General features: G+C 63.9%; 49 protein-coding genes and 1 pseudogene (2 of these 50 running past the window's edge). 18 read left to right on the top strand and 32 right to left on the bottom strand.

The genetic code is table 11. The features are described 5' to 3' along the window. The 5 genes and pseudogenes from CEY05_RS31100 to CEY05_RS25125 form a co-directional block, all read right to left on the bottom strand. Positions 1-75, bottom strand: partial view of a hypothetical protein gene (locus CEY05_RS31100; RefSeq protein ID WP_143220640.1) — the 5' end (the start) only. Its footprint begins 1,014 nt before the window's first position; 75 of the gene's 1,089 nt are visible here — the first part of the coding sequence; its start codon is at positions 73-75; the stop codon falls past the left edge of the window. A 111-nt stretch (positions 76-186) separates the two neighbouring features. Continuing rightward, positions 187-737: pseudogene (locus CEY05_RS31825) on the bottom strand (tyrosine-type recombinase/integrase). Between the two features lie 240 nt (positions 738-977). Beyond that, on the bottom strand, positions 978-1,856 hold the full coding sequence (locus CEY05_RS25135) for a DUF4145 domain-containing protein (protein WP_088600018.1): 879 nt from the start codon (positions 1,854-1,856) through the stop codon (positions 978-980). A 232-nt stretch (positions 1,857-2,088) separates the two neighbouring features. Further along, positions 2,089-2,691 (bottom strand): DUF1444 family protein, encoded by a 603-nt coding sequence (locus tag CEY05_RS25130; RefSeq protein WP_158219421.1) that lies wholly within the window; start codon positions 2,689-2,691, stop codon positions 2,089-2,091. 281 nt (positions 2,692-2,972) lie between these two features. Beyond that, positions 2,973-3,401 carry a DUF4304 domain-containing protein gene (locus tag CEY05_RS25125; protein ID WP_088600016.1) on the bottom strand — a complete coding sequence of 143 codons (429 nt, stop codon included), beginning with the start codon at positions 3,399-3,401 and terminating at the stop codon, positions 2,973-2,975. 434 nt (positions 3,402-3,835) lie between these two features. On the opposite strand from CEY05_RS25125, the gene CEY05_RS25120 reads away from it, so the two are divergent. Further along, on the top strand, positions 3,836-4,957 hold the full coding sequence (locus CEY05_RS25120) for a hypothetical protein (RefSeq protein WP_088600015.1): 1,122 nt from the start codon (positions 3,836-3,838) through the stop codon (positions 4,955-4,957). Positions 4,958-5,019: 62 nt separating this feature from the next. On the opposite strand, the gene CEY05_RS25115 is transcribed toward CEY05_RS25120, so the two are convergent. The 7 genes from CEY05_RS25115 to CEY05_RS25085 all read right to left on the bottom strand — a co-directional run bounded on the left by CEY05_RS25115 (position 5,020) and on the right by CEY05_RS25085 (position 11,945). Next, positions 5,020-6,432, bottom strand: a complete 1,413-nt coding sequence (locus CEY05_RS25115) for a type II toxin-antitoxin system HipA family toxin (protein ID WP_088600014.1) — start codon at positions 6,430-6,432, stop codon at positions 5,020-5,022. Further along, entirely contained in the window at positions 6,429-6,638 is a 210-nt protein-coding gene (locus tag CEY05_RS25110) for a hypothetical protein (protein ID WP_143221054.1), read from the bottom strand. Before CEY05_RS25110 ends, CEY05_RS25115 begins: the two co-directional genes overlap by 4 nt. A gap of 248 nt (positions 6,639-6,886) precedes the next feature. After that, complete coding sequence (locus CEY05_RS25105) at positions 6,887-8,239, bottom strand: type II toxin-antitoxin system HipA family toxin (protein ID WP_088600012.1); 1,353 nt, start codon at positions 8,237-8,239, stop codon at positions 6,887-6,889. 4 nt (positions 8,240-8,243) lie between these two features. Further along, positions 8,244-8,504 (bottom strand): helix-turn-helix domain-containing protein, encoded by a 261-nt coding sequence (locus tag CEY05_RS25100; RefSeq protein ID WP_088600011.1) that lies wholly within the window; start codon positions 8,502-8,504, stop codon positions 8,244-8,246. Positions 8,505-8,685: 181 nt separating this feature from the next. Beyond that, positions 8,686-9,498, bottom strand: coding sequence for a 2,5-didehydrogluconate reductase DkgB (gene dkgB / locus CEY05_RS25095; protein ID WP_088600010.1), 813 nt, complete (start codon positions 9,496-9,498; stop codon positions 8,686-8,688). A 23-nt stretch (positions 9,499-9,521) separates the two neighbouring features. Continuing rightward, a complete protein-coding gene (locus CEY05_RS25090; protein ID WP_088600173.1) occupies positions 9,522-10,724 on the bottom strand; it encodes an MFS transporter in 1,203 nt (400 codons plus the stop codon). Between the two features lie 207 nt (positions 10,725-10,931). After that, positions 10,932-11,945 (bottom strand): LysR substrate-binding domain-containing protein, encoded by a 1,014-nt coding sequence (locus CEY05_RS25085; protein WP_088600009.1) that lies wholly within the window; start codon positions 11,943-11,945, stop codon positions 10,932-10,934. Between the two features lie 138 nt (positions 11,946-12,083). Between CEY05_RS25085 and CEY05_RS25080 the strand changes: the two genes are divergently transcribed. The 5 genes from CEY05_RS25080 to CEY05_RS25060 all read left to right on the top strand — a co-directional run bounded on the left by CEY05_RS25080 (position 12,084) and on the right by CEY05_RS25060 (position 19,387). Then, on the top strand, positions 12,084-14,381 hold the full coding sequence (locus CEY05_RS25080) for an NADP-dependent malic enzyme (RefSeq protein WP_088600008.1): 2,298 nt from the start codon (positions 12,084-12,086) through the stop codon (positions 14,379-14,381). Positions 14,382-14,573: 192 nt separating this feature from the next. Continuing rightward, positions 14,574-15,350 carry a sterol desaturase family protein gene (locus tag CEY05_RS25075; protein WP_088600007.1) on the top strand — a complete coding sequence of 259 codons (777 nt, stop codon included), beginning with the start codon at positions 14,574-14,576 and terminating at the stop codon, positions 15,348-15,350. Beyond that, positions 15,337-16,368, top strand: a complete 1,032-nt coding sequence (locus tag CEY05_RS25070) for a fatty acid desaturase (RefSeq protein WP_088600006.1) — start codon at positions 15,337-15,339, stop codon at positions 16,366-16,368. Before CEY05_RS25075 ends, CEY05_RS25070 begins: the two co-directional genes overlap by 14 nt. A 29-nt stretch (positions 16,369-16,397) precedes the next feature. After that, entirely contained in the window at positions 16,398-18,494 is a 2,097-nt protein-coding gene (locus CEY05_RS25065) for a StlD/DarB family beta-ketosynthase (protein WP_088600005.1), read from the top strand. Continuing rightward, complete coding sequence (locus tag CEY05_RS25060) at positions 18,491-19,387, top strand: hypothetical protein (protein WP_088600004.1); 897 nt, start codon at positions 18,491-18,493, stop codon at positions 19,385-19,387. The genes CEY05_RS25065 and CEY05_RS25060 overlap by 4 nt, the downstream gene beginning before the upstream one ends. 1 nt (position 19,388) lies before the next feature. Here CEY05_RS25060 and CEY05_RS25055 read toward each other — a convergent pair whose 3' ends face one another. Beyond that, positions 19,389-19,853, bottom strand: coding sequence for a universal stress protein (locus CEY05_RS25055; RefSeq protein WP_158219420.1), 465 nt, complete (start codon positions 19,851-19,853; stop codon positions 19,389-19,391). 200 nt (positions 19,854-20,053) lie between these two features. Beyond that, on the bottom strand, positions 20,054-23,194 hold the full coding sequence (locus tag CEY05_RS25050) for a hypothetical protein (protein WP_143220638.1): 3,141 nt from the start codon (positions 23,192-23,194) through the stop codon (positions 20,054-20,056). 328 nt (positions 23,195-23,522) lie between these two features. Here CEY05_RS25050 and CEY05_RS25045 point away from each other — a divergent pair, with 328 nt between their 5' ends. The 3 genes from CEY05_RS25045 to CEY05_RS25035 all read left to right on the top strand — a co-directional run bounded on the left by CEY05_RS25045 (position 23,523) and on the right by CEY05_RS25035 (position 26,181). Beyond that, positions 23,523-24,347, top strand: a complete 825-nt coding sequence (locus CEY05_RS25045) for a universal stress protein (RefSeq protein WP_088600001.1) — start codon at positions 23,523-23,525, stop codon at positions 24,345-24,347. A 104-nt stretch (positions 24,348-24,451) separates the two neighbouring features. Further along, positions 24,452-25,531 carry a PAS domain-containing sensor histidine kinase gene (locus CEY05_RS25040; protein ID WP_088600000.1) on the top strand — a complete coding sequence of 360 codons (1,080 nt, stop codon included), beginning with the start codon at positions 24,452-24,454 and terminating at the stop codon, positions 25,529-25,531. Then, positions 25,528-26,181, top strand: a complete 654-nt coding sequence (locus CEY05_RS25035; protein ID WP_088599999.1) for a response regulator transcription factor — start codon at positions 25,528-25,530, stop codon at positions 26,179-26,181. The genes CEY05_RS25040 and CEY05_RS25035 overlap by 4 nt, the downstream gene beginning before the upstream one ends. A gap of 69 nt (positions 26,182-26,250) precedes the next feature. Here the strand turns inward: CEY05_RS25035 and CEY05_RS25030 are convergent, their stop codons facing one another. The 4 genes from CEY05_RS25030 to CEY05_RS25015 form a co-directional block, all read right to left on the bottom strand. Beyond that, positions 26,251-27,489, bottom strand: a complete 1,239-nt coding sequence (locus CEY05_RS25030; protein WP_158219419.1) for an MFS transporter — start codon at positions 27,487-27,489, stop codon at positions 26,251-26,253. 231 nt (positions 27,490-27,720) lie between these two features. After that, positions 27,721-28,194, bottom strand: a complete 474-nt coding sequence (locus tag CEY05_RS25025) for a DUF2269 domain-containing protein (protein ID WP_088599997.1) — start codon at positions 28,192-28,194, stop codon at positions 27,721-27,723. After that, entirely contained in the window at positions 28,191-29,663 is a 1,473-nt protein-coding gene (locus CEY05_RS25020) for an SDR family oxidoreductase (RefSeq protein ID WP_233161702.1), read from the bottom strand. The genes CEY05_RS25025 and CEY05_RS25020 overlap by 4 nt, the downstream gene beginning before the upstream one ends. An 85-nt stretch (positions 29,664-29,748) precedes the next feature. Further along, positions 29,749-30,279, bottom strand: a complete 531-nt coding sequence (locus CEY05_RS25015; protein WP_088599995.1) for a GbsR/MarR family transcriptional regulator — start codon at positions 30,277-30,279, stop codon at positions 29,749-29,751. A 562-nt stretch (positions 30,280-30,841) separates the two neighbouring features. Between CEY05_RS25015 and CEY05_RS25010 the strand changes: the two genes are divergently transcribed. Further along, entirely contained in the window at positions 30,842-31,594 is a 753-nt protein-coding gene (locus tag CEY05_RS25010) for a DNA/RNA non-specific endonuclease (protein WP_088599994.1), read from the top strand. A gap of 146 nt (positions 31,595-31,740) precedes the next feature. Here the strand turns inward: CEY05_RS25010 and CEY05_RS25005 are convergent, their stop codons facing one another. From CEY05_RS25005 to CEY05_RS24990, 4 genes are all read right to left on the bottom strand, one after another. Then, complete coding sequence (locus CEY05_RS25005) at positions 31,741-32,505, bottom strand: amino acid ABC transporter ATP-binding protein (RefSeq protein ID WP_088599993.1); 765 nt, start codon at positions 32,503-32,505, stop codon at positions 31,741-31,743. Next, on the bottom strand, positions 32,502-33,176 hold the full coding sequence (locus CEY05_RS25000; protein ID WP_088599992.1) for an amino acid ABC transporter permease: 675 nt from the start codon (positions 33,174-33,176) through the stop codon (positions 32,502-32,504). Before CEY05_RS25000 ends, CEY05_RS25005 begins: the two co-directional genes overlap by 4 nt. Before the next feature lie 72 nt (positions 33,177-33,248). Beyond that, positions 33,249-33,989: a transporter substrate-binding domain-containing protein gene (locus CEY05_RS24995; RefSeq protein WP_233161701.1), complete on the bottom strand. Its 741-nt coding sequence runs from the start codon at positions 33,987-33,989 to the stop codon at positions 33,249-33,251. Positions 33,990-34,302: 313 nt separating this feature from the next. Then, entirely contained in the window at positions 34,303-35,028 is a 726-nt protein-coding gene (locus CEY05_RS24990; RefSeq protein ID WP_088599990.1) for an aspartate/glutamate racemase family protein, read from the bottom strand. Between the two features lie 98 nt (positions 35,029-35,126). On the opposite strand from CEY05_RS24990, the gene aceE reads away from it, so the two are divergent. Further along, a complete protein-coding gene (gene aceE / locus CEY05_RS24985) occupies positions 35,127-37,721 on the top strand; it encodes a pyruvate dehydrogenase (acetyl-transferring), homodimeric type (RefSeq protein WP_088599989.1) in 2,595 nt (864 codons plus the stop codon). Positions 37,722-37,777: 56 nt separating this feature from the next. On the opposite strand, the gene CEY05_RS24980 is transcribed toward aceE, so the two are convergent. From CEY05_RS24980 to CEY05_RS24970, 3 genes are all read right to left on the bottom strand, one after another. Then, positions 37,778-38,773, bottom strand: coding sequence for a tripartite tricarboxylate transporter substrate binding protein (locus tag CEY05_RS24980; RefSeq protein ID WP_088599988.1), 996 nt, complete (start codon positions 38,771-38,773; stop codon positions 37,778-37,780). Between the two features lie 115 nt (positions 38,774-38,888). Next, the gene (locus CEY05_RS24975) at positions 38,889-40,634 is read right to left on the bottom strand and encodes a hydantoinase B/oxoprolinase family protein (protein WP_088599987.1); all 1,746 of its coding nucleotides are present in this window, start codon (positions 40,632-40,634) and stop codon (positions 38,889-38,891) included. Positions 40,635-40,656: 22 nt separating this feature from the next. Next, positions 40,657-42,690, bottom strand: a complete 2,034-nt coding sequence (locus CEY05_RS24970; RefSeq protein WP_088599986.1) for a hydantoinase/oxoprolinase family protein — start codon at positions 42,688-42,690, stop codon at positions 40,657-40,659. Positions 42,691-42,853: 163 nt separating this feature from the next. Between CEY05_RS24970 and CEY05_RS24965 the strand changes: the two genes are divergently transcribed. The 4 genes from CEY05_RS24965 (at position 42,854) to CEY05_RS24945 (ending at position 47,333) form a co-directional block, all read left to right on the top strand. Then, a complete protein-coding gene (locus CEY05_RS24965) occupies positions 42,854-43,795 on the top strand; it encodes a LysR substrate-binding domain-containing protein (protein WP_088599985.1) in 942 nt (313 codons plus the stop codon). A gap of 64 nt (positions 43,796-43,859) precedes the next feature. Beyond that, the gene (locus tag CEY05_RS24960) at positions 43,860-45,194 is read left to right on the top strand and encodes an MFS transporter (protein ID WP_088599984.1); all 1,335 of its coding nucleotides are present in this window, start codon (positions 43,860-43,862) and stop codon (positions 45,192-45,194) included. A 516-nt stretch (positions 45,195-45,710) separates the two neighbouring features. Beyond that, the gene (locus tag CEY05_RS24950; RefSeq protein ID WP_088599982.1) at positions 45,711-46,703 is read left to right on the top strand and encodes a tripartite tricarboxylate transporter substrate binding protein; all 993 of its coding nucleotides are present in this window, start codon (positions 45,711-45,713) and stop codon (positions 46,701-46,703) included. 123 nt (positions 46,704-46,826) lie between these two features. Next, positions 46,827-47,333 (top strand): GAF domain-containing protein, encoded by a 507-nt coding sequence (locus tag CEY05_RS24945; protein ID WP_088599981.1) that lies wholly within the window; start codon positions 46,827-46,829, stop codon positions 47,331-47,333. 90 nt (positions 47,334-47,423) lie between these two features. Here CEY05_RS24945 and CEY05_RS24940 read toward each other — a convergent pair whose 3' ends face one another. The 5 genes from CEY05_RS24940 to CEY05_RS24920 all read right to left on the bottom strand — a co-directional run bounded on the left by CEY05_RS24940 (position 47,424) and on the right by CEY05_RS24920 (position 52,905). Further along, positions 47,424-48,404 carry a tripartite tricarboxylate transporter substrate binding protein gene (locus CEY05_RS24940; RefSeq protein WP_088599980.1) on the bottom strand — a complete coding sequence of 327 codons (981 nt, stop codon included), beginning with the start codon at positions 48,402-48,404 and terminating at the stop codon, positions 47,424-47,426. Between the two features lie 40 nt (positions 48,405-48,444). After that, on the bottom strand, positions 48,445-49,416 hold the full coding sequence (locus tag CEY05_RS24935) for a hydroxymethylglutaryl-CoA lyase (protein ID WP_088599979.1): 972 nt from the start codon (positions 49,414-49,416) through the stop codon (positions 48,445-48,447). Continuing rightward, on the bottom strand, positions 49,413-50,606 hold the full coding sequence (locus tag CEY05_RS24930) for a CaiB/BaiF CoA-transferase family protein (RefSeq protein ID WP_088599978.1): 1,194 nt from the start codon (positions 50,604-50,606) through the stop codon (positions 49,413-49,415). The genes CEY05_RS24935 and CEY05_RS24930 overlap by 4 nt, the downstream gene beginning before the upstream one ends. Positions 50,607-50,824: 218 nt before the next feature. Continuing rightward, positions 50,825-51,724 (bottom strand): LysR substrate-binding domain-containing protein, encoded by a 900-nt coding sequence (locus tag CEY05_RS24925; protein ID WP_088599977.1) that lies wholly within the window; start codon positions 51,722-51,724, stop codon positions 50,825-50,827. Next, positions 51,724-52,905 carry a fumarylacetoacetate hydrolase family protein gene (locus tag CEY05_RS24920; RefSeq protein WP_088599976.1) on the bottom strand — a complete coding sequence of 394 codons (1,182 nt, stop codon included), beginning with the start codon at positions 52,903-52,905 and terminating at the stop codon, positions 51,724-51,726. The genes CEY05_RS24925 and CEY05_RS24920 overlap by 1 nt, the downstream gene beginning before the upstream one ends. Before the next feature lie 186 nt (positions 52,906-53,091). Between CEY05_RS24920 and CEY05_RS24915 the strand changes: the two genes are divergently transcribed. Beyond that, the gene (locus CEY05_RS24915; protein ID WP_088599975.1) at positions 53,092-54,042 is read left to right on the top strand and encodes a transcriptional regulator GcvA; all 951 of its coding nucleotides are present in this window, start codon (positions 53,092-53,094) and stop codon (positions 54,040-54,042) included. Here the strand turns inward: CEY05_RS24915 and CEY05_RS24910 are convergent. Continuing rightward, positions 53,955-55,196 carry a CaiB/BaiF CoA-transferase family protein gene (locus tag CEY05_RS24910; protein WP_088599974.1) on the bottom strand — a complete coding sequence of 414 codons (1,242 nt, stop codon included), beginning with the start codon at positions 55,194-55,196 and terminating at the stop codon, positions 53,955-53,957. The two genes, CEY05_RS24915 and CEY05_RS24910, sit on opposite strands and share 88 nt — an antisense overlap. 134 nt (positions 55,197-55,330) lie before the next feature. Then, positions 55,331-56,110: an enoyl-CoA hydratase/isomerase family protein gene (locus tag CEY05_RS24905; RefSeq protein ID WP_088599973.1), complete on the bottom strand. Its 780-nt coding sequence runs from the start codon at positions 56,108-56,110 to the stop codon at positions 55,331-55,333. Positions 56,111-56,436: 326 nt separating this feature from the next. Between CEY05_RS24905 and CEY05_RS24900 the strand changes: the two genes are divergently transcribed. After that, on the top strand, positions 56,437-57,402 hold the full coding sequence (locus CEY05_RS24900; RefSeq protein ID WP_088599972.1) for a tripartite tricarboxylate transporter substrate binding protein: 966 nt from the start codon (positions 56,437-56,439) through the stop codon (positions 57,400-57,402). After that, positions 57,399-57,671, top strand: partial view of an alpha-hydroxy acid oxidase gene (locus CEY05_RS24895; protein ID WP_088599971.1) — the beginning only. 906 nt of this gene lie beyond the right edge of the window; only the first 273 of its 1,179 coding nucleotides appear in the window; it begins with the start codon at positions 57,399-57,401; its stop codon lies beyond the right edge, outside the window. The genes CEY05_RS24900 and CEY05_RS24895 overlap by 4 nt, the downstream gene beginning before the upstream one ends.

Raw genomic sequence — 57,671 nt, 5'->3', positions numbered from 1 at the left:
TGACCGAAACGTTGCATAGGTTGGCTCGGATGACGCAAGCTCCACACCGACAATGAGGATTTTCCGTGCAGCCATATGACACCGTTGATATATGCAGAATAACTACATTTTGGCATGCCCGCCGATAGGCTGCTTCTGGCTGGCAAGCGACCGCTCACCGGCCAGGATGTATCAAGCCTCAGTTTGCTAGGCCATCTCAAGAACATCGTCGACCTCGATGCCGAGATAGCGAACTGCGCTTTCCAGCTTGGTATGCCCGCGCAGCAGCTGCACTGCTCGAAGATTCTTCGTCCGACGGTAGATCAGCGAGGCTTTTGTACGGCGCATAATGTGGATGCCATATGCGGTATCGTCGAGACCAATCGATGCCGATCCAGCGATGCACAATTTGGGCGTACTGTCGCGCTGACAGATGCGGCGACGAATGCAACCGGCTGCGAAACAGAAAGTCCGCCGCCTTTAGGCCTCGCACATCAATCCATGCTTCAAGGCTCTCACGGGTTTGCTCCGTGACCTCGAATTGGACCGGACGCTGGGTCTTCTGTTGCATAACGGTGGCTCTCGCGGCCACGTGGCTTCCGTGACGGACGTCCTGCGCCTGCAATCGCGTGAGATCGCAAGCTCGAACTTGCTATCGATCGCGAGATTGAATTCAGCGGCGGCTTCTGCCCGTTGAGTTTGCCCTTGTTCCATGGCACACGACGGTTAAAGGCGACATTCTTGGATCCGGAGACGATCTCCTCTTGAGTAAAGGGAGATTTAGTATGCTCCTACCAAGGGTCGCTCTCCGACCCGAAGAGGACAGTCAAGCAACTAACGTTCTAGCTCAGTGGCGACTGGCAGTGGTCTGCAAGAGCGCCGGGTTGCGCCCACTGCTCAAGGCGCTCAATCGTTTCCTCAACTCTCTGCTGCTTGCGAAGATTTGCCTCTAGCGCGCTATACAGACTTCGCGCGCAGTCAGTTGTATCCTATTAGCATTAGGCCAAAACATAGTGCTGAAGGTCATTTTTGGAATTATTATATTTATCCAGCTTACCTTTGGTAAGTTTTTTTATTTCGCCTTTATTTATTGCGTCTATTAATTCCGCCTCTAATGCTGGTAACGAATCTTTCACTCGACGAATATCTCTTCCAAGAAATCCAATGATTGGAAGCTCATCTCCAATGGCAAAGCTGTTTAATTTTTTACCTAACAATTCCTTGAATTGTTCAAACTCTGTAATTAGAGTGTCTATTTTTCCTTGCGCCTCTTCCTCCAAGATATAGACACTAGACAATAGGTGCTCCACTATTTTTAGCGCTACTGATAGTTGTACCTGATCTGGTCTTTTAATTTCATGGGCTGCATCATTGCCCATGAATCGTATTCCGTGCAAACGTTCGGCATCTTTTCGGGATATGTATCCTGCTGATGCCAATTTGGAAATTCTTATCTCTAGATTCCTTCCATCAATGTTAAGGTCGTTGCAGACAGCTTCAACAGTGCCTCGAAGACCCAACCCTGCCAACACAAGAGCGTCCTCTTTTAATGCGAGCAATACTTCTCCGTATATTTCACCCACCAAACTAGGAAGATAGTATTCACCACTTAGTGAGCGATGGTTCTTTATAAATCTAGGGTAAACGGTTATTGAAGTAGGGATTTCCCATTCATCATCGGCAATCTGATAAGCGTGCTCGATTTCTTCTAAAACATCTCGGAATGACTTTGTTTCGCAGCCAAGGCATTCAATAACTTGATATGCCCTATCGTAAACATATTCATCTCTTGATGATTCGCTGTGCTCCGAAAGAATACTATGATTTGTTTCTTGACCGCAGTGACGGCAGTGGCTCTTTATTTTTTTAATCGTCATATGGTTGCACCAAAATTTAAATATCTAACTGGATTTTGGGTAAATGGAAAACGACTTTCATTGTTCTAAAATTAGTGTATCCGAAATAATTTTAGTGGGCACTCGCAAGAAGATTGTTAGTAAACCTAAAAATTTTGAGATTGGAGCTTTGATGTGTGCCGTCGAGGCCAAGGATGCAATGACTGTTTATGGCCGGAGACGGACGTCTCTCCCCTATTAGGCAGTCGGCAAACTAAGCCGCGAGACTGTGAGGCACCCATCGTCCATCACGGCGCGCGAACACGCATGTCGAGAGCGCGTATCGTTTTTCAGGAAGATCCCGGCTGACCATCTCATTTAGAAACGTGACTGCGCCGTCCCATCCGGAGGCCGATACGAACAGCAAATCGCGCGCGGGCACTACAGCAAGAATATCGCCAGGCATCTGTTCTTCGAGTTGGTCCCAGAGCGATTCTAAGAGCAAAAGCGTGGCTTCGAAATTCCCACCTGCGGTGACCATGTACCGAGGAGGCGAGCCGTGCAACTCGATTTCGGGTAGTCGAGCAGGTAGATTGCGGAGAGCTAGGGCGTGCAGTTCCTCCTCTGATATCGCGGAGCGTCTGAGGTCTCGATGGTTAACGAAACGGAAGTGAGTTGGCAAGTCGATTGCGTACATGATGATCAAGTCAGCAGCAAACGGCCGAGCAATAGGGAAGTCGTCGCGGGCAAGGGTCACGACGTTCGCGCATGGATCGTCTGGCTCCATTACCTTGAGTATAGGAACTAACAGCGTAAAGTCCAGACTGTCGGCTGCGGACTCGTTCTGCGAATTCTCTAGGGCGGCGTTCGATGTCACCGGCACTCCTTGACCTTTCGATTGACCAAACATTTTTTGTTCTCGATCTCGTCAAACGCACTTAGTAAGGGTGCATTGTAGTTCGGTAGCATTGACCGAAACTGGTCGCAGCTATTGTCGAAATTCACGATGGGGAAAAGCCGAAGGGCCGAAGCCAACCGCGTCGGTATAGCCTCTCGGGAACCGGGTCGGCTCCGTCCGCTATTGGAGCGGGCCAAGCTGTTCTGGTGACTGCTGCGAGGCCCGGGCGAACGGCGGAAACTGGCCGGTAGCAGACTTAGCTAAGCCCGCTTTCTGTTTTCCAGCTCATGGACACTTCTTTCTGCCCACCAATCTTCGGCAAGAGGAAGCGCCTCAAGAATTCTGGCAATAATTGTATCGATAGCGTCAGTATCGTAGCGGTACCACGCAGTGGTGTCGGATCCAGGATGGTTTTGGAGACGCAGACGCTCGTTGATGTCGTGGGCCGTCACCTTTGAAGCTGGAATGAACTTCCCCCAAGCCGTCGTCATTCCTTCCCTAGGGCAGGACGATATTTCGATCACAAATCCACCTCCGTATTTGTCAACCTGAAAGGTCCAAAGATCAGTTTGGATATTCCCAATACGACGAAAATGGGGAAAAGAACCTCTGAACCCAGCAGACCGCAATGCAGGAATGATCGTCTGCTTGAGGGCGGCTTCCATTTGAGGGCGGTCTTGGTTGTCCATATCGCTGATCTGGTCGTTTGGCGAGTACGCACATTATCAAAGAATTAGCGACGTGTGTTGCTGGTCAAATGCAGCCTCCGGCATTGGGCAGACGCATCCTAGTTCAAGCGAAGCTGTAGCTCGGCCTCCTTGTGGGGTGGGGAACTGCCGGGCCAAGTGAACCAAATGCGGGAAACTCCGTCTTGGATGAATCACGACTTCCATCATTCATGATCAATTAATTTAAGATCACCCTGTACATCGGAGCGGGCTGGAAGGAGAAAACTCCGCATACTCCTGTCAACCCGCTGATGCCATTCACGCCTGTATACAATGCTTCAACGACGGATATCTGATCCCCAAAGGTTGTCGTCCATTACTGGCCGAACGGCCCGGCTACCATCGTTCTCGGTGGACGGACAAAATCCTGAAGACGAAAGCAAGGCAGCCAATAAATGAAGAAAAAGAAACTTGCAAACGCAGAGCTCAACAGCCCGACGCAAACGACGGCCGCCGCCCCGATTACACCGTTTACACCTGGCGAGCTGCCTCGGCTAAGTGATGCAGAGCCGGTCACGATTCGGTCTGTGGTGAAACTGGACCAACGGTCCATGGTCTGGGCATACGAGGGATCGATTGCGACCGACGTCGAGTCGATGGGCCCCTTCCTCGCGGTCCTGATGACCGCGACCGCTATCGGTAGCGCCTGGTTGGCCTATGCCGCTATGTTTTATCTCGACCCCACGGGATGGGGGACCGTCATAGTCATCACCTTTGCCTGCCTGTTGCTGGCCCTGGCAGTAGGCGCCATCGCATTGGCCGTGTATTTCGTGCGAATCAGCCTTTTCAGCAGCTATGGCGATCTGCATTTCAACCGCAAGTCCGGAACAGTCTATATGCGCGAGAACAAGGTCGCGCTCCAGATGGACTGGAAGCACGTGCGGCCTTATGCGCGATTAAGTTTCGGCCCCGCCCAACTAGGCGGCGGGCCGATAATGAGCTTGATGCTTATCGAGTACTACCCCGATCAGCCGAATCAATGGAAGTCGCGCATGACCGTCGCCGGCCCGCTGCCCAATCGCGAAGGCTGCCAACAGGTCTGGGAAATGATACGCCGGTATATGGAAGACTCACCCGAAAGCCTGCCCGAGATCGAAGTGGTGCCCGGCACACGCACTTGGGTCAGCGCGTTGATAGAGTACGGACCGCTGTCGGGATATTTGTCGACGCCAGCGGAAATCGTCGCAAAACTGCGCGCTCGAAACTGGTGGCCATCCATCAATCCGTTGAATATTCTTTATTGGATCGGCTGCTGGCCTTCGCCTCTTTACGCGACCCTCTACGCACGATTCCGGCCGCGGCCGAAGCTGCCGCCGGAATGGACCAAAGACGAAGCACCGCTGCCTGGCGAAGCCAACCCATACCGCATCGTGCCAAGAGCACCGGGCGAAGCGGCCGGTCGTAAAAAAGCAGCGTTGGTGCTCGGGATTACCTGCGGCCTGTGCAACCTGATCGGAATCACGTTTTACTTAGCAGGCTTGACGCCACTCTGGCTGGCAATGTTCGGTAAGGGCTGAACGAGACTTGCACGTCGCGAGCGACATTGCGCTGTCCATCCGTGCTTCGTGCCCGCTCCATCTCACGTCTTATGCTGGCGCTTGCGCACGCTTTCCACCATCGGGTGTGCATAGAAGTGGGCCAGAAGCCGGGACTTTTGATTTTCCGTCAGCAAGCTTGCCGCAATCATCTCCGGCCATTTGTCGACGGCAGCGCGGACGCAGTCGCTGATGACCTTGGCGGCGGGGCGCTCCAGGATTCCCACCAGGTCGCAGAATCTACGCAAGACAACGGGCGTCAATGCTGGCCGGTGGGCCAACTGCCTGACCGCGTCAGGTGCCCTCGATGATTTGTCCTTCGGCAAGGCCAGGTCCTCGTCGTCGGGAAGTATGCGTAAACCGTGGCCGCGCGTGGCGTTGTGATAAACCACGTGCGCGACGATGTCGTAGGCCGGTGGCAACTCCGGTGTGCGCCCGTCGGGATACCACAGGCCGATATTCTTGAGGTGCATGTCCAGGTTGCCCAACATTTCGTTCGCAACCAGTCGGCGCAGTAATTCATGCACCGCGGACTCGCCCAGACTGGGTTCGGCCATCATCACCGCGGCAATAGCGGTGTATGAATACGCTTTCGTGTATTTGTTCTGAGGCATCACCCCCAATACTTGCGCGAAATCCTCGCAGTGCACGCGTCCTGCGGGGCTTCTGTCATAGCGGACGACGGCCAGGAAATGGGACCGGGCTACGTCCAAGGGCTTGCCGTCCGTGCCGCTCAAGTCGTAATGATGCTGGGCGGCGAGTTTGCTGAGCGGTTCCAGGTACGCCTGGCACACATTCACGCCGGCGGCGGCGGCGAGACGAAGCGATAGGTCTTCGACTTCTGGGAGCAACGCGGTTCCGGCTACGGGCAGTTTGGCGATGATGTGCGTGTCGTGGTCCTTGGTCCGTCCGACGTAGCGCTCGCCATCCTTGATGACTCCAAGCTTGGGTTGCACGCCAGATAGCGATACGCCCTCCTCCAACGGATCCGCCGTGACCGTCATCTCCAAGGCATCAGCATTCTGCGTGATGTAGTGGGTCAGCTCGTCACGGCTCAAGGAGATGGGCAGGGCATGGACATTGCCGGGCAAGTCCTTGCCACACGCTGCGAGCAACTCGAAGTGGTCGTCGGAAGCGCAGTGCCGAAGTTGCGCCACGTGGTCGCGGAAGACGCCTTCCGGAAGCAGATTTTGAAAGAAGGAAGGCAGCAACCATGAGGTGCCGTCACTGGAGAGCTTGCCGTTCAGTGGCACGCTGGCAAGGTCTCGCCAGGCGAGTTCCTGTTCCTCGGGGCTGTTCGCCAGGAAACTGGTGGAAACCACGGGAGGGGCTGCCATTGCGATGAATGCCTCATCCGCGACAAAGCGGTTGATGACCTGGCCGCCCTCCTGGCTGTATTGGAACAACACACCCACGCGCTGCCCGCCGATGCGAATCTCCAGCGCCTTGACGTTCATGGCGAGCGCTTATCGTTCTTTTTAGTTTCGAGCGCCTCCAGCGCGGCGGCAACCCGGGACTTCACCGCTGGCGCCTTGACCTGCGCTGCAAGCAAGCCTGGAGAGGCATCCTTGGGTACCAGCACGAGTTCAAGGCCAAGCCTCCCGGCGACGGCAAGGAGGGTACTGACCTTGTAGTCCTCCCGGCCGCTCATGACATTGGTCATGGTTTGTTTGGCGATTCCAGCTTTCTCACGCAGCGCAGCTTGAGGCACGTCCAGCGTGGATGCTCTATTGCGGAGGACTTCCGCAAGGGAAGAAAGAGTAGACATATCAGTAAAGTAGGATTATTTCCATTCATCCTACTCTTTTAGGCGCTGCCGATCAAGAGAATAACCTATTAAAGTAGGATTCTAAAAAATAAGCCTACTTTAACGCTCACACACTTCGCATGGCGCCTGCTGGTCCTCTGCCGCTAAGCCGCCAGGGTATCGGCCGCCTTTTGCAAGCCCTCAAGGATGGAGTCGGCCACGTACCTGGGGAATCGATCCGGCAATAGCGCGCGGATGGTCATCACGACTCCGGGCGTGCGCGCGACCAGGTCGTCGAGGACATGCTCCACGCCCTGACCGTTGTGATTGACCACGCCGTGCTCAGTGCCCACGGCAATCCAGTGCCGGCGCAAGATGTCGCGCATGACCCAATGGGCGTTTTTCGAACGCACGGCCATGGCCATCTTGGCCTTGTAGGGAGACAGCTGATTCGCTCCTTTGCCGATGATGGGATAGGCCGACAGTACGTCGTACAGCGGGGTGAGTTCGTAGGTTCCGCCCTGGCGCAGGAAAATACTGAAGTTCTTCGCGTGGCCATCCGTGGCGCAAAGCATCCAGAACAGGACCTGGGCCTGGAAGAACATGCGTCGGTCGCGATCAGGAGCGCGCGACGTGGCCAACAGCTTCATGATCTGGCGCACGCCAGGCCCGCCGTCGGACTCGTACTTCAAATGCGGCGGGGTTCCCGTCGCTTGGCACATGTCTTCCTGCGGCAACCGGATGAGCCAGCGCTTGCCTTCGGGGTTCTCCCACCACATCCTGTCGAAGCGTTCGACGGCCAGCACTTTCATGTTCTCGAACATCAAGGGCTTGGTCGTCGCCACGGGCATTTGGTAGGCGCGCAGGATTTCAGAGCACAGCCACTCGTTTTCGACCGAATCGCTCATGTCGAATTTCATGTTTGCGACCAAGCCCAGTGGCAGCTTGAAAATGTGAGTGGTCGGTGTCGCGCCATGCGGGCGGCACCATCGGCCGTCGTGCCAGAGCATGGCCGACTTTTCCTGCGCGCCGGCAATGGAAATGCGGAAATCTTCGTACTCGGCAGCGTCACGGCCCAGGGGGCCTGGCGTCAGGGTGTTGCGAAGCAGTTGGGCAATCTCGGCGTCGGACATCGGTGTCGCATTCACCTCTTGAACGCCATCCGGCGCCTCAGGGCCCGGCACCACCTGCAGCGCGCCGACGCAGTCACGACCGACTTCAGCCAGCAGGGCAAACGCGTTGGTCGAGTCGGCCTGGTACCGACGGGCGACACGCTCGCGGATCTCCTTGCTGTCCGGTAGCAGGTTCTCGAAGTAGGTGCGCACGGCCTCGCCGCGCTGCGGCGGGTTGCCCGGGATGAAGGGCAAGGACAGCGATAGCGGACGGCCTTGGGGAGACGCCACCCAAGCGTCGGCATACTGCAGGACGTCTCCGACATGCGGCTGTACGCTCCAGGTGCCGACGAATTCGCCGTTCATCCAGAGATTCAGGGTGCGAGTGTGCGAGCGTCGCCCCATGGACTCACCAACTGGGGCCAGCCGATGGGGCGGGGGCTGGCAAGTCACCGGACTTACGCAGCACGAGTTCGACGCCCAGGATGCTCAGAAGCTCCAGCAGCCGGTCGGCGCTGACCTTGTCGGCATTGCGCTCGATATTAGACAAGGCTTGCTGACTGATACCCAGGCGCATGGCCGTATCCGCTTGGGTCAAGCCGGACTGTTTGCGGAATCCCTGAAGCAAGGTTGGAAGCTGCTCTGCGGTGCGGACGGCGAAGTCTGGCATACAAGCCTCACGTTGTATTTTTGCTTTACGCAGTATGGTGAGTAAAACAGAAATACGCAAGATAGCTTGTAAAGTCGAAATACAATCCTTAGGTTGTATTTATGATTTACAACACAAAAGTTGTATAACACTCAGACGACGCTGCCCGCGACGGCCGCCGCTACCCGCAGCTAACTGACCGTCAATCCCAGTCAGGCGCCAGGCCAGCCGGGCTGACTTCGCGGCCGTTGCGTTCAAGGCCGGCGATGGCGGTCATGTCGGCGTCGGACAGGCGCAGGGTCTGCGCCTGCAGATTTCCTGCCAGGTTGGCACGCTTGGTCGACGACGGGATCACCGCATAGTCCAGCTGCATGGCCCAGGCCAGGGCCACTTGCGCCGGCGTTGCCTGATGCCGCGCCGCGATCTCGCCAAGGACGGGATCGCCCAGCACCTTGCCATAGGCCAACGTCATATAGGACGTCACGGTGATGCCCTGCCCCTGCAGGAATTGCGCCAGCTTGCGATTCTGCAGATAGGGACTCAGCTCGATCTGGTTGGTGGCGATATTGCCCTCACCCACCGCCGCGATGGCCTCGCGCGTCAGCGCGATATTGAAATTCGAAATCCCGATCTGGCGCGTCAACCCACGCTCGCGGGTTTGCGCCAGGGCGGTCATATAGGCCTCCAACGACACACCGTTGCCCGGCGCGGGCCAGTGGATCAAGGTCAGGTCGACATGATCGGTGCGCAGCTTGCGCAGGCTTTCTTCCAGGCTGGCGGCCAGTTTCTCGGGGGCATAGTTGTCGACCCAGATCTTGGTGGTCAGGAAAATGTCTTCCCGCGCCACGCCGGATTCGGCGATGGCCTGCCCGACTTCGGCTTCATTGCCATAGATCTGCGCGGTATCGACTGCGCGATAGCCCAGTTCCAGGGCGGTGCGCACGGAGTCGATGACGACCTGGTCCTTCAAACGGAAAGTACCGATACCGAAACGGGGGATGGTGGATGTAGTCATGTTTATTCCTTATTGAATTGAATTCACGCCACTGCCAGCCGGCGTCGGCGGGTAGCCTGCACAAGAACCAGCAACAGCCCCGCGATGGCGATGGCCGCGCCCGCCACGGGTACCGCGCCATAACCCAGGCCCGCCGAAATCGTCGCGCCGCCCACCGCCGCGCCCAGGGCATTACCCAGGTTGAACGCGCCGACGTTGACCGAAGACGCCAGGCCTGGTGCCCGTTCGGCGGCCCGCATCACGCCCATCTGCAACGGCGGCACGACGGCGAACGTCGCAACGCCGAACAGCAGCAAGGACACGGCAGCGCCAACGTGGGTCTGGCCCAGCAAGGGGAAGGCCAGCATCACCACGATCACCAGCGTCAGGAAGCCGATCAGGCTGCCCACCAGCGAGCGGTCCGCCAGCTTGCCGCCAGCCGCATTGCCGAGGGAGAAACCGACACCGATCAGCACCAGCATGGCCGTGATGAACTGCGGGCCGGCACCGGTCAGCGACTGCAGGGTCGGCGCAATATAGGTATACAGCGTAAACATGGCGCCGGAACCCAGCACGGTCGTCAGCAACGCCACCAGCACGGCAGGCTGCGTCAATACCGACAACTCGACGCGCACGTCCGGACGCCGTCCGCTTTCCCCGCGCGGCAGGGCCAGCCACAACGTGCCCATGGCCAGGATGCCCAGGACGGCAGTGGCGGCGAAGGACATGCGCCAGCCTATGGTCTGGCCCAGCCAGGTGGCGGCCGGCACCCCGCCGATATTGGCGATGGTCAGTCCCATGAACATGGTGGCCACGGCGCTGGCCTGCTTGTGGCGCGGCACCACGCTGGCGGCCACCAGCGAACCCAGGCCGAAGAAGGCGCCGTGGTTCAGGCTGGTCACCAGGCGCGCCAGCAGCAGCGTGTAATACCCGGGTGCCAGCGCCGACAACAGATTGCCCACGGTGAAGATGCTCATCAGGACGATCAGGGCGCGGCGGCGCGACCAGCGCGACAGCGCCAGCGTCATCAAGGGAGCGCCCAGCATCACGCCGATGGCGTAGGCGCTGACCAGCATCCCCGCGCTGGGAATGGAAACGTGTACGCCCTCGGCGATGACGGGCAACAGCCCCATCGGCGAGAACTCGGTGGTGCCGATGCCGAAGGCGCCAACGGCCAGGGCAAATAGCGGGAACGCGGAGGACGTTTCCGTCCGCGTGCCGGCGGTCGAGCTTGGTAGATCAGACATGGTGGGATCCGGCTGCAGCGTTTTGCTGCATAGCAAAATAAAAACGCAGTTTGCCGGAATTGCCGTCGCGCAAACAGCACCGCCCAGGCGAAAGACTCTTTACTTCAAGTCAATAATCGATGACCGGGGATTGACCGTAGCGCCATATTTGCCAGGCAAGAACTCAGCATTCACCGCAACGCATGGCTCCCCGGCCACGCCCGCGATCTACCGCAACGCCATGCTACCCGTGCCCCGGCCGGCGCCCGCATCCCCCGGCGCGCCCCCGAAAATCTCCCGGCAGACCTGCCGCAACGACTCGGCGAACAGCGTGTCGACCGGGCGGGCGCCTTGCGCGCGGGTAAACAGCGCGATGGGCGGCAGGGTCCAGTTGAAGGAATACGGCACGATGGCCACCCCGGCGATACGCACCAGTTCGTCCGCCACGTCCGACGGGACGATGGAGACGGCGGTCTCGCTGGCGGCAATCATCTCGCCGATCAGCCTGGCCGAACCGCTCTCGACGATAGGCGTGGGTGGCGCCAGCCCGGCGCCCAGGAACATGTCGGCCACCTGCTCTCGCATGGGGGTGTGCGGAGCGCCCAGGATCCAGTCCAGTTCCACCAGCACCGGCCAGTCCAGGCGCGTGCGTCCCAGTTGGGCGGCCAGCCGGCGGCTGGCGATCAGCCTGGGCTGCTGCTGGTAGAGCCGTTCGAAGGCCACACCCTCCAGGTCCAGCGTGGCCGAGGCGCGGCCGATCACCATGTCGACGTCATGTTCGCCCAAGCGCGCCAGCAACTGCTCGCTGGCCGCCTCGTGCACCGTCACGGTCAGCCGCCGCTGGCCGTCCGGCAGGGTGCGCTGGATGGCAGCGGACAGGATGCGCCCGGAAATGTAAGGAATCACGCCGATGTGCAGGTGCGCCGCATGGCCGGCCACCACGGTTTCCATATCGCGGACCAGATGTTCCAGGTCGTGCACCATGGCGCTGGCCCGGCCCAGCACCACCTCGCCCAGGGCGGTGGGCGCCATCCCGCGCACGGACCGGTCGAATAGCGGCGCGCCGAACATGCCCTCCAGCTCGGCCAGCGCATTGGTGATGGCGGGCTGGCTGCTGGCCATGCGTTCGGCCACCCGCGTCAGCGATCCATAGCGGCGGATGTTCAGCAGCAGGGTCAGGTGGCGCATTTTCAGGCGCGCACCCAGCCGGCGCAGCACCTCGTCGGCGTCGAATCCAGCCATGGTCAGGGCCGCCCTTGGTCAATACATAAGGAAAACATTATTGAATCATAGCAATTCAGAATTTTATAGTTATGCCTTGAAGCCTAGAATTCACGTCTGCAAGCCGAAACAGGCCACAGGCCATAGGAGAGGAAAGCAATGACCACCAGCAACGACCGCCAAGCCGCGCTCGACTATCACGAGTTTCCCGTGCCCGGGAAGATTGCCGTCACCGCCAGCAAGCCCCTGGTGACCCAACGCGACCTGGCGCTGGCGTACACGCCCGGCGTGGCCGCGGCGTGTGAGGAAATCGTTGCTGACCCCGTCAATGCCATCCGCTACACCGCGCGCGGCAACCTGGTCGGCGTCATCACCAACGGCACGGCCGTGCTGGGGCTGGGCAATATCGGCGCGCTGGCCTCCAAGCCGGTGATGGAAGGCAAGGCGGTACTGTTCAAGAAGTTCGCCGGCATCGACGTCTTCGACATCGAGATCAACGAAACCGATCCCGACAAGCTGGTCACCATCATCGCCGGCCTGGAAGCCACCTTCGGCGGCATCAACCTGGAAGACATCAAGGCGCCCGAGTGCTTCACCGTCGAGCGCAAGTTGCGCGAACGCATGAAGATCCCGGTCTTCCACGATGACCAGCATGGCACCGCCATCACCGTCAGCGCCGCCTTCATCAACGGCTTGAAAGTGGTAGGCAAGGACATCAAGCAGGTCAAGGTCGTGGCCTCCGGCGCCGGCGCCGCCGCGCTGGCCTGCCTGGACCTGATGGTGGACCTGGGCCTGCCGCTGGAAAACATCTGGGTCACCGACATCGAAGGCGTGGTCTACGAAGGCCGCGTCGCGCTGATGGACCCGGACAAGGAGCGCTTCGCGCGCAAGACCGACCTGCGCAAGCTGACGGAAGTCATCGAAGGCGCCGACGTGTTCCTGGGCCTGTCGGCCGGCGGCGTGCTGAAAGCCGAGATGGTCGCCAAGATGGCGCCCCGGCCGCTGATCCTGGCCCTGGCCAACCCGACCCCGGAAGTGCTGCCTGAAGTGGTCAAGAGCGTGCGCGACGACGCCGTCATGGCTACCGGCCGTTCGGACTACCCGAACCAGGTCAACAACGTGCTGTGCTTCCCCTACATCTTCCGCGGTGCGCTGGACGTGGGCGCCACCACCATCACCCGCGGCATGGAAAAGGCGGCGGTGTACGCCATCGCCGGCCTGGCCGAGGAAGAGCAGAACGAAATCGTTGCGGCCGCCTACGGCACCTATGACATTTCCTTCGGCCCCGACTATTTCATTCCCAAGCCCTTCGATCCGCGCCTGATCGTGCGCATCGCGCCGGCCGTGGCCAAGGCTGCCATGGAAGAAGGCGTGGCCACCCGCCCGCTGAACGACCTGGAAGCCTACGCCGACCAGTTGCAGCAGTTCGTGCATCATTCCGGCGCCTTCATGAAGCCGTTGTTCGCCGCGGCCAAGCAATACGTGCGTGACGGCGGCAAAGCCCGCATCGTCTTCACCGAAGGCGAAGACGAACGCGTGCTGCGCGCGGTGCAGGTCATCGTCGACGAAAAGCTGGCACGCCCCATCCTGGTCGGCCGCCCCGCCGTGCTGCTGTCGCGCATCGAAAAATTCGGCCTGCGCCTGCGCCTGGGCCAGGACGTGGAAGTCACCAATCCGGAATTCGACGAGCGCTTCCATCAATACTGGACGACGTATTGGGACCTGATGAACCGCAAGGGCGTCACCAAGGAAATGGCGCGCGTGGACATGCGCCGCCGCCTGACCCTGATCGGTTCGATGATGGTGCGCCTGGGCGATGCGGACGGCATGATCTGCGGCACAGTGTTCGGTTACCACGACCACCTGCGTTTCATCGACGAGGTCATCGGCAAGAAGCCGGGCGCCAAGACCTATGCGGCCATGAACATCCTGCTGCTGGATGAGCGCACCGTGGCGCTGCTGGACACCCACGTCAACGAAAACCCCAGCGCCGAACAGATCGCCGAATACACCATCGCGGCGGCCGAGGAAATGAAGCGCATGAACCTGCTGCCCAAGGTGGCGCTGCTGTCGCGTTCCAGCTATGGCTCGGGCAGCTCGGCGTCGGGCGAGAAGATGCGCGAGGCCCTGCGCCTGATCCGCGAGCAGGCGCCGGACCTGGAAGTCGACGGCGAAATGCACGGCGACTGCGCGCTGGACGAAGCGCTGCGCCTGAAGGTGCTGCCGGATTCGCCGCTGAAGGGCTCGGCCAACCTGCTGGTCTGCCCCAATGTGGATGCCGGCAACATCGCCTACAACCTGTTGAAGACGGCCGCCGGCAGCAACGTCGCCGTGGGCCCCTTCCTGCTGGGCGTCAACGCGCCGGTGCAGATCCTGACGTCGAGCTCGACGGTGCGCCGTATCGTCAACATGGCGGCCCTGACGGTGCTGAAGGCGAATAGCGAACCGGCCGCCTGAGGCATCCAGGAAGGAGCTCCAAGCAGAACTCCGGGAAGGGTTAGGGAGGCTTTCAAGACGCAGCCGCCTGGAATCTGAACAGCTGGAACAGAAGGACCTGACGGCCCCGCCGCCGGGTCCTTTTTCCTGTTGCCGCCTTGACGATGCCGGTCAGGCGCTATGATTCGCCCTCCTAGTGAAATAAGAAGCATCATGGCACTAGCGTTCCTGGGTTTGTCCGCCTGGCAGGTCATGCTGGCGGGACTGCTGTTCTTCGGCGGCATCTATCTGTTGTTCGGTGCGGCCACGTGGCTGCTGACCCACCACGTCCTGCCCGCCCTTGGAATCGGCCGGCCCCTGGATCCGCGCCCCCTCGCGCCGGGACAGTTGCGGCGTGAACTCGCCCAGTCCGGCGTGTCCGTACTGCTGTTCGGCACCGGCATGATCTTTCCCTGGGGCTTGTTGCAATTGGGCTGGGCCCACCTGGCCCTGGATGCCGGCGGCGCGCGCATCGCGCTGGAAATCCTGTTCCTGCTGGCCTGGAATGACGTGCATTTCTGGATCAACCATCGCCTGCTGCATACCCGCCCGCTGCGGCGCTTCCATCTGCCGCATCACCGGTCCATCGTCACCACGCCCTTTTCGACCTACAGCTTCCACCCGCTCGAAGCGCTGATGCTGGGCAACGTCATCCTGTTGCCCATGGTCTTGCACGACTTCAGCTTCTGGTCGCTGCTGTCGGTACCGCTGTTCAGCCTGTTCTTCAATTGCATAGGCCACGCCAACTACGACTTCTTCCCGCGCGTGTCCTATGCGCATTGGTTCGCAGCCAGCCGCCGGCATCATCTGCACCATGCCTGTTATCACGGCAACTATGGCTTCCAGTTCACGTTCATGGACCGCTTGTTCCGTACGCGGCTGACCGCCGACGCGGCCGCCCGGCAGCTGGATGCCTACGAGCAGAGATCGCATTCCGATGCGCGCGCTTGAAGGATCGGCGCAAACGGAACGGCAGGACCGCGCCGGGCGCCGGGAGCGATCCGGGCCACGCCTGGCCCTGCCGACGCTGCGCCATCGCCGCGACTGGCAAAGCCTGGCCTATCTGGCCGCCCTGCCCGCCCTGGCGGCATGGCAATGGATGCACGGTTTCTGGTGGCCGCTGTACGCGCTGATGCTGTTCCTGACGCTGGGCATAGGCGTGATCCATCACAACCACACGCACTTGCGGATGTGGCACGGGCGCCGGGCCAATCGCGCCACCGACTTCTGGATCACGCTGCTGCAAGGCCATCCCACGTTCGTGTTCTACCCGGCCCACGTGGCGAATCACCACCGGCATCGGCATGGCCCGCGCGATGCCGCGCGTACCTATCGATTCGGCGGCGACACGAACCATCTATGGGGCTACCTGATCCATCCACTGCAGGCGGTGTGGGTGCTATACCCGCTATTCACTGCCTGGCTGGGCCGGCTCAGGCGCCATCACCCAGGCGCCTGGCGCTACTGCATGGCGCAATACGCCGCCTGGCTGGGGCTGTGGGGCGGGCTGCTGGCGCTGCATCCCGCCAAGGCCCTGGTCTACGTGATCGTGCCGCAGCTGCATGGACTGCATTGGCTGCTGGCGACCAATTACCTGCAGCACGCGCATGCCGACGGCGGGCCGCAACGGGGACGGACATTGAGCTATGCGCGCAATTTCGAAGGCCTGCTCAATCCCCTGCTTTTCAATATCGGCCTGCATACGGCGCATCACGAGCACTCGCGCGCGCATTGGTCGGCCTTGGCCCGCCTGCATGATGAGCACTACCGGGCACGCATCCCCGCCACCCTGAATGAAGGCGGCCTGCTGCCTTATATGTTCCGCGTATATGTCCTGGGGTCCTTCAGCGCGCGCTTCCGCACCCGCTCACATATGGCGCCGGCAGGCCCGCCCGGCTCGCTCGTGGAGGAGCAAAGCACCGCGACCGCCGATCCCGCCACCCATTACGCTACCGATAACGTCCGCTAGGACACCTCGTAGTCACCTCAGAGAACACCATGCCTACCCCGTTTCATCGTGTCTATCTGGAAAGCGCCGGCTATTTCATGCCGGGCAGCCCTGTGTCCAACGAAGAAATGGACCGCTACATCGCGCCCTTGAATCGCATCTCCGGCCGCATCAAGCAGCGCATCCTGGCGGAGAACGGCATCAAGCAGCGCTACTACGCGATCGACGCCGAAGGCGCCACCACCATGACCAATGCGCAGCTTGCCGTCGGCGCCATCCGCGACTGCCTGCGACGCAACGAGATCCAGCTCGACGAGGTCTCGTTGCTGGCCAGCGGCTCGTCCGGCGGCGACGCCCTGATGCCGGGGTTCGCCAATATGATCCAGGGCGAACTGGCGGCGCCGCCCATGGAAGCGCTGTCGCTGCACGGCATCTGCGCCGCGGGCGTGGCGGCGATCCAGTCGGCGGCACAGGCGGTGGAACTGGGCGGCCACGCCAGTGCCCTGGCCGTGGCCAGCGAAATGCCCTCGCGCCTGTTCAAGCGTTCGCGCTTTGCCGCACGCGGCTATGACGCCGATTTCGACGCGCATTTCCTGCGCTGGATGCTGTCCGACGGCGCGGGCGCGCTGGTGCTGGGCCAGGGCCGCCGTGCGCTGCCTGGCGTGTCACGCGGCGTGCGCCTGCGGCTGAAGTGGGTGCACCAGCGCGCGTTCTCCGGCGACTATCCGGTCTGCATGCAGCTGGGGCTGTCGGCGGACCGTGCGCGCGGGCACCTGGACTATCCCTCCTGGACCGACGCCGAGGCCGACGGCGCGCTGTCGCTGCGCCAGGACATCCGGCTGCTGCCGCACCTGTTCGACATCGGCATCCATGAATACGCGGGCCTGGTGCGCGATGGCTGGGTGGATCCCCATCGAATCCACCATTTCCTGTGCCATTACTCGTCCGAGAAATTCATCCCGGTGGTGGAGGACCTGCTGGACAAGGCCGGCCTGGCGATCGCGCGCGAACGCTGGTTCAGCAATCTGGCTTGGCGCGGCAATACCGGCGCGGCGTCCATCCTGATCATGCTGGCCGAATTCCTGGAGACGCGCGAGATCCGGCCGGGTGAGCAGATCCTCTGCTACATCCCCGAATCGGGCCGCTTCACGACGGCGTACATGTTGTGGGAAGTCGAAGCGGCGGATGGGACGACGGCTGCGACGTCGGCTGCCACGGATCCAGGTCGCCGCCAAAGCGCGGCGGCAGCCGCCCGCGCCGACGCTGGCGCCCCTGAGCCCGAGCGCGCTTCCGGACCACGGGCCGGAGCCGGAGCCGGAGCCGGGACCGGGACCGGCGCCAGCCACACCGCGTCCGCCGCCGCGGAAGATATCGCCCCGCCGCATGCCCCCGACAGCGCGCCCGAAGGCCTGGGCGCGCTGCTGACGGAGTTGGCGTCAATCTGGCACGACTATCGTTCCCGCGTCTGGCGCACGCCGGTCATCCGTCACTTGCGCAATCGCCGCTTCCAGCCGGCCGATTACGTGAACTGGATGGCCAACTGGATTCCCCAGGTGCGCGAAGGCAGCAAGTGGATGCGCGAAGGCGCCGCATCGCTGGGCCCCGACTACCAGCCCCTTGCCGCGCTGATCGACACACACGCGGGCGAGGAACAGAACGACTTCAAGATCCTGTTCGAGGACTACCGCAAGGCGGGCGGCACCGTCGAGGATATCGACGGCTTGCGCCGCAATCCGGGCGGCGAGGCGCTCAATGCCTACCTGCACAGCCTGGCCGCCACGCGTGACCCGATCGGCCTGCTGGGGGCCATCTACATCATCGAAGGCACCGGCCAGCGCATCGTGCCGGCCCTGCTGCCGCTGTTGAAGGCCAGCCTGGCGTTGCCGCCCGATGCCTTCCGCTTCCTCGAATACCACGGCCACAATGACGAACACCATCTGGCGCGCTGGCTGGCCGCGGTGGAACTGGCGCTGGACTGCGACGACAGCGGCACGGCCGAGCGGCGCATCGCGGAGACGGCGCGCAGGACGGCGGCGCTGTATCTGATGCAGTTCCAGTATGTGATGGAAGATCACCCCGAAGATCACCCCTACGATGGCGCCGGCAGCAACGCCAGTGGCGTCACGAACAAGGACGACGCAGCATGAACCAGGAGCCCGATTTCCTCGCCCAGGGCCACGACCCCGCCGATCCCAATCCCTGGCTGGCCTTGTACCTGGACCGCAGCACGCCCTTGCCGGACCCCGTGAAGAAGGCCTGGCTGACGGATTCCAGCAGCCGCTCGCGCCAATACCTGCTGCCCTTCCTGCGCCCGCTGGCACGTGCCTTCATCATCCTGATCCAGGTCGTGAAGACGTTCCTGCCCAAGCGCTGGTCGCATTCGCGGCTGCTGCATCGCATCCTGGCATGGGGCCTGGAACGCTTCGTCTCACCCGAAGCCAACTGGCTGATCCTGCGGCATTTCCATCTGGGCGCACAGATCCTGGCGTTCATCGCGGCCAACTCGCCGGTCCCCATCACCACCACGCCGCTGGAGCCGCGCAAGATCGAGGACCTGGAAGACGAACTCTTCGTCAAGCACGACCTGAACCTGTTCAATTTCGTCATCCGCCTGAACCAGGCGCTACGCGACGCGGGTGTGGAGATGCAGGCGCCGGCGTCGGTGGACTACTCGATGATCCGCGATCCCGGCTTGCGCCTGGAGGACCTGCCGCACCGGCCAATGAACTTCCTCGACCTGCAAAGCGCGATCGAACTGTTCACGCCGCTGTACCAGTTGATGCTGACGGACAACGACTTCTGGCGCGCGGCCAATTCCCTGCAGCTGGACGAGACCATAGGGATCTACGCGGCCAAGCTGCTGGGGGCGCCGCAGCACCTGATCCTGGTCAACAACAACCATCCGCTGGTGCCCATGTCGACGCTGCGGGCCGGCTACCGGCTGGTGCTGCATGGCCTGTCCACCGAAATGCTGCACAGCCTGCTGATGGAATTGAAGGCCGCCCAGGAGGGCGGCACGGCGCCGGCGCCGATCAGCTGAATCAGCCCTGCTCCGCCACCGCCTTGGCCGGCACCAGCAGCACCGGGCACGTCGCCAGCCGCAGGAAGGCTTCAGCGACGCTGCCCAGCATCATGCGTTGGAAACCGCGGCGGCCGTGGGTGCCCAGCACCACCAGGTCGGCGCCCACTTCCTGCGCCGTGTCCTGCAATTGCTGGGCGATGGTGGGGGAAATGCCTTCCTTGTCGATGAATTGCGCCTTGCCGCGCACTCCGGCGGCCGCCAGGCGTTCGTTGGCGGCCGTCACCACCTTGTTGGCCTCTTCGATCATGGCGTCGCGTACCGGCGTCACGTCATAGACGGCGGTGGTGTAGTAGGCGCTGGAATATTCGATGACATAGACCGGCAGCACTTCCGCGTTTTCCTTGCCGCCAAGGTGCAAGGCGTGCTCGAAAGCGGCCTGGGCCACGTCGCTGCCGTCGAGGGCAACCAGAATTTTGCGATACATGTACAACTCTCCTAGGGTCGACGTTGATATAACCATGATCGGGCGTACGCCGCCTGGACGCCATGATCTGGGTCAATTCCCCCCTCAACCCGAACTGTACCCCCACGCCCGCGATCCAGGCTACCCGGCGGCGCCCCGAGGCTGGCACGGCGCCGGCGAAGCAGGGCAAGGCGGAGGCGGGATCGCCTGAAACGGAATACCTAGAGCGCCGTTTCCCTGGGCGAAGACGGTGCGAATTGGGAGAGCACGGTCTTGCCCGTTGCGAGCACGAGGTCCGTCTTGCTGAGGTGACCAAAGTTGCGGTTGGTGAAGCGCGGGGTCGGGCTGCCATCGCGGCTGCCTTCGCGGCTGCCATTCTGGCTGCTCCCCCGGCTGCCGGGTTCGCTGCCTGATCGAGTACCGGCTTGGCTGCCCTCGCTGTCCGCGTCGCTGGATGCGCTCCCGCCGGCACTGCCCATTTCCCTGTCGGCATGCACCTGCACGAAGGCGCGATACAGGGCTTCGGCGAAGTCTTCGTACACGATGTATTCATCCTTATCGACCAGCAGCTTGACCTCGTCCAGCTTGGGCTGGAAGACATCGATCATGTGTCCGCCGTTCGAGAACGAATACCTTTCCAGCCTTTCCATCATCCACTCCGCGTCATCGGGGTTCAGCAACTGCGCTGCCGGCCTGAGCCAGGTTTCGAAGTCCTTGCCTCTTCCCGATGCGGCATAGGCCTCCATCAGGCTCCTGAAAGCGTGGAGCGTTTCGACAGGACGCGCATCCCGCACCGCGCCGACAACCCTGGCCAGCACGTCACGCAGCAAGATATGCACGACGACCTTGTGCAAGGACTCGCCGGCGACCTCCCGTATTTTTCCGGCGCGCTCGACGACACTGCTATCGGAAGGAGTTTCGAAGAACTTGCCGATCACGTAGTTCCACGCGCGCGTCCACCACCGCCGCTGCTGCCCCGAGAGAACGAGTCCCTTGATCGGATCGTCGAACAGCACCTTGCCGGCGTCTTGCAGTTGTCCCCGGCGACCGGTCGCCAGCGCCACTTCCATCTGCTCCCTCACGTAAGCCCACGCATAATCCTCGCCCTCGCTCCTTGCCAGCTGCTTGATGGAAGCGATCAGGGCCCGCGTTTCGACGTCCAGCTTCCTGGAGGTCCTTGTCCCGCCGTCGGGCAAGAACAGGTTATGCACGACGCGATGCACCCCGCTTGCCACATTCACATGCCGTCGCTGTGCGCGCCGTTCCTGCAGGTCGCGGCCGCTCTTGAACGCGGACTGGACATGGAACCAGATCTCACCGATGACGCGACGCACCACGCCGCCTCGGTGATAGACAAGCATTTCGCCGCGCCGCTCCGGGATCTGCCCCCAGGCAGGAAGGGGGGACCTCGCCATCTTCAGCGCGTGGGCAGTCGCATCGTCCAGCGCGGTTTCTGCCACGCCGCCGCCTGGACCTGCCTGTGCGCCCTGGCGCCTGCGCACCGGCCTGTTGGTGTCGGCCTTGCTGGCATCAGCCATTCTGGCGAGACTCGATTGCACGGCCTGGTTGTCGAACGGAACGACCGCGCCAACAGGCTCCTGTGCAGGCAGCGCGGCGGCGATTCCATTCATGTTGTCGAACAGCCGCTTGCCGAGCAAGTATTGCGCGTCTCCCGCGTCCGGAGATATCCCCGAGCCCGCAAGGCCCAGGTAATGGCGGAAAGCCTCCATGACCTTGCCGACCTCGTGCGCCACGTTTTCCTTCTGGATACCCGCATCGCTCAGATTCAGGGTTGCGGCCATTGCACGCGAGACGGCGCGATCATGGCCGGACAACGATCGCTTCTCCAGTAATTTTCCCAGTGCCAGCAGCGCCGCAATTGGCAACTGTTTGGCGCCGAGCATGCTCCTGGCGATGGTATTTGCCACGTCGGTCTGGACGCACGCAGCGCTGTCGGGATCGGCGCCCAGGGCGATCCTTATGGGTAACTGCATCCATTCCGGCGCGTGCTCCTCGATGACGCGGGCGATATAGTCCTGCTCCGTCTCGCCCTCGTTGTGCAGGCCGCATCGATAGCCCTTGTACAGATCCACGAAGCCGTCGGCGATGACGGGCAGGAGCTCCTTGTAATCCTCACCCCGCATCTGGATCAGCAGACCCGCGTTGAACAAGGCTCCGACGGGCGCCTGCTGCAGCAGGAACTTCATTTGCGCCGTCGCGGCCTGGTCCAGGTTGCTCATCAAAACGTCCACCCGGCGCTTGCGCTCCGCCTTGACGTGGGAGTCCGCGCTGTCGTCGCTGTCACTGCCGCTGTTCCCGTACATGGCCTTGGCCTTGTCGCGAAAATCCTCGTCCCTGGCATAGAGGCGAGTACGATTCAGGCCATAGAGGTCAGCACCCTTGAGCGCATCGCGCAGCGGCTGCACATAGCCCTGGTCACTGGCGGGCAAGCCTGCATGGTCGCAAGTGTCGATGAAAGCGCTCATGCGATCGGCAAAATCCCTCTCGATGGATTTACCGCCGGTCACCGCGGAGGCGGCGCCGAGGGTCACAGGGTCCAACCTGGCCTGGGTAAATACGACGGCCTGGGACATCGTCTGCCTCACTTTTCGGCAGGACTTCCTGAACCTGGAGTTTTGGCGCACCTTCTCCGGCTTGACCACCTTGGTGAACGTGCCCTCCAGGCAACTCAGGAAAGCCTCGGCCGATCTGTGGACGGCCTTTGCCCTCTTTTTCCGCTTTCGCGCGTATTCCTTGGCGTCGGCGGGGCCTGGCCGACCGATTTCCTCGATGTGGGGGCCATCGTGCCCCCGGTGCCGGCTGAACAAGCCCGACAGTGTGCGCTTGAGACTCGCACCATGCCTGGTGCTGCGTGAGCCGATGTCGGCGTTCTCCACGTCCACCGGACGTTCGTCGTGGTGGGACACGACGTTGACGTCCCCGTGATCGAAGGACACGGTTCCCTCGGCGATTGCGTGGCTCGATCCCGTAGACCAGCTCGAAGATGAGCCACGGCGTATCCTGTCGACTTGTCCGAGGCCAGCGGACGGCATGACCGCCCACTGATTGGCCACCTGATTGGCCTCCTGTTTTGCCGCCTCCTTGGCCGCCGCCTTGGCCGCCTTCTTCGCTGCGTGCTTTGCCTTGCTTTCTTCGGACTTCGGCACCAGGAAATTCTTGAGCTTGACCAGGTTTTCCCTGACGCTGTGCGAACGTTTTTTCGAGGCCAGGGGTGCGCTGGCACCGCCAGGCTGAAAGCGCAGGCCGTCGCCCGCGCCGGACGGGGCCAATGGCACCAAGGGCCCGCCTTGGCAGTATGGCGGTTGCGTGGCTACTGGAAGTGAATGTTCTTGAATGGTCATGCGTGGCCTTTTCGATCTGCGTGCGCGATGCCAGGCAAAAAAAGGCATCGCGGGGATGTCTGGTCGGTTCACACGCAAGGGCTCCTGGTTCCCTGCCGCTACGGGCGTACGGCGGGCATGGCGAGAGCAAAGGTTTCAGCTTGTTTAGCTTCGCTTTCGTCCTGGTTACCGCCACATCGCAGCGGTGCGCCGTCACATTTATCAAAACAGCGTTAAACAAGCACCATTCGGCGGCCGCCACCCGCATGCCGTTTGAGCCACATCAATATGCCGCCCGTCCCACGCGCCTACGATCCAGGCTGAAATTTCATGATTGCTGGGGTTGCCCATGTTCAAACGCATCGCCGTCCACCTCGATGACGACGCCGCGTGCACACGCCGCGTGCGGGCCGCGGCCCAGGTCGCCCGCGACCACGAGGCCGCCCTGGTCGGCATCTACACCAGCTACCTGCCGCCGCAATACGCCTATGACGAAGGCATCGTCCCGGACGACGTCTACGCCGTGCTGCAGCGCCGCCTGACGGATAACCGCAAGGCCGCGCACAACTTGCTGCAAAGCGCGGCGCGCGAGGCCGGCGTTCCGGTCCAATGGCGCGCGCCCGAAGGCTTGCCGGCCGAAGCGCTGGCCCGCCATGCGCGCACCTGTGACCTGCTGGTACTGGGCCAGTCCGGCGAAGACGACCCGGAAAGCGTGGTCACCCCCTATTTCACCGAATCCATCATCATGACCCTGGGCCGGCCGGTGCTGATCATCCCCACCCAGGGGGACCTGCCGCCGCTGGGCCGCAATGTCATGTTCTGCTGGGACCAGGGGCGCGAGGCGGCGCGGGCGCTGACCGACGCCGATCCCGTTTTGCGCCGGGCCAACGAACTGCTGGTGCTGTCGGTGACCTCGCGCCCGGTCACGCCGGCCGTGCGGGACGACCTGCACGATTACTTCGCCGCGCACGGCTACCCGCCCCCCCAGCGGCTGATACGCGATGGCCATCAGAACGACGTCGGCCGGCTCATCCTGGAATGCGCCGACGAGCGGGGCAGCGACCTCGTCGTCATGGGCGCCTACGGCCATCACCGCCTGCGTGAATGGGTCATGGGCGGCGCCTGCAGTGCCGTCTTGCGGGCCACCGCCGTGCCGGTGCTGCTGTCGCACTAAGGCGGCGGATCTGGCGGCGGGTCTGCCGGCGCCCCGTGGCGCTCCTGGTTCCCGGACCCCGCCGTATACTTTGATCTCGGCTTTTCTGCGCTCCCTCTTCCGCCATGCCTGCCCCCAGCGAAACCCGTCTCTACGGCATCATCCAATCGGCCATGGAGGCCATCATTACGGTCGATGCCACGCAGACCATCGTCATCTTCAACCCGGCGGCCGAGCGCATCTTCCTGTGCCCCGCCGCCGAAGCCATCGGCACATCGCTCAACCGCTTCATCCCGCGCCGTTTCCACCACACGCACCCGCAGGACCTGGCCCGCTTCGGCCGCACCGGCGTATCCGAGCGGCAGATGGGCGGCGACCGCAAGGTCACCGGCCTGCGCGCCAATGGCGAGGAATTCCCGCTGGAGGCGTCCATCTCGCAATGGGAAGACGAGCACGGCAAGCTGTACACCGTGCAGTTGCGCGACGTCACCGAACGGGAAAGGGCCAACCGCGAACTCGAATCGTCACGCAACGAACTGACGCGTTTGTCGACCGCCATCCAGAACATTCGCGAGGAAGAAAAAACCCATATCGCGCGTGAACTGCATGACGACCTCGGCCAAAGCCTCACGGCCATGAAGATGGGCTTGTCGCTGCTGGAAGGCATGCTGCCGGACGGTGCGGCGGCGGCCCGCGCGCAGGCGGCGTCGCTGCATGCCTTGATCAACGCCACCGTGGCCTCGGTCCGGCGCATCGCCTCCAACTTGCGGCCTGTCATGTTGGATGACCTGGGACTTTTCGCGGCGGTCGAATGGTTAGCACAGGACTTCAGCGAGCGCTACGCTATTGAGACGGATGTTCATATCGGCGATGAGCAGATAGAGTTGGGCCATGAACTCACGACCGCCGTATTCCGTATCGTCCAGGAAGCGTTCACCAACACGGCGCGCCATGCCGGCGCCACCCGCATCACCCTGCGCCTGGAGTGCGACGCACGGCAATGCCGTATCGATATCCGCGACAACGGTGTCGGGGCCACCCCGACGCAAATGGGCAAGGCAGAATCATTTGGCCTGCTGGGCATCCGCGAGCGGGTGCGGCTGCTTGGGGGCACCCTCGTCCTGCAAAGCGAACCCGGACAAGGCTTTCACCTGATAGCCACCGTTCCCACCATCACCACCGACATGGTCGAAAAAACATCATGACGCGCATCCTGCTGGCCGACGATCACACTCTGGTGCGGGAAGGCCTGAAACAGATCCTGGGCATGGCCGAGGGGCTGTCGGTCCAGGGCGAAGCGTCCAATGGCGCCGAAGCGCTGACGCTGCTGCGCCAGGGCAACTGGGACGTGCTGCTGCTGGACCTGTCCATGCCGGGCCGCAGCGGCGTCGAGCTGATACGCCAGATCAAGGATGAATTCCCCCGCCTGCCTGTCCTGGTGCTGACCATGCATGGCGAACAGCAGTATGCCGTGCGCGCGCTGAAGGCCGGGGCGTCCGGCTACCTGACCAAGGAAAGCGCCGCCGCGGAACTGGTGGCAGCGGTACGCAAGGTAGCCGGCGGGGGCGTCTACCTGAACATGGACATCGCCGAGAAAATCGCGCGCGACTTCTCACCCGCCGCCAGCGCCCTGCCCCATCAGCAGTTGTCCGACCGCGAGTACTCGGTCTTCCGCCATCTGGCCATGGGCCGCACCATCGGCGAGATCGCCGCGCTGCTTTGCATCAGCGGCAAGACCATCAGCACCTACAAGACGCGGGTCCAGCAGAAGATGCGGATCAACAACCAGGCGGAGCTGATCCACTACGCCATCAAGCATCGCCTGTTGGACGAGTCCGGCGAGGGCTTTGAATAATTCGCGCCCGACGGCCCCGTCGACCGCACGCCGTCATCTCTCACGCCGTCGTCGTCACGCAGTCGTCCTTCACGCCATCGATGCGGGCCGCCAGTGCTGGCGATACTTCAGCCAGACGATCACCGTGACGCTGATGCCGATGCCGGCGAACACCAGCGCCAGCAGCCAGAAGGCCACCCCGTGATTGAGTACGTAGCCGGACACCATCAGCCCCAGGGGCAGGCCATAGACGGCCATGGAGCGCAGGCCGATCACGCTGCCGCGCAGGGACGGCGCGACATTACCCAGCAGGAAGGCCGCCATCGGAATCATGCACAGGTTCTGGGCCACGCCAGCCAGATAGATGATGCCGAAGGCGAGCGGCAGCGACTTGGTCAGCGCAAAAGCGACGATCAGGGCATGCCAGACCACGCTGAAGCACAGCATCGTCCTGGCGGGGCTGGGCAGGCGGATGCGTGACAGCAGGATGGACGACGTGATGCTGCCGGTGGCCGTGACGGCGATCAGCATCCCCAAGCCGTACTCGTCCATGCCGAAGCGCTCCTTGGCGACATAGGGCAGCAGGCCCGTCACGAAGGGATACGCGGAGAAATTCACCATGAAGGCCATGATCATGGTGGCCGTTTGCGCCGGCGCGCCGCGCACGGAACGCAGCGCAGCCTGGAACTGGCCGAAGACGGTAGCACCGTCCGCGTGCCAGACCGGCCGGTCCATGCGCAGGCTTGCGGTGAAGAAGGCAGCGGTCGCATAAAGCGCCACCACAATGGCGTAGGCCCAGGCCAAGCCCAGGGTGGCCATCAGGGCAGCGCCCGTCAGCGCCCCGCCCATCCGCGCCAGGTCTATCGTCATCCGCGACAGCCCGATGGCGGGCAGCATGACGGACCGAGGCACGATGCCGCTGGTGACGACATTGCGCATGCCCATGTCCGATGGCCGGATCACGCCGCTGAGCGTGGCGAAGCCCAGGGCCAGCCACGGTGTCAGGTTGTCCGTATGCGCGAACAGCAGCAGGACGGCCGCCACCGTGACGTAGTACAGGCGCATGGCCAGCATGGTGTTGCGCTGGCCGTGTCGATCGCACAGCGCGCCGAGCAGCGGCGATACCAGCGTCCCCAGAAACTGCAGCGAGGCGATGGCGGCCATCAGCACCACCGAGCCCGTCTCGACGAGTACGTACCAGGCCAGGGCCAGCGTTTCTATTTCGAAAGCGCAGGAAGTGCTGAGGTCGGCGACCCATTGCCTGCGGTAATTAGGAATCGCGAAGGGGCGGATCGCCGGTTCGGATAGCGTCGGGACGACAGCTGTCACGATGTCCCCCGATCGGTCAATCGGGCAATATCGTCAGGGGTAAATCCAGGAGCACACCTCGCCGTTCTTCTCATGCTTGTCTCCTCAAGCAGGACGTGACGTCAGCGGCCCGCGGCGGCACGCGCCAGGGGGGACTAGCTCATACGGTGCAGACTCATTCGGTGCGGATATTGGCGGCCATCTTAACCATACCTTGCCCCTGCGCGCCACCCCCCGCTTTCCCGCCCCGCGTCACAGCGCGGGCTTGAGCACCATGAGGAAATACACCACGACCATGGCGATGAAGGCGGGATAGCCCAGGCGTTCCCACCACAGGGCGAAGCGCCAATAGCGGACCGGCAGGGTATTGGCGCCATCGGCGTGGGCCGCGGCCGCCATCTTGGCCATCTCGGCCTGCAGCCAGACCACCGGCAGCCAGCAGATCCCCGCCATGATGTACAGCGCGATCGAAAGCTGGATCCAGGGCGTCGCCCAGGACCAGCCCACCGAGTGGGCCAGCCACAGGCCGGAGAGGGGCTGGAAGATGACGGCAGGCGTGGTGAACCACAGGTCGGCCCTGACCACCAGGCGGGAGACAGTGGCGATGGACGCCACATTGCCCGTGCGATTGGTGAAGAAAAGGTAGAACGCGGTGCCGAAGCCGGTACCCACCATGAGGACCGAGGACAGGATATGCAATGCCTTGAGTACGAGGTAGGAGTTCATGCTTGGGTCTCTTCACTGAACAAGACGAATAACAGCGCCAGGATGGGCAGGTTCTTGAGAATCGGGCCGAAGGGATGCCACAGGAATTCCGGCAGCGCGAAGGCGATGAGAACGGAGTAGCCAGTGATCAGCAGTACCTGCGCCGCCCACAGGCGGCGGCCGGGACGCAGCAGTGTCGCCACGCCCAGGATGAAGTCCAGGGCCGATGCCAGATACAGCACCGCCAGCGCCAGGGCGCCATGCAGATGCACCCGGGCCAGCAGATCCAGGCTGGCCGCCTGCGGATAGATGAAGGCGCTGCAGATGGCTGTGCCTATCCAGGTCAGGGCAAGCGCGCCTCGCAGCAAGGGGGGGCGCCACGCGGCCAGGCCCTCCTGGCGTAGCGCCGGGGCGTCCTGCGGGCGGATGAAGGCGTCGACGCCGGCAGGCGCGCGGCCCAGTATCTTGGCGGTGGTGGCGGCCTCGGCGGTGTTGCCTTCGTTCAGCATGCGCCAGGTGTCGCGCGTCAGCACCGAACCGGGCACCCGGTCCAGCAGCGTCGCGCCCAGGGCGATCAATGGGGCCGGAATGCTGATGCGCCACGCGGCGGGGAAGCCCAGGGACTTTCGGTAGGCGGCGAGCATGTCGCGATACTCGACCTGCGTGCCGCCTACCAGATCGAGCGGCTGACCAACTGACAGGCCCAGCGGCGGCTCGTCTGCCGAGCCCGGCGACTGCTTGCTCACCGGCCGCCGCAGCGACTGGTCGCCCGCGTCATTCACGGCGGCGTCCACCGTGTCCGGCACTGCATCCCAGGCCGCTCCCTGCGCAGCCCCCGATCTCAGCAAGCGGACGACGATCTCGGCCAGTTCATCGACGTGGATGGGCCGCAGCAATTGATGGCCGCCGGCTGGCAGCGGATGTATCGGCGAGGTGGCCAGCGCGCGGAAAAAACGGGCCGATGCGCCAGCGGTTCCGTAGACCAGCGCGGGGCGCAGGACGTGATGGCGAATCGGCAAGGACCGCAGATGGTCGTCCGCCGCGCGCTTGCTCTGGAAGTAGCGCGTGGCGCCGTTCTGGGTCCCCAGGGCGGAGATCTGCACGATGTGCTGCACGCCTGCCTGCTGGCAGGCGTCGAACAGCGCGATCGGAGCGCGCCGGTGCAGCAGGTCGAAGGTCTGGCCCTGCCCTTCGACCAGGATGCCAATGGCGTTGATGACGACATCGATGTTTTGCAGCCTGGGGACCCAGGTGGCAGAGTCGGTGTCGATGGCGTAGTCAATGCCGATCTCATCGGCGCCGATCTGGTTGCTGCTTGCGCCGTGGACGCCGCCGCCTTCACCGCTTTCATCTCGGCGGTTTTTCCGAAGCCTGGCGTGCCTGACGCCCTTGAACACGCGATGCCCGTCGCGTGCCAGGGCCTCGCACAAGGCGGCGCCGATGAAGCCTCGCGCACCGCAGACCAGGACGTTCATCCCCGTTCGACTCATGACGACCTCCTCTTTACAGTTATTTCTGTATAGACAGAAATTTAAGATCAAAAAAAAGCGGACGAATTTCCGCCCGCTCCGCTGCTCACTTCCCCGTACGCCGCACTGCCCGGCTCAGCTTGGCGCCCATGCCCAGCGTCTTCATCAGCGTTTCGGGCTTCATGCGCAGCATCTCGTCGGCCCAGGTGGTGAGGGTTTCCAGGAACACCAAGGTGTCGCGGATGCGCTGTTCCGTGGCGGCGTCTTCCGTCGCCATCTCCGGGCCGGCCAGGCTGTCACGCAGCATCGTCAGCGTGGGATCGATTTCGCGCTGGCGCCGCCCTTCGACGATCAGCTTGAACAGCTCCCACACATCCGTCGATGTCTCGAAATGATCGCGGCGGTCGCCCATGACGTGGACCACCTTGGCCAGGCGCCAGGACTGCAGTTCCTTCAGGCTGGTACTGACATTGGAACGGGCGACGCCCAAGGTATCGGCAATCTCATCGGCCGGCACCGGGCGTCCCAGCAGATACAGCAAGGCGTGTATCTGCGCGACGGTGCGATTGACGCCCCAGCGGGAGCCCATTTCCCCCCAGTGGAGGATGAATCGTTCGGAGACAGGCGAGAGTTTCATGGAAGCCACTTTATGGGCTTCAGTTATTTCTGTCAAGACAGAAATTTGAGAAACAAACGCATGTGGCCTTGCCCAGCCATTTGCAATAAAAAATGAATGTCACCCCGCTGTCACGCGGCAACTCGAAGATCCTCCGGCATCCAAGGCAGGAGATTCCCATGCGTCAGGGCACCATCAGCGACATCCTGCGGCGCATCGCCGCGACTTGCGACGAACGCAGGCACACCAGGGCGCTGGTCGGCGCCGGCGATTGGCGCAAGGCGGACGACGACACCACCCGTTGCGCGGCCTTCGATGCGCGTGTGAAGCGCGAATCGGGACTGGCCGAAGCCGTGCACGGCACCAACGACTTCCAGCCGGCCGCCTTCCTGCCCCAGGGTGCCGCCACGCGCCGCGCCGTCGGGCGAGTCCTCCTGCAGACGCCCTCGGCAACCATCTCCGGCACGGGCTTCCTGATCAGCCCGACGCTGTTCATCACCAACCAGCACGTGATCACGGACGCCCAGGCCGCCGGCCAGGCCACCGTGGTGTTCGACGACGAGCTGGATGAACGGGGCCAGCCCTGTCCGCGCACCATAAGGCCCGCCGTCTGGCCCTGTTCACCGCCACCAATATCGACGGCGCCACGTGGCTGGCGATCGACCGCAAGACGGGCCAACCCGCGGCCGAGCAGCCCGAAGGCGACGTCTGGTACAACGACTCGCGCATCAACACCACCTACACCGTCGGCCAGGCCTTCTACTCCGGCTGGAGCCACCTGTTCGACCGCGGCCACCTGACCCGCCGCGAAGATCCCAACTGGGGCAAGTTCGCCACTCGCGCCAACGCCGACACCTTCCATTTCACCAACTGCACGCCGCAGCACTGGAAGTTCAACGAATCCATCGAGTACTGGCAGGGCATCGAACGCTACGTCCTGGAAAAAGGCATCTTCGACAGCGGCCGCGACAAGCCCGTGACCGTGCTGCAGGGCCCCATCCTCGACGACGTCAACGACCTGTGGGCCGATGACGTGCAGGTGCCGTCGGCGTTCTGGAAGGTGGTCGTATGGAAAGGCGCCAGCGGGCTCAAGGCCGTGGCGATGATCGCCGACCAGACGCCCTTGTTCTCGCTGCAACGGCATGGCGCCGCGCCGCCGCCCAAGGACACCCCGGTGGACGTGCTGCAATGGCGCGCCTCCATTCCCACCATCGAAAGCAAGACCGGCCTGGACCTGAGCCCGCTACGCGAGTACGACACCGTGGGCGCCGACCTGCCCGTGGTGGGCGAAGCCCTCATGCCCATCACGAAATGGGAAGACATTCCGTTGGAATGAAGGAAAGGTATTTCCCGGCCTCGGGAAAGCGTAGGCACCACCCGCCCCGCCAAGACAGCGGAATGGTGGCGCCCGGCTAGCAGTGCCCGGCTAGCGGCGCCGCGCCACGGGCGCCCGGCCAGGTGCCCGAAAGCACCCGCCCGATTTCAAGCCTTGTTGAACCGCGCCAGGAAGGATTGCGTCGCGGTCTGCCTGGGGGCGTCGATCACCTGGTCCGCCGGCCCCGCCTCGACGACGACCCCGTCGCGCATGAAGATCACCTGATCCGCCACCTCGCGCGCGAACGCGATCTCGTGAGTCACCAGGATCATGGTCATGCCGTCCTCGGCCAAGGCCTTGATGACGGCCAGCACCTCGCCCACCAGTTCCGGATCCAGCGCCGAAGTGGCCTCGTCGAACAGCATCACCTCCGGCCGCAGCGCCAGCGCGCGCGCGATCGCCACCCGCTGCTTCTGCCCGCCGGACAGCATGTCGGGATAGGCCTCGGCCTTTTCCGCCAGCCCCACCCGCGTCAACAGCTCCATGGCCAATTCACGCGCCTGCTCCTTGGGCACCTTCTTCACCGTCACCGGCCCTTCCATGACGTTCTGCAGCGTGGTCATGTGCGGGAACAGATTGAAGTGCTGGAACACCATGCCCGTGGTGGCGCGATAACTGGCCAGTTCCTTCTCGGGTATGCGCCGGCCATGGCCGCTGTCGAAGTCCATGCTGCGCTGGCCCACCCGTATCCTGCCGCCATCGGGCATCGTCAACAGATTGATGCAGCGAAGCAGCGTGGACTTGCCGGACCCCGACGGGCCTATCATCGCCACCACGGAACCCCGTTGCACCTGCAGCGAAATATCCTTCAGCACCACATGATCGCCAAAGCACTTGCTGAGATTGTTGATTTCGATCATCAGGTCGCTCATGACGCATTCCTGTCCTGTCTGGCCAGACGGTTCTCGATGCGCTTGGACCATAGCGTGGCCGGGAACAGCACGATGAAATAGCAAAGGGCGGTAATCGTATAGAGCTCCAGCGGACGATACGAATCATGCGCGGCCGATTGCGCCTGGTACAGCAGATCCGGCACCGCGATGACCGACAGCAGCGACGTATTCTTCAACTGCATGATGGACTGGCTCATCAAGGGCGGCACCATGCGCCGGAACGCCTGCGGCAGGATGATGCGCCGCATGACCTGCTTGGTGCGCATGCCCATGGCCAGGCCGGCTTCCGTCTGGCCCCAGTCGATACCCTGGATGCCCGCGCGCACGATCTCGGAATAGAACGCCCCGCCGTACAGCGTCAGCGACAGCGCCGCCGCCGTGGTGGGGGTCATCTCGATATTGGCCAGGACGGGCAGCGCGTAGTAGAACCAGATCAGCTGCACCAGCACCGGCGTGCAGCGGAAGATTTCCACATACGCACGCAGGATGGCCGCGATGTACCACGGTGCGCGCACCCGGCCGATGCCGACCGCCAGACCCACGGCCAGGCCCGCCGCCACCACGATGACCGTATACCCCACGGTATAGGCCAGGCCGCTCAACAACAGCTTGTGGTAGACCCAGATCGAGCCAAAGTCCCACTGATACACAACCGCTCCTTGAAATTCCTGCAATGCTCGCTCGTCCCCCCGGGATGCCAGGGGAGACGAGCGTTCCTACGTTCAGAACGTGGCTTCCTTGGGGAACAGTTTGGGATCGACACCCGCCAGCTTCTGCATGTTGTCGATGATGGTCTGCTTGATCACGCCCTTGGAGCGCTCGGCGTTCAGCCACTGGTTGACGTACTCGGTGAAGGCCTGGTCGGGCTCCTTCTGCACGCCGATGGAAGTGGGCGCGGTCGCGGCCGGGGTCGGGATCACCAGGTGGCCCAGCTGCGGCGACTTCGACAGCACGGTAACGGCCAGCAGGATCACCAGCACCTGCGCATCGACGCGCCCGGTCTGCAGCGCCAGCGTCGCGTCACCCGAGGTCTCGAAGCGATTCAGCTTCGCCTGGGTCAGCGTCTGGGTGGCGAAGGTGTCCTGGTTCGAACCCTGGTCCACCGACAGGCGCACTTCCGGCTTGTTGACGTCGTCCCAGGTCTTGGGATCGAAGCTTTTCTTGGCGACCAGCGTGAACGTGTTCTGGAACAGCGGGTCGGTGAAGCCGACCGTCTTCTTGCGCTGCTCGGTGGGCGCCAGGCCGAACATGCAGTCGATCTTGTTCGATTGCAGGTCCAGCACCGCGTTGCCCCACGTGGTGTCGATCGCCTGCAGCTTGACGCCCAGGGATTCCGCCAGCTGGTTGGCGAAGTCGACGCAGAAGCCTTGCCACTGGCCGGTCGCCACCGACTTGACGTAGTAAGGCGCGGCGCCGGCGATGAAGCCGGTGCGCAAGACCTTGGTCCGCTTGATGCGCGCCATGGTCGATTCATTTTGGGCAAATGCCGGCATGGAAATCATCGAACCTAGGCCGAACGCACATGTGGCCGATACAAAACTTCTGCGTGTGATCACGGCAGTCTCCTGAGTACAGAACATTCGCCTGGAAGCGCTTCAGATAGTCCGCGTCCACGGGACCGGGCCTATCCACCGGGAAGAATTCTAATCGCGCATTTCCTCATCCCAGCGGCGGATATTCATGAATCTGCCAGATTTTTGTGCTTTGGCGCCGGGGGATGTGGCGAAAGTGCCGAACGCCTATTTCGCGCAGCGCATCAATGCGGGCAAACCCTGATCAAGCGGATTGCAGCCGCAGCCCGTCGATGAACCACCGCAGCATGCCCACCACGTCGAATACCGGCAGCCCGGTGTTGCGACGGACCGCGGCGGCGAAAGGCGGCATATTGGTGCATTCGAAGACGATGGCGCCCACATCGGGAAACTGGGCAACCAGGCTTTGGGCCGCCACCACCATCTCCAGCTCCAGCACCGCGAAATCGGCCTCCGAAGGCTGGGCTTGATCGGTGAACACGCGCCGGAACAGGCTTTCCTCCGGCATGCCGACCATGGGGGTGGCGGGGTCCACGCCCACCGCGGCCAGGTGCAATTCCGTCAGGGCCACCTGGTTGATGGTGAGTATGCCCACCCGCTTGCCTGCGGGCAGCATGCGTTCGACCATGGGCACCTGCAGCAACGCGCTGGTGGCGACCGGCACGGACAGCCGTTCGCTCAGTTCCCGCTGGAACAGGGCAAGAAAGCCGCAGCTGGTGGTGATGCCGCGCACACCCATGTCTATCAGTTCCTGTGCCGCATCGACGAAGGGATCGAGCAGGCCGCGGCCCTGGTCCTCGATGACGCGTGCCGGCGTGGCCCCGCGCACGATCTTGAACTGCATCGGCACGGACCAGGTGGCGGCATTGCCGATTTCTCCCGGAAAACGCGGAAATCGCGTATCGAGCATGAGCACGCCCAGGGTAAGGCCGTGGACCACCGGGCGGGAGGAAAGGGAATCGAAGTTCATGATGGGAATACCGAAAGGTCGATCGAGCCGGGGAACTGGCATGGCAAACTATAAGCCGGCAATATAAGCCAGCATACAGGCCGCAACGGGAGACACGCATGCCGCCCTATTACGATCCGGACCCGCAGGAAACGGAAGAATGGCGCGACGCCTTCGTCGCACTGATGCAGGCGCACGGGGCCGAACGGGGCCGGCAGATGCTGTCGACATTGGGCAGCCTGTTGCAAGGCGAGATGCAAGGCCAGGCCGTCGCGCCAGCGGCGCCGGCGCCGGCACCGGCGGCCACGGGCTACGTGAACACCATCACTCCCGCCGCACAAGCGCCCTTTCCCGGCGACCTGGCCACCGAGGAACACCTGGCTTCGCTGATGCGCTGGAATGCCCTGGCCATGGTGATCAAGGCCAACCAGGCCTATGGCGAACTGGGCGGTCATATCGCCAGCTACGCCAGCGCCGCGGACCTGTTCGAGGTGGGCTTCAACCATTTCTTCCGTGGCCGGGCAGGCATGGCCCCCGAACAACGGGGCGACCTGGTTTTCTTCCAGCCGCACAGTGCCCCGGGCATCTACGCCCGCGCCTATCTGGAAGGGCGGCTGACCGAACAGGACCTGCTGCATTTCAGGCGCGAGATTGCCGCGGGCGCGGTGGGGGCCAAGGGGCTGTCCAGCTACCCCCACCCTTACCTGATGCCCGATTTCTGGCAATTTCCCACCGGGTCCATGGGCATAGGTCCCATCAACTCCATCTACCAGGCCCGCTTCATGCATTACCTGGCGGACCGGGGCATCCTGGACTGCCAGGGACGGCGGGTGTGGGGCGTGTTCGGCGACGGCGAAATGGACGAGCCCGAGAGCATGGCCGCGCTGACGCTGGCGGCGCGGGAAGGGCTGGATAACCTGACCTGGGTCGTCAACTGCAATCTGCAGCGCCTGGATGGCCCCGTGCGCGGCAACGGCAAGATCATCGATGAACTGGAGCGCCTGTTCACGGGTGCCGGCTGGAACGTCATCAAGCTGCTGTGGGGCAGCGATTGGGATCCGCTGTTCGAGCGCGACACGACAGGCGCCCTGCGCGCGGCCCTGGCGCAAACCGTGGACGGCCAGATGCAGACGCTGGCCGCCAAGGATGCCGATTTCAATCGCCTTAATTTCTTCGGCCAGAATGCAGAAATCGCCGATATCGTCGCGTCTCTCTCCGACGAGCAGATCGATGCCTTGAAGCGCGGCGGCCATGACATCAGGAAGATCCATGCCGCCTATCATGCCGCCGCTGCCGCACGCGGCGCCCCGACGGTCATCCTGGCCCATACCAAGAAAGGCTACGGCATGGGTCCGGCCGTGCAGGGCAAGATGACGACCCATTCCAACAAGAAATTCGAGCCCGAGGACCTGCTGGCCTTCCGCGACCGCTTCAAGCTGCCGCTGACGGATGAGCAGGTGCGCGACCTGACCTTCTTCCGGCCCGCCGAGGATAGTCCCGAGATGCAGTATCTGCGGGCCCGGCGCGATCGACTCGGCGGCTCGCTGCCCAGGCGCCACACCGAGTGCGCGCCGCTCGCCGTCCCCGCGCTCGGCACTTGGGGCACCTTTGCCACCGACGCGAATGGCAAGGAAATGAGCACGACGATGGCCTTTGTCCGCATGCTTGGCAGCCTGCTGAAGGACCCGGAGGCCGGGCCCCGCCTCGTCCCCATCGTGGCTGACGAGGCGCGCACGTTTGGCATGGCGAACCTGTTCAAGCAGGTCGGCATCTATGCCCGCCATGGCCAGCGTTACGAACCGGAGGACATCGGCTCGCTGCTGGCCTATCGCGAGGCCACCGACGGCCAGATCCTTGAAGAGGGCATCAGCGAGGCCGGCGCAATCTCCAGCTGGACCGCCGCGGCCACCAGCTACAGCACGCACGGCGTCGCCATGCTGCCCTTCTACATCTACTACTCGATGTTCGGTTTCCAGCGGATCGGCGACCTGATCTGGGCGGCGGCCGACCAGCGGCCGCGCGGTTTCCTGATCGGCGCCACGTCCGGCCGCACGACCCTCGGGGGTGAAGGCCTGCAGCACCAGGATGGCACCAGCCACCTGTGGGCGTCCACCATTCCCAATTGCAAGGCCTACGACCCCGCGCATGCCGGGGAGCTGGCGGTGATCATCGAGCAAGGCATGCAGGAGATGCTGCAGGACCAGCGCGATGTCTTCTACTACGTCACCGTGATGAACGAGAACTACGCGCAACCGACCCTGGCCCGGGAGAATCATGCAGCCGTATTGCGCGGCGGCTACCTGTTCGAAACGAAGCAGGGCCAGCCTGGCAAACCGGCGGTGACGCTACTGGGCTCCGGCGCGATCTTCCGCGAAGCCCTGCAAGCGGCGGAGATCCTGCATGGGGAAGGCCACACGGTCTACGTCTACAGCATCACCAGTTGGACCGAGCTGGCCAGGGACGCGCAGGCGTGCGAGGAATCGCACTTGCGGCACATGCTGCAAGCCAGCGCCGGCCCTATCGTCGCCGCATCGGACTATGTCCGCCTGCTGCCGGAATCCCTGCGCGCGCATCTCCCCGCTGACCGTTCCTACCGCACACTGGGCACCGACGGCTTCGGCCGCAGCGACACCCGCGCGGCCCTGCGCGGCCACTTCGGCGTCGATGCCACGGCCATCGCCAGCGCAGCTCGAGAAGGACGGGAGCGCGGCTAAGTCAGGGAAGGAGTGAGGAAGCGGCGCTCTGCAACCCTGGGCTCACGGCGTCCCGGTTACTCCATCTTGATATTCGCCGCCTTGATGACCGCGCCCCATTTTTCGCTTTCCGCGCGGGCATAGCGGGCGAAGTCCGCGGGAGAACTGGTAATGATCTCGAAACCGACGTCGGTGAGCATCTTCCTGCGTTGCGGGTCCGCCATCGCCTTCCTGCTGTCGTCGGCGATTTTCTGGACGATGGCCGGCGGCGTACCCGCGACGGCGAACAGGCCGAACCAGACATCCGTCTCGAATCCTGGATAGCCGGACTCCGCCACCGTGGGCACGTCCGGCAACAGCGGATGCCGATGATTGGTGGTCACGGCCAGGCTGCGCACCTTGCCGGCACGCTGTTGCGGCAGCGTGGTCATGATCACATCGAACATCGAATCGAGCCGTCCCGCCAGCAGATCGTTCATCGCCAGCGATGATCCTTTGTAGGGCACGCCCAGCATCTTGATGTTCGCCTGGGCCATCAGCAGCTCCATGGTCATCTGGGGCGTCGCTCCCACGCCGCCGCCAAACGTGAGCGCGCCCGGATGCGCCTTGGCATAGGCGACCAGCTCGGCCAGCGAATGGAAGGGGGAAGACGACGGCACGGAAAGCAGTTGGGCGATGGAGACCAGTTCGGTCACCGGCACGAAATCCTTCTCCGCGTTGTAGGGAACCTTGGGGAATAGATGGGGCACCACGGCCTGGGTGGTCTGGGTGCCGAACAACAGGGTGTAGCCATCGGGCCTGGATTCCGCGACCACCCGCGATCCAATGATGCCGCTGGCGCCGTCGCGATTCTCCACGATGACTGGCTGGTTCCAGATCCGGCCCAGGCCTTCCGCCAGCGCCCTGGCCACCTGGTCGGTCGAGCCGCCCGCCGAAAATGGCACGATCATCCTGACGGGCCTGTTCGGGTAGGCCTCGTCAGCCAGGGCCGGGCGGCCCGCGCAGAAAGTGGCCGCCGTGGCCAGCATCAGGCCCATAGTGCGCCGCCGCGATTTCCCTGAAAATCGGTTCATGATGTTTTCCCTTGAGTATGTTTTGGTCCTGAAGCGCCCGGTATGTTTTTCTCACGCCCTTACCGGGTGCGTCCTGCCTGTGCGGTCGGGCCAACCGCCGGGGCCACCAGCGGATCTATCCCGCGCGGCCACCTGCCTGCAATGCCCCGTCGGTCAGCGCATCGCCGTAGAACCTGCGCGCATAGGCCTCGGTCACCAGGCCATCGCGCAGATCCTCCGCCAGCGCTTCCAGCGGCCGCGCTGCCGGATCGCCAAAGCCCGCGCCGCCCGGCGTCTCGATACGTACCGTCTCGCCGCGCGCCAGGATCAGGTGGCGTACCTTGGATCCCAACACCTCCTCGGCGGAACTCCCGGCATTGCGCAACAGCCGTCCACGCCCGCCCTCGCCGCCGCCTTCGGCACCCGCCGCACCCTGCAGATGGCTGTCCGAACGCGCCGAGAAGATCGTCTCGTCCCGCAGCATCCGCACCTCACGTACGATGCCAAGCCCACCCCGATGGCGCCCCGGCCCCGCTGAATCCACCGCGAAGCCGTAGTGCTCGACACGCAACGGGCATTCATGCTCAAGTATCTCGGTAGGCAGGTTGCGGGAATTGGTGATGTGGACATGGATGCCGTCCATCCCATCCGCGGCGTCGCGCGCGCCGCCGCCACCGCCCAGGGTTTCGCCGCTTAGATAGATGGACCCGTCCTCCGGCCGCGTGCCCGAGAAGGCGATCGTCGGCATCGTGTCCACGCTGGAGGCGATCGCGCGCTCCCTGTCGACCAGGCCCACGAAGGCCCCGATGATCGCGCCGGCCAGGCGCTGGCAGGTGATGGTGCGCGCGCCGCAGGCCCCCGGCGAACGGGGATTGACGATGGATCCCGACGGCGCCTTGATCACGATGGCGCCGGCCATGCCGCTGTTGGCCATCAGGTCAGGATCCAGCATGGCCTTGACGCAGTAATAGACCGTGGCACGCAAGGCGCTGTCGGACACGTTGAGCGCGCCGCGCGACTGCGGACCGGATCCTTCCAGATCGACCACCAGCACCGCGCCATCCTTGTAGACGGTGGCTGTCAGCGGCACGCGGCCGCCCTGCCCGCTGCCGTCATCGTCCAGCCAGGTCGTGAAGGTGCTGCGCCGGGCGGGCAACGCCGCCACGCGATGGCGCGCACGCTGCAGGGTATAGGCCAGCACGCCATCCACCGCTTTCTCGAACTTCGCCGCGCCGCCCATGCGATCGATCAGGCTGCCGATGGCGCCTAGACCTTTTTCATTGGTGGCGATCTGCACGCGCAAGTCCAGCGAACGCTCTTCGGGCAGGCGGGAATTCAGGGCGATCAGCCCGATCAGGTCGTCATCGACCTGACGCCCGCGCGCCACGCGCATGATGGGAATGCGCAGGCCTTCCTCATAGATCGTGCGCGCCGCCGCCGAGGTCGAACCCGGCACCGCGCCGCCGACATCGGAGTGATGGCCGATGTTGGCGGCGAACGCCACCAGCCGGCCGTCGACGAACACCGGCGTGATGACGGAGATGTCAGGAAGGTGGGTGCCGCCCGCCGCGTAGGGATCGTTGCAGACATAGACGTCGCCGTCACGGATTTCCGCCAGCGGCCAGCGCGCCAGCACCGCCTCAACCGATCCCATCAGGGAACCGAGATGAACGGGGATATGCGTGCCCTGCGCGATCAGGCGTCCCTGGCGATCGAACATGCCGACCGAGAAGTCGCGCCGCTCCTTGATCTGCGGCGAAAACGAGGCGCGCATGATGTTGCTGGCCATGGACTCCGTGATAGCCAGCAGGCGATTGGTGAAAACTTCAACGGCGATGGGGTCGAAGGCCTGCTTGTCGTGGGTGTCGTGTATTGCGTTCATGATGAATGTCCGTGATGGTCGTTCAAACCCGGATGCGGATATTCCCCGCCTCGTCGATGGTGGCCGTCTGCCCGGGCAGGACGACCGTGGTCGAACTCATCTCCTCGATGATCACGGGCCCCGCCAGCGCCAGGCCGCTGGGCAGAGAGGCCCGGTCATAGACGCGGGTACGCATCCAGCCGGCATCCTTGTCGAAGTAGACGTCGCGTTCATCCCAGACCGGCGTCGGCCGCGTGGGCTGCCACGCCGTGGCGCCGGCTTTCACGACCAGGCCCACCGCCTGCAGGCGGCAGTTGACGATTTCGATGGGACGGTCCGGATGCGCATGGCCATGCTGTGCCTTGTGGGCGCGATGGAAGCCATCGGTGAAAGCATCCTGGGCCTCCTCTGCGCCGGCCTGCAGGGCCACCCGTATATCGTGCGTCTGGCCGCGGTAACGTCCGTCGATGAGGCAATGAAAGCGCCGTTGTGCCTGGGCCACGTGCTCCTGTTCCAACCACTGGTCGCCTTCCTGGCACATATCCCGCAAAACTCCCTGGATCCGGCGCCAGTTCTCGTCGTCCAGCGGGGCCAGCTGCGTGCGTACGAAATCGCGGCTGACGTCGGCCAGCAGGATGCCCCGCGCGCACATCGTCCCCGGCTCTTGCGGCACCAGGACACCACCTATGCCGCACTCCTGCGCCACCTCCGCCGCATGGAGCGGCCCGGCGCCGCCAAAGGCAAACAACGTGAAGTCGGCCGGATCGTGGCCATGCTCCGTGGATACCGTGCGGATGGCGCGGCTCATGTTCGCCGTGGCAATCCGCAGGATGCCGTGCGCGGCTTCTTCGACGGACACGCCGATGGGACGTGCGATCAGCGCATCGATGACCGCGGCGGCGCGCTCGCGATCGACCTTCATGCGGCCGCCCAGCAACGTCGCCGGATTGAGGCGCCCCAACACGATGTTGGCATCGGTCAGCGTGGGCACGGTCCCGCCCTTGCCGAACGCAACCGGGCCGGGCACCGCACCGGCGCTGTCGGGCCCCACTTTCAAGGCGCCCACGTCGTCGAGCCGCGCGATGCTGCCGCCGCCCGCGCCGACGACGTGGATATCGATCATGGGCATCTTTACCGGATAACCGGCCACCAGGCGATCCGACGTAAACCCCGGCCGTCCACCGGTAATCAGGGAAACGTCGGTGCTGGTCCCGCCCACATCGAAGGTGATGATTTCCGTCAGGTCTGCCGCGGCACCGATGACCGTCGAACCGATGACGCCCGCCGCGGGTCCGGACAGGCAGGAAAGCACCGGCAGGCGCGCCACCGTCTTCAACGGCATCAAGCCGCCGTTCGAGTGGAACGTCAGCGGGTCGACGGTCAGCCCGACGTCCTTGAGCCGCGTGCGCAAGCGTTCCAGGTAGTGATGCATGCGCGGCGCGACATAGGCATTCAAAACCGTCGTAGAAGTCCGTTCGAACTCCCTGAATTCGGGCAGCACCTCGTAGGAAATACTGACGTGCAAACCCGGGGCGACGCGCTCGACCACGCGGCGGGCCTGCTCTTCATGATCGGGGTTACGGTAAGAATGGAGAAAGGAGATCGCCAATGACTCCACGCCATCGGCCAGCAGTTCCCGCACACACTGCTCCAGTTCGGATTCATCGAGACCGCGCAGAGGCGCGCCGGTGGCATCGAGGCGCTCGCCCACTTCCAGGCGGTGGCGGCGCCACACCAGCGGCGCCGGCTTGGCCACGCCATGGTCGTACAGCGATGGCCGCGTCTGCCGGCCGATGGCCAGCACGTCGCGAAAACCGCGCGTCGTCACCAGTCCCGTCCTGACCCCACGCCGCTCGATCACCATATTCGTGGCGACCGTCGTGCCATGGCCGAAGTATTCGACCTCCCCGGGCGGGACCGAATGCTGTTCCAGCATCTCGCGCGTCCCCTGCGCGATCGCCACGGAGGGATCCTCGGGCGAGGACGGCACCTTGAAGTAGGACAGTGCGCCCGTTGTCGTGTCAGCCATCACGAAATCCGTGAATGTGCCCCCCACATCGATACCTATTCGAACCATGCTTTTCCCCGGCGATCCATGACCTGTTGATCCAACACGTGTGCTGTCGAGAACACGGGAAACATCATGCCGGGACGGCTCCTCCCCACACAACCACATAAAGGGTAGGAGGCCGATAACTGAATGTTATGCTGACAGCCAGACTTCTTCCCTGCCCGCCGCCATGCAACTGAATCCCAGACAGCTGGAAGCCTTCCGCAAAGTGATGCTCACCGGCAGCATGACGCTGGCCGCCGAGCTGCTGAAGATCAGCCAGCCCGCCGTGAGCCGCCTGATCAGGGACCTGGAGGCGACGGTCTCCGTGCGCCTGTTCCGCCGCGAAGGCAATCGCCTCATTCCGGGCGCCGAGGCGCGCCGCCTGTTCCAGGAGGTCGACCGCTTCTATCGTGGCGTGGAGTCCGTGGAGCGCGTGGCCCAGGATCTGAAATCGGCACGGATAGGGACACTGCGTATCGCGTCCATCAGTGCCTTGGGCCTGAACTTCATCAGCGAAGGCATCCGCCAGTTCTCGGACACGCATCCGCATGTCAGGGTGTCGCTGGATGTCTGTCCGTCGCAGGGTGTGCTTGAGCTGATCGGCGCCAACCAGGTGGACATCGGCTATATCGGCTTCATCAATGCCGAGTATCCGGGCGTCGATGTCTATCCCCAACCCGATGTCGCCGCCGTCTGCGTGCTGCCCCGCGACCATCCCCTCGCGCGCAAACGGGCGGTGCGCGTCAGCGACCTGCAGGGCGCCGCCATGATCTCCCTGGGCGCCGACAGTCCTTTGCGGATGCGGGTGGAAATCGCGCTGGAAGCCGCCGGCGTCACGTTCAACCGGTCGATCGAAACCACGTATGCGCATTCGGCCTGCAGCATGGTCGCGGCCGGTCTCGGCATTACCATCGCCGACCCGTTCACCGCCGCCAATCTGCGCGACCGGCGCATCGTCTGCCGGCCCCTCGTACCCGCGATCGCCTATACGTTTTCCATGGTGCTGCCGGGGCACCAACCGCGCTCCAAGGTCGTCAACGATTTCATCCGCGCCATGGAGAACCTGTTCCGTTCCGAACTGGCCAGAACGAGGTGGCCCCTGCAGGAATCGGCCAAAGCGTCCCTATGACAATTTTTTGATTGTCCTGCACCAGGCGATTAGGCTACCCATCCTCATCGTCTGGAGCCTCGCCATGTCGCCGAAAGCGTCCGCCTTACGCAATCGCTGGCTTATCGTGATCGCCGGCGGCGTCCTGATGGGCGCCGCGCTGGGCGTGCGCCACGTCCAGGGGCTGTTCCTGCAGCCCGTCATCAGCAGCCAGGGATGGACGCGCGAGGACTTCGGCCTGGCGCTGGCGCTGCAGAACCTGGTGTGGGGACTGGCGCAACCCCTCACGGGCATCATCGCCGACCGCTATGGTTCAGCCAAAGTCGTGTTCACAGGCATGATCGTCTACGCGCTGGCGTTGATGCTGATGACCTACGCACAGCACCCGACGGCATTTGCGCTGACTAACGGCATCATGATCGGGATCGCCCTGTCCGGCACCGCATTCGGCGTCGTCTACGGCGCCTTGAGCCGCATATTCACGGGACCGCAGCGGACCTGGGCACTGGCCATCGCCGGCGCGCTGGGCGGCCTGGGGCAGTTCTGCATGGTCCCGGCCGCGCAAGCCCTGATCACCGTATCGACCTGGCAAGGCGCGATATCGGTACTGTGCATCGTCATGATCACGCTCACGCCGCTGGCCCTTTTCCTGCGCGACGATATGCCCGCCGCTGCGCCTGGCGATGCGCGCGCTTCCGTGCCCGCTGGGAGGGCTAGCCGTGCGCCTGCTCATTCGCCCGATGATGCGAGCGCCAAAGCCCGTCCGGCTGCGCATCCCCCGGAAGCAGCGGCCTCGACCCTGACCATGCGCCAGGCAATACGCCAGGCCTTGTGCCACCGGGGCTTCTGGCTGCTCAATCTCGGCTTCCTGGCCTGCGGCTTCCAGCTTGCCTTCGTCGCTGCCCACATGCCGGCGTATCTGATGGACCGCGGCTTGAGCGCGCAGCAAGCCGGCATGACGCTGGCGATCATCGCGTTGACCAATATCTTCGGCAACTACACCTGCGCCAGGCTGGCAGGCCGCTGGCCGGCCAAGCAGGTGCTGTGCGTGCTGTACCTGTTGAGGACGCTGGCGCTGGCAGCGTTCCTGGCGGCGCCCGTCTCGATCTGGAGCGCTTACCTGTTCTCGGCGGTCATGGGTTTCCTGTGGCTGGGCACCGTTCCCCTGACCACCGACGTGATCCTGCGGATCTTTGGCGCGCGCTATATCGCCACCCTGTTCGGCTTTGTCTTCGTGGGCCATCAGGTCGGCGGATTCCTGGGCGTCTGGCTGGGCAGCGTGATCTACGACACCTACCATTCCTACGATCCGCTGTGGCTGCTGTCCATCGTCATCGGGCTGCTGGCCGCGGGAGTGCATTGGCCTATCGATGATCGTCCTGTGGCGTATCCCGGACCGCTTGGCGGGCAAGTGTCATGACTCGGGCAAGGACGGCGCCTGGGCGGCATTTGTTGCTGGCGAAGAGGATATTTTTTGTGGGGGGTAAACCCCCACGCCCCCTTTTTTTCGGACTGGCCCGCGCCGTGGCCGCCACCCTGTGCGTGGCACTGCTGTCCGGCGTCTTTCTTGCCTGGCAAGATCCTGGCATCACCCTGGCACTCCTGGACGGCGTCTTCCTCTGCCATTGAGACAGACACACGGCACTGGCGCACTGTCCGCAGTCCGCGGCGTGTTCGCGCTATGTCCGTGCTGTGTCCGTGCTGTGTCCGTGCTGTGTCCGTGCTGTGTCCGTGCTGCGTTCGCGGAAAATCCGCGGGCTGCCTGCACAACCATTTTTCCTATCAAAGGAAACACCTATGCTTGCATAGGAAAGCGGTATTGGTCCCCTCCCCCTTGTGCCTCCTACCATGACATCCGCCGTGCGCGGAATCATTACGGCGCAAGCATCTCGAATGCCAAACGAAGCACACTTCGTCCAGATACAAGGGGATTACCATGAAACACTCAAGCGTTCTGAAGCTGGCATGCGCAGCACTGTGCGTCGCCCTGTCCGCCTCATCTCCCAGCCACGCCGCCGACAGCGCGGATAACTGGCCAGACAAGCCGGTGCGCATCATCGTGCCCTTCGCGGCCGGCGGCTCCACCGACATCGTGGCGCGCAAGGTCGCGCAGCGCCTGGGCCAGTTGACCAACCAGCCCTTCGTGGTGGAAAACAAACCTGGTGCGGGAGGGACGCTGGGAGCGGCCTACGCGAAATCCCTGCCGGCCGACGGCTACTCGCTGTTCCTGGGCACGGTAAGCACCCAATCCGTCGCGCCCTTCCTGTACAAGACGCTGCCCTATGACCCATTGAAGGACTTCCGCGGCCTGGCGATGATCGCCTCCGTGCCCAACGTGGTGGTGGTCAACAAGAACCTGGGCATTCACGATCTCAAACAGATGATCGCGGCCTCCCGCAAAAAGCCCGGTGGCCTGACGTATGGCTCCAGCGGCCTGGGTTCTTCCAATCACCTGGCGACGGAAGCCCTGCGCGCCACCCTGGACATCCCCGCAACCCACGTACCCTATCGTGGCTCGGGGCCGGCGCTGACCGACACCATGGCCGGCCACGTCGACTTCATGCTGGACGTCGCATTGACGTCGATGGCCTATGTGGAACGCGGCGACGTCAATGCCGTCGCCGTGACATCCAGGCAGCGGCTGGCCGCGCTGCCCAACGTGCCGACCGTGGCGGAACAGGGCTTCCCCGAGTTCGAAGCGGTAGGCTGGTTCGGCCTGTTCACCCCGGCCCATACGCCGGACGCCCGCGTGCGCAAGATCGCCGAGATGGTGCGCAAGGTCGTGCTCGACAAGGACATGGTGGACTACTTCGCCGCGCAAGGCGCCACTGCCAGCGGCGTCACCCTGAAGGAATTCGATGACGTGGTCGCGGCGGACCGTGAGCAATGGGGCAAGGTCGCCCAGATCGCAAAGATACAACCCGAATAGGCGGGATACGGGGCGACGCCGCTGTTGCTGTTGCTGTTGCTGTGCTGCTGCTGCGGCTCTTGGCTCGCCCTTTCCAGGAACGGCTATCGAAGCAGAAGACAACCAAAGACTGGGGGATGGAATATGACGAAGACCGGCTTTCTGACGACGCAGGACCTGCAAGCCATTTCCGCGGCAATAGTGCGCCCTCCCCGCGCGGGCGCCCCCGACGCGCTGCTGCAGGCGCTGGACCACATCGCCCAGCGCGAGATGGGCCACCGCCTGTTCACCGCGTTGCGCTACGACCTGGCCGAGGGCCTGGCGCACCGCCTGTACAGCAGTGCGCCGGCGGTCTATGCGGCGAGCGGATCCAAGCAGATAGGCGATGCGCCCGCCTTGCGCGAAATGGTGGCGACCGGCAAGCCCCGGCTGGCGCCCGACGCAGCAGCGGTTCGGCGGGATTTTCTCGATGCCGAGGCGATCTTCTCGCTCGGTTGCGCCAGCGTGTTGAACATCCCCGTCCATGCTTATGGACGACTGCTGGGTCAGATCAACCTGCTGCATGACGCCGATCACTATCGACCGGCGGATATCGAGCACGGCACGTATCTCGCTGCACTGGCCGCGCCGGCATTCATGATCCACGGATAGGCTGCATGAGGCGGCGCGCGCGCCGGGCCGCTTCATCCCGCCTTACCGAGGACATCCGTGCGCAACGCGGTTCGCGGTCCAGTTCGCCGCTCAGTTCGCCGTGATATGCGCGGCTTCGATCACGCTCTTGTAGCGTTCCAGTTCGCTCTTCGTGTAGCGGCCCAGCTGCTCAGGGCCCATGAAATCCGCCTCGGCGCCCTGCTCGGCGGCCTTCTTGCGGAACTCCTCGGTCTTGGTGATGCGCTCGATTTCAGCGGCGAGCTTCGTGACCACATCCCCGGGGGTATGCGCCGGCGCATAGACGGCGAACCAGGATGACACGATCAGGTCGGGATAGCCGGCCTCGGCGGCCGTCGGCACGTTCGGCAGGCTGGGCAGGCGCGTCTTGCCCGTCACCGCCAGCGCATTGAGCTTGCCCGCCGATACCTGGCCCAGCAGCGGCGGCGGCGTGGTGATCGTCATGTCCACCGACCCGCCCAGCAGGTCCGCCAGCGCCGGGCCGGTGCCCTTGTACGGAATATGCGTGATCTGCGTTCCGGCCATCTGGTTCAACAGCTCGGTGGATACCTGCTGCAGCGAACCATTGCCCGACGATGCGTAATTGAGCTTGCCGGGATTGGCCTTGGCGTAGTCGACCAGCTCTTTCATCGAATGGATGGGCAGGGTCGAGCGCACCACCACCAGTTGCGGCGCCGAGATGACGTTGGCGATGGGCGAGAAATCCTTGATGGGATCGGCCGTCAGCGTCGGCGTCAGGGTGGGCGTGATGACCTGGAAGCCCGAATACTGCAGCAGCAGCGTATAGCCGTCCGCCTTGGCCCGCGCCACCATCTGGGACGCGATGCCGCCCGAAGCGCCAGGACGGTTCTCCACCACCACCGTCTGGTGCAGCGCCTGGCCCAAGGGCTGGGCCAGCAGCCGCGCGGCGATATCGGTCGTCCCGCCCGGCGCGGCGGACACGATCAGGGTGATGGGACGATCCGGATAGGCCGCCTGGGCGGTCGAGGCCACGGCCAGGGTGATGCAGGCGGCGGCCAGCAGGCGAGGTCCCGCCTTGAAGAGGGTTTTCATGCGTTGTCTCCTTGGTTTTTATGGAACTATTGGGTAGTGCTCAGGCATCTGGTAAGAACCGCTCCGCCAGCCAGGCCGGCGCCGGATGCGTTGCCAGCCGCGTACCGGCGGCCAGCAGGGGATTGGTCAAGGGGCGTTGCACCAGCTCCGGCAGGCCGCGGACGACCTCCATCAGCGGCGCCAACGCAACCCCCGTTTCAACACCCATGCACTGGAACATGTGCACGAGTTCTTCCGTGTTCACATTGCCGCTGGCACCGGGCGCGTAAGGACAGCCTCCCAGCCCGCCGGCCGCCGCATCGAAGCGCGTCACGCCCACCTGCCAGGCCGCCAAGGCATTGGCCAGCGCCATGCCGCGGGTATTGTGCAGATGGATGGTCACCGGCAGCCCCGGCAAGACCGTCGCCATCCGCTGGCACAGCTCCGCCACCTGCGTGGGATAAGCCATCCCGGTGGTATCGCACAGCGTGAAGCCGCTGGCGCCCGCCTCGGCCAGGCGCAGGGCCAGGTCAAGCACCTGCATGGGCGCCACGTCGCCATCGAAAGGACAGCCGAAAGCGGTCGACAGCGACACATTGCAGGGCAAAGGCCCTTGCTGCGCCGCCGCGCGCAGGATGGACTTGAGTTCGGCCAGCGACTGCTCCCGCGTCATGCGCAAGTTGGCGCGATTGTGCGTCTCGCTGCTGGACATGACCAGGTTCAATTCGTCGGTGCCGACTTCCAGCGCCCGCTCCAGCCCCCGCACATTGGGCACCAGCGCGGTATAGATCACGCCCGGCTTGCGGCGGATGCGCCGCATCACCTCCTGGGCATCGGCCAGCGCCGGTATCGCCTTGGGCGACGTGAAGCTGGTCACCTCGATGCGCGCGAAGCCGCATTCCGACAAGGCGTCGACCAAGGCCACCTTGGCGTCGGTGGCGACGATGGCCTTCTCGATCTGCAGCCCGTCACGCGGGCCGACTTCATTGATCTCTATGGATGCCGATCTGGATCCCGATACGTCCCGTGTCATGCAATCACTCCCGCCTCGCGCATGGCCGCGCGCTGCGCGGCCGTGATTCCCAGGGATTCCAGCACCGCGTCGGTGTCCTCGCCCAGCGTCGGCGCGCGCCGCCGCACGGCGCCCGGATTATCCGACAACAGCGGGAACACGCCCGGCATGTCGACCTGCAGCCCGTTGGCGGCATCCACCCGGGTAATCGCCTGGCGAGCCCGGTAATGGTCGTCCTGGGCGATGTCCGCCACCGTATAGATGCGTCCCGCGGGTACTCCCGCGCCGCACACCACATCCAGCACCGCGGCGATGGTACGTGTCGCCGTCCAGGCGCCGATGGCGGCATCGATCTCATGCACGCGCGCCACGCGGCCATCGTTGCGCGCCAGCGCTGGATCCTGGCCCAGGTCGTCGCGGCCGATGCAGGACATCAGCCGCGTGAAAATGGCGTCGCCATTGCCGGCAATCAGCACGTAGCCATCCGTGCAGGGATAGGCATTGGACGGCGCGATGCCCGGCAAGGCCGCGCCGGCGGGCTCGCGCACCGCGCCGAACGCGCTGTATTCCGGCAGCAGGCTTTCGGTCAGGTTGAACAGGCTTTCGTAGAGGGCGGCATCGATCATCTGCCCCTGCCCGCCCCGCGCGTCACGGTGATACAGCGCCAGCAGCACGCCCAGGGCGCCATGCAGGCCGGATATGGTGTCGCCCAGCGACAGGCCGCCACGCACCGGCGCGCGCCCCGGCTCGCCGTTCAGATAGCGCAGGCCGGCCATCGCTTCACCGATCGCGGCGAAGCCGGGCTCACGGCTCTTGGGCCCGGTCTGGCCGTAGCCGGAGATACGCAGCATGATCAAGCCGGGATTCAGCGCATGCAGCTTCTCCCAGGACAAGCCCCATTTTTCCAGGGTGCCGGGACGGAAGTTCTCGATCAGCACATCGGCCTGCGCGGCCAGGCTGCGCACGATTTCCTGCCCTTCGGCCTGGCGCAGGTCCACGCAAACGGATTCCTTGTTGCGCGACTGCGCCTCCCACCAGACGGATGTGCCCTCGTGCAGCATGCGCCATTTACGCAGGGGATCGCCCTGTCCAGGTGGCTCGATCTTGATGACGCGAGCGCCGAAGTCGGCCAGGGTCTTGGCGGCAAAGGGACCGGCGATCAATTGGCCCAGCTCCAGAACGCGGATGCCGGAAAGAATCTGTACCGCCATGAAGTCTCCTGCGCGGCCTGCCCGCGGTTTTCGAATAATGGCAGGAGTGTGCGCCGGGACGATCCGATGCGGAATGGACGATACGGGAAGAGGGCTTTCGCGAAACGCGAAAGCTGGCCACGGCATGAAGCCGTGCGGCGTCATCCTCGATCGCAGCTTCGGCGCCTGGTGCGCCCGAGACCGGGCCGGCCGCCCGAGGCCGACCGGCACCGCGCTAATCACTCATCAGCGGCCTGCAAGTGCGCCAATAGCAGCCGCGCCGCCAGCGTCAGGGTCGCGGGTTCGCGCACCCCCAACAGCAGCGAGCGCTGCGCCCAGGCATCGCGCAGCGGTATCAGCGCCAGCTTCATCGACTGCGCATGCGGCTGCGCCGCCACGCGCGGCAGGATGCCGATACCGCCGGTTGCCGCCACCATCCGGCAGATGGCGTCGAAGCTGCGCACCTGGATGCGCAAGCGCATGCCACGCTGCATGCGCGCGCTTTCTTCCTGCAGGCGGCTGGCCAGCGAAGTGGCGGTCGGCAGGCCGACATAGTCGAAGTCCAGCGTCTCGGCGAACGACACCTGGCGCCGCTTGGCCAAGGCGTGATTGCGCGCCGTCACCAGCACCAGTTCATCGATGCGATAGGCCGACGTCACCAGCCCCGCCGCGGGCGTGCGGTCGGCGAAGATGCCGATGTCCGCGCGATTTTCCGCCACCGCCGTCACCACGTCCGAACTATTCTGTTCTTCCAGGTCGATGCGCACGGCGGGATGCGCGGCCATGAACGCGGCCAGGTCTTCCGGCAGGAACTGCGTAATGGATGAAGTATTGGCGGCGATGCGCACCTGGCCGCGCGCGCCATGGGCGTAATCGGACAGCGTCCCGGCCAATTGCTCGACCTCGCGCAGTACCCGCAAGGCGTGCGCCAGGCAGGCCTGCCCGGCGTCCGTCAGTTCCACACCGGCGGCATTGCGAAACAGCAGGGGCGTGCCCAGCGCTGCTTCCAGATCCGAAATCCGCTTGCTGGCCGCGCCCACCGCCAGATGCTGCTGGCGCGCGCCCGCCGAGATACTGCCGTGCCGCGCGACGGCCACGAAAAGGGACAAGGTGACCAGATCGATGCGACCGAGGTTCATTACCGTGCCGACAAGAGCCCTCGCGATGCCAGGTTGCGCATCAACTGACCCAGGCCGAAGTTCCAGGGAGGTGCATTATCGCTATGGGTCACGGCATTGCGCAAGGCGCCCAGCCTGGGCGTAGCGATGCTCACCACGTCGCCGACCTTGTGAGTGAAGCCGCCGCCGGGGTGATCCCTGTCCTCGGTCGGTGCGAACAGCGTCCCCAGGAACAGCAGGAAGCCATCGGGATATTGATGATTTCGGTTGAGCGTCTGCGCCACCAGATCCAGGGGATCGCGGCTGATCTGCGCCATCGAACTGGCGCCGCTCAGCACGTAGCCGTCCGTACCTTCGACCCGCAGGGTCAGTTCACAGCGGCGCACGTCATCCAGGCTGAAGGTATCGTCGAACAGGCGTATGAAGGGGCCGATGGCGCATGAAGCATTGTTGTCCTTGGCCTTGCTGAGCAGCAGCGCGCTGCGGCCTTCGAAGTCGCGCAGATTGACGTCATTGCCCAGCGTCGCGCCAACGATGGTGCCTTGCCGCGTGACGGCCAGGACGATTTCGGGTTCGGGATTGTTCCATTCCGACTTGGGATGGATGCCGATCTGATTGCCGGTGCCGACCGCGGACAGCACGGGCGCCTTGGTGAAGACCTCGGCGTCGGGGCCGATGCCCACTTCCAGATATTGCGACCACAAGCCTTGCGCCATCAGCACCGACTTCAGGTGGGCCGCTTCAGGCGACCCGGGTTTCACCGCACGCAGGTCCGTGCCTATGGCGTCGACGACGGTGCGCCGCACCCCTTCGGCGCGTGCCGGCTCGCCCTTGGCCTGTTCCTCGATGACGCGTTCGATCATGCTGGACGCGAAGGTCACTCCCGCCGCCTTGATGACTTGCAGATCCGCCGGCGCCAGGAAATGGGCCTGTGCCGCATCGGCATCCGTCCGTGTGTTGGCCAGTACTTCGGCGCTGCTGCCTATCAGCCGTCCCTCGGCGCGCCGCACGGCCTGTACGGGATCAGCGGCATCAAGCAGATCGCTCAGGGTTGCGAAGGTGGTGGACAGGTCGTACACGCCGCCGGCGCGCAGGACCACCGGCGACGGGCCGCCGATCTTGCCGGGGACCCACGCCCTGCCCACCAGGGTGCCCGCGTCGCCGTCTGTCGGCAAGGTATTTTCAGGAGTCAGGATCTGCATGGTCGCCCGCTTCAATGGTTGAAAGAAAGAATGAATGAGTGAACGGCTGGATAAATGCCTGGATAAGCAATGGGATTCGGACTTCAAGTAAACCAGAGCATCGCGATGAAGCTCAATAAGGACATCTCAAGGATTGATATCATTTCGTAATCGCCGGCAGACGATCAGGCGCACCCGGAACCCCTCATGCCCCGTCCCATCCCTCCGCTGAACCCGCTGCGCGCCTTCGAGGTCGCCGCGCGCCATCTCAGCTTCACGCGCGCGGCCGAGGAGTTGTGCGTCACCCCTTCGGCCGTCAGCCACCAGATCAAGGTGCTGGAGGACAATCTTGGCATCGCCCTGTTCGTGCGCGACACCAAATCCCTCATCCTGACCAGCGCGGGCAAGGCGTATCTGCCGGGCGTCCAGGAGGCTTTCCGCCAATTGGTGCAGGCCACCTACCGGGTGCAGCGCGAACGGCAGTCGCAGGCGCTCAAGCTCAATCTGCCACCGACGTTCGCGGTGAAATGGCTGATCCCCCGCATGAAGCGCTTCGTGGCCAGGCATCCGGACATCGACCTGCGCGTATCGACGTCCAAGAACATGTCCGATTTCGAGCGCGACGATGTGGATATCGAAGTGCGCTACGGGCGCGGTGACTACCCTGGCCTGCATACTGAACTGTGCCTGCCGGTGGAGGTGACGCCCGTGTGCAGCCCGGCGCTGCTGGCAGGGGCCGCGCCGCTGGTGCGCGCCGACGACCTGCGTCATCACACCTTGCTGCATGATGACAGCACCTATGACGATGTCAGCAATCCGGACTGGGCCACGTGGCTGGAACGGGCCGGGGTGAGCGGCATCGATACCTCACGCGGGCCATCCTTCTGGCCTAGCCACCTGGTGATCGATGCGGCGATAGACGGCCTGGGCGTGGCGCTGGCCAAGCGCAACTGGGTGCGCCGCGATATCGCCGCGGGACGCCTGGTGGAGCCCTTCCCGGATCTGGCATTGGACATCGAGTTTTCCTATTTCCTGGTCTATCCCGAAGAGCGCGCCGCCGACCCGCGTATTCAAGCCTTCGCTGCTTGGGTACGTGAAGAAGTTTCCGACACGGACACCGCACCGAAAGCCCCCGCCTCACGCCAGCGTGCCACCTGATCGCCGGCGATACCCAGTTCCGCGAAGACCTCCGCCGTGTGCTGACCCAGCAGCGGCGCCGGCCGCCGCACCTGCTGCGGCGTACCGCTCAGTTTCACCGGGAAGCCCAGCGCCTTGACCCGCCCTTCCACCGGATGGTCGATCTCCATGACCATATTGCGCGCGCGTGCCTGTTCGGTATCCAGCGCTTCCTCATAATCCAGGATGGGCGCGGCCGGCACCCCGGCGGCCAGCAGGCGTTCGACCCAGATATCGGCCGGCGCGGCAGCCAATGCCTCCTCGATCAGCGGAATCAGCTCAGCCCGATGCCGCAGGCGCGCCACGTTGTCGATGAAGCGCGGATCCGCCGGCAAGTCCGGCCGCCCGATGACCTCGCACAGCGCGTTCCACAGCTTGTTGTTCGCCGCGCCGATCACCATATACCGATCCGCCGCGCGCACGGCCTGGTAAGGCGCGCTCATGCGGTTGGCGCTACCCAGCGGCGCCGGCACGCGGCCCGTGCCCCAGAACTCCGCGCTCTCCCACACCGACAGGCCCAGCGCCGTCTCGTACAGCGACGCATCGATGTACTGGCCCAGGCCGGTGGTGGCACGGCCGATGACCGCGCTCAGGATCGCATAGGCGGCGAACAGCGCCGCGCCCAGGTCGGCGAACGGTACGCTGGACTTCATCGGCGCGCCGTCCGGCTCGCCCATCACGCTCATGGCGCCGCAGCTGGCTTGCGCGATCAGGTCCAGGCCGGGACGGCGCGACCAGGGCCCCGTCTGGCCGAAGCCGGAAATGCTGGCGTAGACCAGGCGCGGATTGATGGCGTGCAGCGTCTCGAAGTCGATCTTCAGGCGCGCGGCCACGCCGGGTCGATTGTTCTCGACCAGGATGTCCGCCTGCCGCACCAGTTCGTAGAAGGCCTCGCGGCCCTCGGCATTCTTCAGGTCGATCTCGACGCTGCGCTTGTTGCGATTCAGCGCCAGGAAGCCGCCGCTGTCGTCGCCCTTCAGGCGGAAGCCCATCGCGCGGCGGGTCTGGTCGCCGGTCCCTGGCGTTTCCACCTTGATGACGTCGGCGCCCATATCGCCCAGCAGCATGCAGCAATAAGGGCCGGCCATGATCTGGCTGACATCCAGTACGCGCAGATTGGCAAGGGGAAGCGTCATTGTGTAGTCCTTATGTTTTGCGCGAAATCAGGTGGATGCATGAATGGGGGGAAGGGAGTGAAGGGAATGCAAGGGCTTGCGGAACCTGCCGGACGGTGCGCCAACGCGCCACGGCAAGACATGCCGGCATCCCATCAACGACCCACGAAGGCAGGACGGGTCTTGGCCAGGAAGGCCCGATAACCGATGCCGAAATCCTCGGTGTCGAAGCAGTCATAGGCTTCGTCCAGTTCCGCCTCCGTCAGCGGCCGCGGATCATCCAGGCGCTGGACGAAGCGCTTGTGCCAGCGCGCAACCAGAGGCGCCCCCGCGGCAATGCGGCGCGCCGCCGCCAAGCCCTCTTCGTTGACCATGGCATCGTCCACCACGCGATTGACCAGACCCTTGCGCTGCGCCTCCTCCGCGCCGAACACGCGGCCTTCGAGCACGATTTCCAGGGCCACCGCACGCCCCGCCAACGCCACCAGGCCGCCCAGTTCGCCATAGGACATGACCAGCCCAAGCCGGTTGATGGGCGCACCGAAGCGGCTGGACGCGCCGCAAATACGCATATCGCAGACAGCGGCCAGTTCGAGCCCGCCGCCCACGCAGGCGCCATGGATGACGGCCAGGGTCGGATGGCGGCTGCCGGCCACCGCCTGCATGGCGCGGTGCGTCACCCGGCCGTAGGCGCGCGCCGCGTCCTTGTCGCGCCGCGTGCGGGGAAACTCCTCGATGTCGGCGCCGGCCGAAAACGCCCGCTCCCCGGCGCCGCGCAGGACGATGCAGCGCACGTCATCATCGGCGGACAGCCCGGCCATGGCATCCGCCAAGCCCTGCCACATGGCCTCGTTCATGGCATTCATCTTGTCGGGGCTGTTGAGGATGACGGTGGCAATGGCGCCATCGCGTTCAACGATGATGGGTTCGGACATGGGTTTCTCGTTCTGGTGCCGGCGGAAGGCATGAAAACAATCAGCCACGCGGCGGAGATTCAAAGTGTAGGAATGCCCCTGCCGTGGGCCAAGCGAGAAATATTGCGGCACCTTTCAAGAAAAACTCTTGCGGCCACTTCTTGCGTCGTCTTCCCATGCCCCTCCGCGTGCGTCCCTCCTGTGGCCTCCCCTGCCCTGTGAGAAAAACTCAGCGTCGATTCAAATATTTCAACGTTGCTAGCCAGCGGCTGCGCTCCCTACACTTCCGCCATCGCCAACGCCGCGTCCACACGATGACGCGGCGCAAAAAAGACAAGGAGACAGAGATGAACCGACGCCACGTCCTGACAGCGGCTGCCGCCGCGACCCTGCTGCCGTTTGCCGTCCGCGCCCAGGGCTCCGTGCCCAACCCCATGCGCCTGGTGGTCGGCTTTCCGCCTGGTGGCGGTACCGACATGGTCAGCCGCCTGCTGGCGCAGAAGCTGGGCGCGATGTGGAACATCTCCGTCGTCGTGGAAAACCGCGCTGGGGCCGCCGGCGTCATCGCCGCGGACTACCTGGTCAAGCAGCCCGCCGACGGCAGCTGCCTGCTGATGACCAATTTCAGCAACCACGCCGTGGCGCCCAGTCTCTACCCCAAGCTGGGCTATGACGTCGACCGCGACTTCTCGCCCATCATGCTTGCCGGCATCTCGCCCAGCCTGCTGGTGTGCCGCGCCGACCAGCCAGCGCGCACGCTGCCGGCCCTGGTCGAGCGTTGCCGCAAGTCGCCTGGCACGGTGACGTTCGGATCGGCCGGGCCGGGTTCGGTGCAGCATCTGGCGCTGGAAATGTTCAAGCTGCGCGCCGGCATCGATGCGCTGCACGTGCCCTATCGCGGGTCCGGCGCCATGATGGCGGACCTGCTTGGCGGCCAGATCGACTACAGCTTCGAGACCATGCCGTCGGCCACGCCCCAGGTGGCCAGCGGCAAGCTGGTCGCCATCGCGCAAACGCGCCTGCGCCGCTCGCCCGCGCAGCCCAACGTGCCGACGGTTGCCGAACTGGGCTATCCCGGCTTCGACGCCAGCACCTGGTATGGCCTGGTGGGTCCGGCGGGCATGGATCCGGCCTTGGTGAAGCGTTTGAACACCGATCTCAACACCATCCTGGCCCAGCCCGACGTGGTTGAAAAGATGAAGACCTATGGCGCCGAGGACGGCGGCGGCAGCGTCGAGCGTTTCGCCGCCTTCATCCAGGAAGAAAAGACCAAGTGGGCCAAGGTCATCCACGACGCGCACGTCACCGTATGAGCAAGACCAGCATCACCTGCATCGAGGACCTGCGGGTCCTGGCGCGCCGCCGCGTGCCGAAGATGTTCTACGACTACGTCGATGTCGGCTCCTGGACCGAGGGCACGTACCGCGCCAATGAGCTGGATTTCCAGCGCATGCTGCTGCGCCAACGCGTTGCCGTGGACGTGACCACCCGCAATACCGGCGCGACCATGCTGGGCCGCGCGGTAAGCATGCCGGTGGCCATCGCGCCCACCGGCCTGACAGGCATGATCCACGCGGACGGC

This window comes from Achromobacter sp. HZ34 (assembly GCF_002209485.1).
Lineage (GTDB): Bacteria > Pseudomonadota > Gammaproteobacteria > Burkholderiales > Burkholderiaceae_B > Bordetella_C.
Note: the sequence above shows the minus strand (reverse complement) of the source record. Positions and strands in the feature narration are given on the sequence as shown.

Coding starts and splice junctions, on each gene's coding strand:
- CEY05_RS25125 (WP_088600016.1), bottom strand. CDS start 3,401: ATGGACAACCAAGACCGCCCTCAAATGGAAGCCGCCCTCAAGCAGACG.
- CEY05_RS24995 (WP_233161701.1), bottom strand. CDS start 33,989: ATGGCGCGCATCAAGCGGACCAAGGTCTTGCGCACCGGCTTCATCGCC.
- CEY05_RS25015 (WP_088599995.1), bottom strand. CDS start 30,279: ATGAAACTCTCGCCTGTCTCCGAACGATTCATCCTCCACTGGGGGGAA.
- CEY05_RS25110 (WP_143221054.1), bottom strand. CDS start 6,638: ATGACCAATGTCATGAGCGGCCGGGAGGACTACAAGGTCAGTACCCTC.
- CEY05_RS24975 (WP_088599987.1), bottom strand. CDS start 40,634: ATGAACGCAATACACGACACCCACGACAAGCAGGCCTTCGACCCCATC.
- CEY05_RS24945 (WP_088599981.1), top strand. CDS start 46,827: ATGACGAAGACCGGCTTTCTGACGACGCAGGACCTGCAAGCCATTTCC.
- dkgB (WP_088600010.1), bottom strand. CDS start 9,498: ATGACTACATCCACCATCCCCCGTTTCGGTATCGGTACTTTCCGTTTG.
- CEY05_RS25075 (WP_088600007.1), top strand. CDS start 14,574: ATGGCACTAGCGTTCCTGGGTTTGTCCGCCTGGCAGGTCATGCTGGCG.
- CEY05_RS25120 (WP_088600015.1), top strand. CDS start 3,836: ATGAAGAAAAAGAAACTTGCAAACGCAGAGCTCAACAGCCCGACGCAA.
- CEY05_RS24940 (WP_088599980.1), bottom strand. CDS start 48,404: ATGAAAACCCTCTTCAAGGCGGGACCTCGCCTGCTGGCCGCCGCCTGC.
- CEY05_RS24970 (WP_088599986.1), bottom strand. CDS start 42,690: ATGGTTCGAATAGGTATCGATGTGGGGGGCACATTCACGGATTTCGTG.
- CEY05_RS25045 (WP_088600001.1), top strand. CDS start 23,523: ATGTTCAAACGCATCGCCGTCCACCTCGATGACGACGCCGCGTGCACA.
- CEY05_RS25090 (WP_088600173.1), bottom strand. CDS start 10,724: ATGTCTGATCTACCAAGCTCGACCGCCGGCACGCGGACGGAAACGTCC.
- CEY05_RS25025 (WP_088599997.1), bottom strand. CDS start 28,194: ATGAACTCCTACCTCGTACTCAAGGCATTGCATATCCTGTCCTCGGTC.
- CEY05_RS25035 (WP_088599999.1), top strand. CDS start 25,528: ATGACGCGCATCCTGCTGGCCGACGATCACACTCTGGTGCGGGAAGGC.
- CEY05_RS25070 (WP_088600006.1), top strand. CDS start 15,337: ATGCGCGCGCTTGAAGGATCGGCGCAAACGGAACGGCAGGACCGCGCC.
- CEY05_RS24930 (WP_088599978.1), bottom strand. CDS start 50,606: ATGGCGGTACAGATTCTTTCCGGCATCCGCGTTCTGGAGCTGGGCCAA.
- CEY05_RS24935 (WP_088599979.1), bottom strand. CDS start 49,416: ATGACACGGGACGTATCGGGATCCAGATCGGCATCCATAGAGATCAAT.
- CEY05_RS25020 (WP_233161702.1), bottom strand. CDS start 29,663: ATGAGTCGAACGGGGATGAACGTCCTGGTCTGCGGTGCGCGAGGCTTC.
- CEY05_RS25135 (WP_088600018.1), bottom strand. CDS start 1,856: ATGACGATTAAAAAAATAAAGAGCCACTGCCGTCACTGCGGTCAAGAA.
- CEY05_RS25060 (WP_088600004.1), top strand. CDS start 18,491: ATGAACCAGGAGCCCGATTTCCTCGCCCAGGGCCACGACCCCGCCGAT.
- CEY05_RS24950 (WP_088599982.1), top strand. CDS start 45,711: ATGAAACACTCAAGCGTTCTGAAGCTGGCATGCGCAGCACTGTGCGTC.
- CEY05_RS25040 (WP_088600000.1), top strand. CDS start 24,452: ATGCCTGCCCCCAGCGAAACCCGTCTCTACGGCATCATCCAATCGGCC.
- CEY05_RS25105 (WP_088600012.1), bottom strand. CDS start 8,239: ATGGGGCGACGCTCGCACACTCGCACCCTGAATCTCTGGATGAACGGC.
- CEY05_RS25050 (WP_143220638.1), bottom strand. CDS start 23,194: ATGACCATTCAAGAACATTCACTTCCAGTAGCCACGCAACCGCCATAC.
- CEY05_RS24910 (WP_088599974.1), bottom strand. CDS start 55,196: ATGACGCTTCCCCTTGCCAATCTGCGCGTACTGGATGTCAGCCAGATC.
- CEY05_RS24980 (WP_088599988.1), bottom strand. CDS start 38,773: ATGAACCGATTTTCAGGGAAATCGCGGCGGCGCACTATGGGCCTGATG.
- CEY05_RS24915 (WP_088599975.1), top strand. CDS start 53,092: ATGCCCCGTCCCATCCCTCCGCTGAACCCGCTGCGCGCCTTCGAGGTC.
- CEY05_RS25085 (WP_088600009.1), bottom strand. CDS start 11,945: ATGGCTGGATTCGACGCCGACGAGGTGCTGCGCCGGCTGGGTGCGCGC.
- aceE (WP_088599989.1), top strand. CDS start 35,127: ATGCCGCCCTATTACGATCCGGACCCGCAGGAAACGGAAGAATGGCGC.
- CEY05_RS25100 (WP_088600011.1), bottom strand. CDS start 8,504: ATGCCAGACTTCGCCGTCCGCACCGCAGAGCAGCTTCCAACCTTGCTT.
- CEY05_RS25115 (WP_088600014.1), bottom strand. CDS start 6,432: ATGAACGTCAAGGCGCTGGAGATTCGCATCGGCGGGCAGCGCGTGGGT.
- CEY05_RS24990 (WP_088599990.1), bottom strand. CDS start 35,028: ATGAACTTCGATTCCCTTTCCTCCCGCCCGGTGGTCCACGGCCTTACC.
- CEY05_RS24960 (WP_088599984.1), top strand. CDS start 43,860: ATGTCGCCGAAAGCGTCCGCCTTACGCAATCGCTGGCTTATCGTGATC.
- CEY05_RS24925 (WP_088599977.1), bottom strand. CDS start 51,724: ATGAACCTCGGTCGCATCGATCTGGTCACCTTGTCCCTTTTCGTGGCC.
- CEY05_RS25080 (WP_088600008.1), top strand. CDS start 12,084: ATGACCACCAGCAACGACCGCCAAGCCGCGCTCGACTATCACGAGTTT.
- CEY05_RS25055 (WP_158219420.1), bottom strand. CDS start 19,853: ATGTATCGCAAAATTCTGGTTGCCCTCGACGGCAGCGACGTGGCCCAG.
- CEY05_RS25005 (WP_088599993.1), bottom strand. CDS start 32,505: ATGAGCGACCTGATGATCGAAATCAACAATCTCAGCAAGTGCTTTGGC.
- CEY05_RS24905 (WP_088599973.1), bottom strand. CDS start 56,110: ATGTCCGAACCCATCATCGTTGAACGCGATGGCGCCATTGCCACCGTC.
- CEY05_RS25065 (WP_088600005.1), top strand. CDS start 16,398: ATGCCTACCCCGTTTCATCGTGTCTATCTGGAAAGCGCCGGCTATTTC.
- CEY05_RS24920 (WP_088599976.1), bottom strand. CDS start 52,905: ATGCAGATCCTGACTCCTGAAAATACCTTGCCGACAGACGGCGACGCG.
- CEY05_RS24900 (WP_088599972.1), top strand. CDS start 56,437: ATGAACCGACGCCACGTCCTGACAGCGGCTGCCGCCGCGACCCTGCTG.
- CEY05_RS24965 (WP_088599985.1), top strand. CDS start 42,854: ATGCAACTGAATCCCAGACAGCTGGAAGCCTTCCGCAAAGTGATGCTC.